The 56,969-nt window shown below is 69.9% G+C and carries 54 protein-coding genes (1 of these 54 running past the window's edge); 12 read left to right on the top strand and 42 right to left on the bottom strand.

Features of this window, described 5'->3' with window-relative positions; all coding sequences use genetic code 11:
* The 25 genes from EV292_RS17015 to EV292_RS16895 all read right to left on the bottom strand — a co-directional run.
* On the bottom strand, positions 1-58 hold the beginning of the coding sequence (locus tag EV292_RS17015) for a biotin--[acetyl-CoA-carboxylase] ligase (RefSeq protein WP_132910611.1). The gene continues 656 nt to the left of window position 1, outside the view; only the first 58 of its 714 coding nucleotides appear in the window; its start codon is at positions 56-58; its stop codon lies off the left edge, out of view.
* Positions 55-1,515 (bottom strand): NADH-quinone oxidoreductase subunit NuoN, encoded by a 1,461-nt coding sequence (nuoN, locus tag EV292_RS17010; RefSeq protein ID WP_132910446.1) that lies wholly within the window; start codon positions 1,513-1,515, stop codon positions 55-57. Before nuoN ends, EV292_RS17015 begins: the two co-directional genes overlap by 4 nt.
* Entirely contained in the window at positions 1,515-3,053 is a 1,539-nt protein-coding gene (locus EV292_RS17005) for an NADH-quinone oxidoreductase subunit M (protein ID WP_279432434.1), read from the bottom strand. Before EV292_RS17005 ends, nuoN begins: the two co-directional genes overlap by 1 nt.
* A 13-nt stretch (positions 3,054-3,066) precedes the next feature.
* On the bottom strand, positions 3,067-5,211 hold the full coding sequence (gene nuoL / locus EV292_RS17000; protein ID WP_132910445.1) for an NADH-quinone oxidoreductase subunit L: 2,145 nt from the start codon (positions 5,209-5,211) through the stop codon (positions 3,067-3,069).
* 7 nt (positions 5,212-5,218) lie between these two features.
* Positions 5,219-5,533, bottom strand: coding sequence for an NADH-quinone oxidoreductase subunit NuoK (gene nuoK / locus EV292_RS16995; RefSeq protein WP_132910444.1), 315 nt, complete (start codon positions 5,531-5,533; stop codon positions 5,219-5,221).
* Between the two features lie 8 nt (positions 5,534-5,541).
* A complete protein-coding gene (locus tag EV292_RS16990) occupies positions 5,542-6,153 on the bottom strand; it encodes an NADH-quinone oxidoreductase subunit J (protein WP_132910443.1) in 612 nt (203 codons plus the stop codon).
* 111 nt (positions 6,154-6,264) lie between these two features.
* Complete coding sequence (gene nuoI, locus EV292_RS16985) at positions 6,265-6,750, bottom strand: NADH-quinone oxidoreductase subunit NuoI (protein WP_132910442.1); 486 nt, start codon at positions 6,748-6,750, stop codon at positions 6,265-6,267.
* 2 nt (positions 6,751-6,752) lie between these two features.
* The gene (gene nuoH, locus EV292_RS16980) at positions 6,753-7,799 is read right to left on the bottom strand and encodes an NADH-quinone oxidoreductase subunit NuoH (RefSeq protein WP_132910441.1); all 1,047 of its coding nucleotides are present in this window, start codon (positions 7,797-7,799) and stop codon (positions 6,753-6,755) included.
* 250 nt (positions 7,800-8,049) lie between these two features.
* Positions 8,050-10,044, bottom strand: coding sequence for an NADH-quinone oxidoreductase subunit NuoG (nuoG, locus tag EV292_RS16975; protein ID WP_132910440.1), 1,995 nt, complete (start codon positions 10,042-10,044; stop codon positions 8,050-8,052).
* Positions 10,044-10,274: a hypothetical protein gene (locus EV292_RS16970; RefSeq protein ID WP_132910439.1), complete on the bottom strand. Its 231-nt coding sequence runs from the start codon at positions 10,272-10,274 to the stop codon at positions 10,044-10,046. Before EV292_RS16970 ends, nuoG begins: the two co-directional genes overlap by 1 nt.
* Complete coding sequence (gene nuoF, locus EV292_RS16965; protein ID WP_132910438.1) at positions 10,271-11,578, bottom strand: NADH-quinone oxidoreductase subunit NuoF; 1,308 nt, start codon at positions 11,576-11,578, stop codon at positions 10,271-10,273. The genes EV292_RS16970 and nuoF overlap by 4 nt, the downstream gene beginning before the upstream one ends.
* On the bottom strand, positions 11,578-11,811 hold the full coding sequence (locus EV292_RS16960; RefSeq protein WP_132910437.1) for a hypothetical protein: 234 nt from the start codon (positions 11,809-11,811) through the stop codon (positions 11,578-11,580). The genes nuoF and EV292_RS16960 overlap by 1 nt, the downstream gene beginning before the upstream one ends.
* Positions 11,811-12,482, bottom strand: coding sequence for an NAD(P)H-dependent oxidoreductase subunit E (locus EV292_RS16955; protein ID WP_132910436.1), 672 nt, complete (start codon positions 12,480-12,482; stop codon positions 11,811-11,813). The genes EV292_RS16960 and EV292_RS16955 overlap by 1 nt, the downstream gene beginning before the upstream one ends.
* On the bottom strand, positions 12,482-12,706 hold the full coding sequence (locus EV292_RS16950) for a hypothetical protein (RefSeq protein ID WP_132910435.1): 225 nt from the start codon (positions 12,704-12,706) through the stop codon (positions 12,482-12,484). The genes EV292_RS16955 and EV292_RS16950 overlap by 1 nt, the downstream gene beginning before the upstream one ends.
* A 2-nt stretch (positions 12,707-12,708) precedes the next feature.
* Positions 12,709-13,989 carry an NADH-quinone oxidoreductase subunit D gene (locus EV292_RS16945; RefSeq protein ID WP_243693827.1) on the bottom strand — a complete coding sequence of 427 codons (1,281 nt, stop codon included), beginning with the start codon at positions 13,987-13,989 and terminating at the stop codon, positions 12,709-12,711.
* The gene (locus tag EV292_RS16940; RefSeq protein WP_132910434.1) at positions 13,986-14,834 is read right to left on the bottom strand and encodes an NADH-quinone oxidoreductase subunit C; all 849 of its coding nucleotides are present in this window, start codon (positions 14,832-14,834) and stop codon (positions 13,986-13,988) included. Before EV292_RS16940 ends, EV292_RS16945 begins: the two co-directional genes overlap by 4 nt.
* Positions 14,831-15,421 carry an NADH-quinone oxidoreductase subunit B gene (locus EV292_RS16935; RefSeq protein ID WP_221190999.1) on the bottom strand — a complete coding sequence of 197 codons (591 nt, stop codon included), beginning with the start codon at positions 15,419-15,421 and terminating at the stop codon, positions 14,831-14,833. Before EV292_RS16935 ends, EV292_RS16940 begins: the two co-directional genes overlap by 4 nt.
* Positions 15,391-15,765, bottom strand: coding sequence for an NADH-quinone oxidoreductase subunit A (gene ndhC / locus EV292_RS16930; protein WP_132910433.1), 375 nt, complete (start codon positions 15,763-15,765; stop codon positions 15,391-15,393). The genes EV292_RS16935 and ndhC overlap by 31 nt, the downstream gene beginning before the upstream one ends.
* Positions 15,766-16,246: 481 nt before the next feature.
* Positions 16,247-17,059 carry an inositol monophosphatase family protein gene (locus EV292_RS16925; RefSeq protein WP_132910432.1) on the bottom strand — a complete coding sequence of 271 codons (813 nt, stop codon included), beginning with the start codon at positions 17,057-17,059 and terminating at the stop codon, positions 16,247-16,249.
* Between the two features lie 264 nt (positions 17,060-17,323).
* Complete coding sequence (gene efp / locus EV292_RS16920; RefSeq protein WP_132910431.1) at positions 17,324-17,887, bottom strand: elongation factor P; 564 nt, start codon at positions 17,885-17,887, stop codon at positions 17,324-17,326.
* A 68-nt stretch (positions 17,888-17,955) separates the two neighbouring features.
* Entirely contained in the window at positions 17,956-18,567 is a 612-nt protein-coding gene (locus tag EV292_RS16915; RefSeq protein WP_132910430.1) for a M23 family metallopeptidase, read from the bottom strand.
* 7 nt (positions 18,568-18,574) lie between these two features.
* The gene (locus EV292_RS16910) at positions 18,575-19,576 is read right to left on the bottom strand and encodes a L,D-transpeptidase (protein WP_132910429.1); all 1,002 of its coding nucleotides are present in this window, start codon (positions 19,574-19,576) and stop codon (positions 18,575-18,577) included.
* A gap of 40 nt (positions 19,577-19,616) precedes the next feature.
* On the bottom strand, positions 19,617-20,306 hold the full coding sequence (gene thiE / locus EV292_RS16905; protein WP_132910428.1) for a thiamine phosphate synthase: 690 nt from the start codon (positions 20,304-20,306) through the stop codon (positions 19,617-19,619).
* Positions 20,303-20,788 (bottom strand): hypothetical protein, encoded by a 486-nt coding sequence (locus EV292_RS16900; protein ID WP_132910427.1) that lies wholly within the window; start codon positions 20,786-20,788, stop codon positions 20,303-20,305. Before EV292_RS16900 ends, thiE begins: the two co-directional genes overlap by 4 nt.
* Positions 20,789-21,217: 429 nt before the next feature.
* A complete protein-coding gene (locus tag EV292_RS16895; RefSeq protein WP_132910426.1) occupies positions 21,218-21,661 on the bottom strand; it encodes a response regulator in 444 nt (147 codons plus the stop codon).
* A gap of 96 nt (positions 21,662-21,757) precedes the next feature.
* Here EV292_RS16895 and EV292_RS16890 point away from each other — a divergent pair, with 96 nt between their 5' ends.
* A complete protein-coding gene (locus EV292_RS16890) occupies positions 21,758-23,197 on the top strand; it encodes a pseudouridine synthase (RefSeq protein ID WP_132910425.1) in 1,440 nt (479 codons plus the stop codon).
* Positions 23,194-23,733, top strand: a complete 540-nt coding sequence (gene rsmD, locus EV292_RS16885) for a 16S rRNA (guanine(966)-N(2))-methyltransferase RsmD (RefSeq protein WP_132910424.1) — start codon at positions 23,194-23,196, stop codon at positions 23,731-23,733. The genes EV292_RS16890 and rsmD overlap by 4 nt, the downstream gene beginning before the upstream one ends.
* Before the next feature lie 26 nt (positions 23,734-23,759).
* Here the strand turns inward: rsmD and EV292_RS16880 are convergent, their stop codons facing one another.
* The 3 genes from EV292_RS16880 to EV292_RS16870 form a co-directional block, all read right to left on the bottom strand.
* The gene (locus tag EV292_RS16880) at positions 23,760-25,055 is read right to left on the bottom strand and encodes an MFS transporter (RefSeq protein ID WP_132910423.1); all 1,296 of its coding nucleotides are present in this window, start codon (positions 25,053-25,055) and stop codon (positions 23,760-23,762) included.
* 383 nt (positions 25,056-25,438) lie between these two features.
* Positions 25,439-27,079 carry an inorganic phosphate transporter gene (locus EV292_RS16875; RefSeq protein WP_132910422.1) on the bottom strand — a complete coding sequence of 547 codons (1,641 nt, stop codon included), beginning with the start codon at positions 27,077-27,079 and terminating at the stop codon, positions 25,439-25,441.
* A gap of 525 nt (positions 27,080-27,604) precedes the next feature.
* The gene (locus EV292_RS16870; protein ID WP_207913459.1) at positions 27,605-28,018 is read right to left on the bottom strand and encodes a GFA family protein; all 414 of its coding nucleotides are present in this window, start codon (positions 28,016-28,018) and stop codon (positions 27,605-27,607) included.
* Positions 28,019-28,126: 108 nt separating this feature from the next.
* On the opposite strand from EV292_RS16870, the gene EV292_RS16865 reads away from it, so the two are divergent.
* Positions 28,127-30,448, top strand: a complete 2,322-nt coding sequence (locus tag EV292_RS16865; RefSeq protein ID WP_132910421.1) for a UvrD-helicase domain-containing protein — start codon at positions 28,127-28,129, stop codon at positions 30,446-30,448.
* 43 nt (positions 30,449-30,491) lie between these two features.
* Positions 30,492-30,986, top strand: coding sequence for a hypothetical protein (locus tag EV292_RS16860; RefSeq protein WP_132910420.1), 495 nt, complete (start codon positions 30,492-30,494; stop codon positions 30,984-30,986).
* 286 nt (positions 30,987-31,272) lie between these two features.
* Here the strand turns inward: EV292_RS16860 and EV292_RS16855 are convergent, their stop codons facing one another.
* The 3 genes from EV292_RS16855 to EV292_RS16845 form a co-directional block, all read right to left on the bottom strand.
* The gene (locus tag EV292_RS16855) at positions 31,273-31,701 is read right to left on the bottom strand and encodes a hypothetical protein (RefSeq protein ID WP_243693826.1); all 429 of its coding nucleotides are present in this window, start codon (positions 31,699-31,701) and stop codon (positions 31,273-31,275) included.
* Between the two features lie 5 nt (positions 31,702-31,706).
* Positions 31,707-32,030: a WYL domain-containing protein gene (locus EV292_RS16850; protein ID WP_132910419.1), complete on the bottom strand. Its 324-nt coding sequence runs from the start codon at positions 32,028-32,030 to the stop codon at positions 31,707-31,709.
* 99 nt (positions 32,031-32,129) lie between these two features.
* Positions 32,130-34,148 carry a prolyl oligopeptidase family serine peptidase gene (locus tag EV292_RS16845; protein ID WP_243693825.1) on the bottom strand — a complete coding sequence of 673 codons (2,019 nt, stop codon included), beginning with the start codon at positions 34,146-34,148 and terminating at the stop codon, positions 32,130-32,132.
* Positions 34,149-34,326: 178 nt separating this feature from the next.
* Between EV292_RS16845 and EV292_RS16840 the strand changes: the two genes are divergently transcribed.
* Entirely contained in the window at positions 34,327-35,763 is a 1,437-nt protein-coding gene (locus EV292_RS16840; RefSeq protein WP_132910417.1) for an MFS transporter, read from the top strand.
* A 116-nt stretch (positions 35,764-35,879) separates the two neighbouring features.
* Here the strand turns inward: EV292_RS16840 and EV292_RS16835 are convergent, their stop codons facing one another.
* The 5 genes from EV292_RS16835 to radA form a co-directional block, all read right to left on the bottom strand.
* On the bottom strand, positions 35,880-36,233 hold the full coding sequence (locus tag EV292_RS16835; RefSeq protein WP_132910416.1) for a DUF423 domain-containing protein: 354 nt from the start codon (positions 36,231-36,233) through the stop codon (positions 35,880-35,882).
* Positions 36,209-37,975 (bottom strand): cation:proton antiporter, encoded by a 1,767-nt coding sequence (locus tag EV292_RS16830; RefSeq protein ID WP_132910415.1) that lies wholly within the window; start codon positions 37,973-37,975, stop codon positions 36,209-36,211. Before EV292_RS16830 ends, EV292_RS16835 begins: the two co-directional genes overlap by 25 nt.
* Positions 37,975-38,415 carry an iron-sulfur cluster assembly scaffold protein gene (locus EV292_RS16825; RefSeq protein WP_132910414.1) on the bottom strand — a complete coding sequence of 147 codons (441 nt, stop codon included), beginning with the start codon at positions 38,413-38,415 and terminating at the stop codon, positions 37,975-37,977. The genes EV292_RS16830 and EV292_RS16825 overlap by 1 nt, the downstream gene beginning before the upstream one ends.
* A complete protein-coding gene (locus tag EV292_RS16820) occupies positions 38,412-38,960 on the bottom strand; it encodes a CvpA family protein (RefSeq protein ID WP_132910413.1) in 549 nt (182 codons plus the stop codon). The genes EV292_RS16825 and EV292_RS16820 overlap by 4 nt, the downstream gene beginning before the upstream one ends.
* A 157-nt stretch (positions 38,961-39,117) precedes the next feature.
* Positions 39,118-40,494 (bottom strand): DNA repair protein RadA, encoded by a 1,377-nt coding sequence (gene radA / locus EV292_RS16815; RefSeq protein ID WP_132910412.1) that lies wholly within the window; start codon positions 40,492-40,494, stop codon positions 39,118-39,120.
* A gap of 160 nt (positions 40,495-40,654) precedes the next feature.
* Here radA and EV292_RS16810 point away from each other — a divergent pair, with 160 nt between their 5' ends.
* Positions 40,655-41,404, top strand: coding sequence for a hypothetical protein (locus EV292_RS16810; protein ID WP_207913458.1), 750 nt, complete (start codon positions 40,655-40,657; stop codon positions 41,402-41,404).
* Positions 41,405-41,566: 162 nt separating this feature from the next.
* Here the strand turns inward: EV292_RS16810 and EV292_RS16805 are convergent, their stop codons facing one another.
* The 5 genes from EV292_RS16805 to EV292_RS16785 form a co-directional block, all read right to left on the bottom strand.
* The gene (locus tag EV292_RS16805; protein ID WP_132910411.1) at positions 41,567-42,565 is read right to left on the bottom strand and encodes a sugar kinase; all 999 of its coding nucleotides are present in this window, start codon (positions 42,563-42,565) and stop codon (positions 41,567-41,569) included.
* Positions 42,566-42,617: 52 nt separating this feature from the next.
* Complete coding sequence (locus EV292_RS16800) at positions 42,618-43,037, bottom strand: thioesterase family protein (protein WP_132910410.1); 420 nt, start codon at positions 43,035-43,037, stop codon at positions 42,618-42,620.
* Positions 43,038-43,138: 101 nt separating this feature from the next.
* A complete protein-coding gene (locus EV292_RS16795; protein WP_165927160.1) occupies positions 43,139-44,383 on the bottom strand; it encodes an MFS transporter in 1,245 nt (414 codons plus the stop codon).
* Positions 44,384-44,756: 373 nt separating this feature from the next.
* On the bottom strand, positions 44,757-45,821 hold the full coding sequence (locus tag EV292_RS16790; protein ID WP_132910408.1) for an LLM class flavin-dependent oxidoreductase: 1,065 nt from the start codon (positions 45,819-45,821) through the stop codon (positions 44,757-44,759).
* Complete coding sequence (locus EV292_RS16785; protein ID WP_132910407.1) at positions 45,818-46,714, bottom strand: aldo/keto reductase; 897 nt, start codon at positions 46,712-46,714, stop codon at positions 45,818-45,820. The genes EV292_RS16790 and EV292_RS16785 overlap by 4 nt, the downstream gene beginning before the upstream one ends.
* Positions 46,715-46,744: 30 nt before the next feature.
* On the opposite strand from EV292_RS16785, the gene EV292_RS16780 reads away from it, so the two are divergent.
* The 6 genes from EV292_RS16780 to EV292_RS16755 all read left to right on the top strand — a co-directional run bounded on the left by EV292_RS16780 (position 46,745) and on the right by EV292_RS16755 (position 55,521).
* Positions 46,745-47,833, top strand: coding sequence for a Gfo/Idh/MocA family oxidoreductase (locus EV292_RS16780; RefSeq protein ID WP_207913457.1), 1,089 nt, complete (start codon positions 46,745-46,747; stop codon positions 47,831-47,833).
* A complete protein-coding gene (locus EV292_RS16775; protein ID WP_132910406.1) occupies positions 47,830-49,197 on the top strand; it encodes an FAD/NAD(P)-binding protein in 1,368 nt (455 codons plus the stop codon). Before EV292_RS16780 ends, EV292_RS16775 begins: the two co-directional genes overlap by 4 nt.
* Before the next feature lie 180 nt (positions 49,198-49,377).
* A complete protein-coding gene (locus EV292_RS16770) occupies positions 49,378-50,538 on the top strand; it encodes a glycoside hydrolase family 43 protein (RefSeq protein ID WP_132910405.1) in 1,161 nt (386 codons plus the stop codon).
* A gap of 184 nt (positions 50,539-50,722) precedes the next feature.
* Positions 50,723-52,171 carry a xylulokinase gene (xylB, locus tag EV292_RS16765; RefSeq protein WP_132910404.1) on the top strand — a complete coding sequence of 483 codons (1,449 nt, stop codon included), beginning with the start codon at positions 50,723-50,725 and terminating at the stop codon, positions 52,169-52,171.
* A gap of 36 nt (positions 52,172-52,207) precedes the next feature.
* Positions 52,208-53,518 carry a xylose isomerase gene (gene xylA / locus EV292_RS16760; RefSeq protein WP_132910403.1) on the top strand — a complete coding sequence of 437 codons (1,311 nt, stop codon included), beginning with the start codon at positions 52,208-52,210 and terminating at the stop codon, positions 53,516-53,518.
* Positions 53,519-53,940: 422 nt separating this feature from the next.
* Positions 53,941-55,521, top strand: coding sequence for an aldehyde dehydrogenase (NADP(+)) (locus EV292_RS16755; RefSeq protein WP_132910402.1), 1,581 nt, complete (start codon positions 53,941-53,943; stop codon positions 55,519-55,521).
* 587 nt (positions 55,522-56,108) lie between these two features.
* Here the strand turns inward: EV292_RS16755 and EV292_RS16750 are convergent.
* The coding region (locus EV292_RS16750; RefSeq protein ID WP_207913456.1) for a dihydroxy-acid dehydratase at positions 56,109-56,969 on the bottom strand (861 nt) is incomplete at its 5' end.

The following is a 56,969-nucleotide window of genomic DNA, read 5'->3' as shown; positions in this document are numbered from 1 at the left end:
AGGAGCGCAGGTCGGCGTTGGTCGAGCCGGTCTCGGGTACGTGGAGCGTGCGCGTCAGAACAGGCTCGCGGCCGCCGCCAGCGTCCAGGCCGACAGCGCCGGGATGGCGAGATAGCCGAGTGGTGACACGATCACCGCCGCCGCGGCGATCAGCCCTCCCTCGAGCCGGTCCCCCTCGCCGAACGTGCCCGCGGGCTCGTCGAAGTACATCGTCTTGACCAGCCGCAGGTAATAATAAGCACCGATCACGCTGAACACGACGCCCACCACCGCCAGCGGGAACAGCCCCGCCTGCACCGCGGCGTAGAAGACCGCGAACTTGGCGTAGAAGCCGAACAGCGGCGGGATGCCGGCGAGCGAAAACATGAAGATCGCCAGTGCCGCCGCCAGCCCCGGTCGCGTCCGCGACAGCCCGGCGAGGCTGGCGATCGTCTCGATCGGCTGCCCGTCGGCGTCGCGCATCTGCAGCACGACGAGGAAGCTGCCGAGCGTCATCGCGATGTAGATCGCCATATAGGTCAGCACCGAGGCGACGCCCTCCTGCGTGCCCGCGGCGAGACCGATCAGCGCGAAGCCGACATTGTTGATCGACGAGTAAGCGAGCAGGCGCTTGATGTTCTGCTGGCCGATCGCGGCGACCGCGCCGAGCAGGATCGAGGCGAGCGCGGCGAAGATCACGATCTGGCGCCACTGCCCCTCGGCCGGCCCCATCGCCTCGACCGCGACGCGCACGCCCAGCCCGATCGCCGCCACCTTGGGCGCCGAGGCGAAGAAGGCGGTCACCGGCGTCGGTGCACCCTCGTAGACGTCCGGGGTCCACATGTGGAACGGCACGGCCGAGATCTTGAACGCGATGCCCGCGAAGACGAACACCAGCCCGAACAGCAGGCCGGTCGACTTGGCGTCGCCGGTCAGCGGCGCGGCGGCATAGGCACCCGCGATCTCGTCGAACAGGGTCGAGCCGGTGAAGCCGTACACCAGGCTGATGCCGTAGAGCAGGATGCCGCTCGCCAGCGCGCCGAGCACGAAATACTTGAGCCCCGCCTCGGCCGACCGCTGGTCCTGCCGCATGAAGCTCGCCAGCACATAGGCGGCGAGGCTCTGCAGCTCGAGCCCGACGTAGAGCGTCAGCAGGTCGGCGGCGGAGACCATCATCCCCATGCCCGCCGCGGAGAGCAGGATCAGCACCGGATATTCCGGGCGCAGGTTGTCGCCCGCGGTGCGGCGGAAGAAGTCGGGCGCCATCACGATCGCCACTGCGGCGGCGACGTAGATCAGTACCTTGGAGAAAGCGGCGAAGCTGTCGGCGCGATACAGGCCGTAGAAGGCCTGCCCGCCCGACGAGGCCGGGCCGATCAGCGCGACGCAGGCACCCGCGAGCACCGCCACCGCGGTCCAGGACACCGCCTTGGTCGAGGCCGGGCCGCCCCAAGCGGCGACCAGCATCAGCGCGATCGCGCCCAGCCCGAGCACCACCTCGGGCAGCGTCATCGCGAGATTAGCGGCATAGTCCATTAGTGCGCGCTCCCTTGCGCGTGAGTTTCGGCATGGGCGGCCGGCACGATCCCCGTACCCTTGGTGGGCAGCGAGTCACCCGCCGGGCGCGCGCGATCGATCCGCGCGAGCAGGATCTGCGTGTCCTTGCGCATCGGCGCGAGGAAGCTCTCCGGGTAGACGCCCATCCACAGCACCGCCGCGGCGATCGGCGCGAGCAGCCACAGCTCGCGCGGGCTGAGGTCCGACATGGCGCGGACCTCCTCCGACTTGATCTCGCCGAACACGACGCGGCGGTACAGGTACAGCATGTACGCCGCGCCGAGGATGATCCCGGTGGTGCACAGCAGCGCGACCGTGGTCGAGACCTGGTAGGTGCCCATCAGGCTCAGGATCTCGCCGACGAAGTTGCTCGTGCCAGGCAGACCGATCGACGCCATGGTGAACAGCAGGAACAGCAAGGCGTAGCGCGGCATGTTGATCGCCAGACCGCCGTAGCGGCTGATCTCGCGGGTGTGGAGCCGGTCGTAGATCACGCCGACGCACAGGAACAAGGCGCCCGACACGAGGCCATGGCCCAGCATCACCATCATCGCGCCCTCGATCCCCTGCGCGTTGAACGCGAACAGACCGATCGTCACGATCGCCATGTGCGCGACCGAGGAATAAGCGATCAGCTTCTTCATGTCGGACTGCACCAGCGCGACCAGGCTGGTGTAGATCACCGCCACCGCGCTCAGCCCGAACACCAGCCACACCAGCTGCGCCGAGGCCTCGGGGAACATCGGCAGGCTGAAGCGCAGGAAGCCGTAGCCGCCGAGCTTGAGCAGCACGCCCGCCAGGATCACCGAGCCCGCCGTCGGCGCCTGGACGTGCGCGTCGGGCAGCCAAGTGTGGACCGGCCACATCGGCATCTTCACCGCGAACGAGGCGAAGAAGGCGAGCCACAGCCAGGTCTGCACCTGCGGCGGGAAGTCGTAGTTCATCAGCGCGGGGATGCTGGTCGTCGCCGCGGTGATGCTCATGTAGAGCATCGCGATGAACATCAGCAGCGAGCCGAGCAGCGTGTACAGGAAGAATTTGTACGAGGCGTAGATCCGGTTCGCGCCTCCCCAGATGCCGATGATCAGGAACATCGGGATCAGGCCGGCCTCGAAGAAGATGTAGAAGAGGAACAGGTCCTGTGCGGCGAAGGTGCCGATCATCAGCACCTCGGTGAACAGGAACGCGCTCATATATTCCGGCACGCGCTTCTCGATCGCCTGCCAGCTCGCGCCGATGCAGATCGGCATCAGGAACACCGACAGCACGATCAGCAGCAGCGCATAACCGTCGATGCCGAGCGCCCAGCCGAAGCGGCCGAAGAGCGGCGCATATTCGACGAACTGCCACTGCGCGCCGCCGACGTCATAGGACAGCCACAGCACGACGCCGAGCGCGAGGTTCGCCAGCGTCGCCGCCAGCGCGGTCCAGCGCGCCGCCGAGGCGGAGAGGAAGAGGCACGCGACCGCCGCGGCGGCCGGGATCGCGAGCATCAGCGAGAGGATCGGGAACGACACGTGATGGAGCCCCTCAGCCCGCGATCGCCCAGGTGATCGCGGCGGTGAGCCCGATCAGCATGACGAACGCGTAGGTATAGACATAGCCGGTCTGCAGGCGGCCGGCGACGCGGCTGCCGACCTGCACCACCCAGGCCGAACCGTTCGGCCCGAACCGGTCGATCGTCCCCTCGTCGCCGCGGTGCCACAGCAGGCGACCGATCGCGAAGGCGGGGCGGACGAACAGGAAGTGGTACAGCTCGTCGAAATACCATTTCCGCAGCAGGAACTGGTAGAGCGGCTGGAAGGTGTCGACGAACTTCGCCGGCGCCTCGGGCGAGCGGATGTAGGTCAGGTATGCGATCAGCAGGCCCGACAGCATCACGATCGTCGCCGCCAGCTGCACCAGCAGCGGCACCTGGTGCATCTCGTGCATGAGATGCTCGTTGAAATAGAGCGCCCCCTTCCAGAAGCCGCCCGCCGTCTCCGGGTCGATGAACCAGTGATGGAAGACGAAGCCCGAGGCGACCGCGCCGATCGACAGCACGATCAGCGGGATCAGCATCGCCACCGGGCTCTCGTGCGGGTGGTAGCCGCCGGTTCCCTTGGGGATCTCGTTGAACCCGCGCGATTCCACCGCCGGCGCGTGGCCCGCATCCTCGCCCGCGGGGTCGGGATGGTGCGCGTCGTCGTGGCCGTGCGCGTGCGCGCTGCCGTGCTCGGCCGCGTGCGCCTCATGCCCATGGGCGTCGTGCGCATGGGCATGCGCGTCGCCGTGCGCGTCGTGGAGCGCGTGCTGGATATGCTCCGACGCGGCCCAGCGCGGCTCGCCCCAGAAGGTGAGGAACATCAGGCGCCACGAGTAGAAGCTCGTCAGCAGCGCGGCGAACACGCCCACCATCGAGGCCACGGGCGAGCCGGCCGCCCAGGCCACCTCAATGATCGCGTCCTTGGAGTGATAGCCCGCGAAGCCGCCGATCCCGTAGATGCCGACGCCGGTGATCGCCAGCGTGCCGAGCAGCATGCCCCAGAAGGTGATCGGGATCGCCTTCCGCAGCCCGCCGTAGAAGCGCATGTCCTGCTCGTGATGCATCGCGTGGATCACCGAGCCCGCGCCGAGGAACAGCAGCGCCTTGAAGAAGGCGTGCGTGAACAGGTGGAACATCGCCGCGCCATAGGCGCCGACGCCCGCGGCGAAGAACATGTAGCCCAGCTGCGAGCAGGTCGAATAGGCGATCACGCGCTTGATGTCGGTCTGCGTCGTGCCGACGGTCGCGGCGAACAGGCAGGTCGCGGCGCCGATGAAGGTCACGAAGCCCATCGCGGTCGGCGAGGTCTGGAACATCGGCGACAGGCGGCACACCATGAACACGCCCGCGGTCACCATCGTCGCGGCATGGATCAGCGCCGACACCGGGGTCGGGCCCTCCATCGCGTCGGGCAGCCAGGTGTGCAGGCCGAGCTGCGCCGACTTGCCCATCGCGCCGACGAACAGCAGCAGGCACAGCACCGTCATCGTGTCGGCGCGGAACCACAGGAAGCCGATCGTCGAGCCCGCCATCGACGGCGCCGCGGCGAGGATCGCGGGGATCGAGACGGTGTCGAAGACGAGATAGGTGCCGAAGATGCCGAGCATGAAGCCGAGGTCGCCGACGCGGTTGACGACGAACGCCTTGATCGCCGCGGCATTGGCGCTCGGCTTGCGGAACCAGAAGCCGATCAGCAGATAGCTCGCGAGGCCAACGCCCTCCCAGCCGAAGAACATCTGGATGAGATTGTCCGCGGTCACCAGCATCAGCATCGCGAAGGTGAACAGCGACAGATAGGCGAAGAAGCGCGGCTGGTCCGGGTCCTCCGCCATATAGCCCCAGCTATACAGGTGGACCAGCGCCGAGACGCTGGTGATCACCACCAGCATCACCGCGGTCAGCGCGTCGACGCGCAGCGCCCAGGACACGTCGAACGTGCCCGAGTGGATGAAGTGCAGCACCGGGGTCACCGTCGCTTGGTTGGCGCCGGTGAGGAAGCCGATGAAGATCGGCCACGACAGCGCGCTCGCGAGGAACAGCCCGCCGGTGGTGACCGCCTTGGGCAACGTCGCGCCGAACGACTTGTTGGCGAAGCCGGCGACGATCGCCGCGACCAGCGGCACGAAAACGATGAAGAGGATCGACGTCACGGGCGGATTACCCCTTCATCCGGCTGGGATCGTCGACCGAGATCGAGCCGCGGCCGCGGAAGAAGATCACGAGGATGGCGAGCCCGATCGCGGCCTCGCCGGCCGCGACGGTCAGCACGAACATCGCGAATACCTGGCCGACCAGGTCGTTGAGCGCCGCCGAGAAGGCGACGAGGTTGATGTTCACCGCCAGCAGGATCAGCTCGATCGCCATCAGGATGACGATGATGTTCTTGCGGTTCAGGAAGATGCCCAGCACCCCCATGGTGAACAGCAGCGCCGCCACCACCAGATAGTGGATCAGGCCGACCCCGCCCGACATGGCTCCGCTCACAGCTGTACCCCCTGGCCGATCTCCGGCCGCATGTTGCGCGTCGCGTCCTGCGGCCGCCGCGCGTTCTGCCGCGCGATATTCTGGTAGCGCGAGCCCGACCGCTCGCGGTGGGTCAGCACGATCGCGCCGATCATCGCCACCAGCAGCACCAGCCCCGCGCCCTCGAAGATGAAAAGGTAGCGCGTGTACAGCAGCTCGCCGATCTGGACGATGTTCGACTTGGCCGCGACAGTCGGCGCCGCGCGCCGCGCGAGGTCGATCCCGCCCGCGCTCCACGCGCCGACGCCGATCAGGATCTCCGCCACCAGCGCCACCGCCAGCACCAGGCCGATGCCGAAATAGCGCACGAATCCCGCGCGCAGCTCGGCGAAGTCGATGTCGAGCATCATCACCACGAACAGGAACAGCACCGCGACCGCGCCGACATAGACGATCACCAGCAGCATGGCGATGAACTCGGCGCCGACCAGCACCATCAGCCCGGCGGCGTTGAAGAAGGCGAGGATCAACCACAGCACCGAATGGACCGGGTTGCGCGACGAGATCGTCATCGCGCCCGAGACCAGCACGACGATAGCGAAGAGATAGAAGGCGATGGCCTGGATCATCTCACGCTGCCCCTGTTTCGGCACCGCGGCGGCGCGCGGTCGAGAGAACCGCGGCGGTGGCCGCGGTGGTGTCCGTCAGAATCATGTCGACCCCTGAAATCACGCGAGCGCCTACCGGTACGGCGCGTCGGCGGCAAGGTTGGCCGCGATCGCGCGCTCCCACCGATCGCCGTTGTCGAGCAGCTTGGCCTTGTCGTAGATCAGCTCCTCGCGCGTCTCGGTGGCGAACTCGAAGTTCGGCCCCTCCACCACGGCGTCGACCGGGCATGCCTCCTGGCACAGGCCGCAATAGATGCACTTGGTCATGTCGATGTCGTAGCGCGTCGTGCGGCGGCTGCCGTCGTCGCGCGGCTCGGCCTCGATCGTGATCGCCTGCGCGGGGCACACCGCCTCGCACAATTTGCACGCGATGCAGCGCTCCTCGCCGTTGGGATAGCGGCGCAGCGCATGCTCGCCGCGGAAGCGCGGGCTGATCGGGTTCTTCTCGAACGGATAGTTGATCGTCGCCTTCGGCTTGAAGAAATACTTAAACGTCAGCGCGTGCGCCTTCACGAACTCGTAGAGCGTGAACGCCTTGATCGTCTGCGCGATACCCATCTTCAAACTCCCACGCGCATGAACATCAGCACGCCCGACACCAGGAACACCCAGAACAACGACAGCGGCAGGAACACCTTCCACCCCAGTCGCATCAGCTGGTCGTAGCGGTAGCGCGGCACCGTCGCCTTGATCCACGAGAACACGAAGAAGAAGGTGAGGATCTTGATGAACAGCCAGATGATCCCCGGCACCGCGTACAGCGGCGCCCAGTCGAGCGGCGGCAGGTAGCCGCCCCAGAACAGCGTCGCGTTGAGCGTGCACATCAGCAGCACGTTTGCGTACTCGCCGAGCCAGTAGAGCGCGAACGCCATCGAGCTATATTCGGTCTGATAGCCAGCGACGAGCTCGCTCTCCGCCTCGGTGAGATCGAACGGCGCGCGCTGCGTCTCCGCCAGCGACGAGATCAGGAACACCACGCTCATCGGGAACAGCAGGGGATTGAACCCGAAGCCGTTGATGAAGCCGTACAGCCCCTTCTGCGCCTCGACGATCGCGGTGAGGTTGAACGACCCCGCCCACATCACCACCGAGATCAGCACGAAGCCGATCGCGACCTCGTAGCTCACCATCTGCGCCGCGGCGCGGATCGCCGAGAAGAACGGATATTTCGAGTTGGACGACCAGCCCGCGAGGATGATGCCGTACACGCCCAGCGACGATGCGGCGAGTACGTAGAGCAGCCCGACGTTGATGTCGGCGAGCACCACGCTCGGCTGGAACGGCACCACCGCCCAGACGATCAGCGCGACCGTGAAGGTGATGATGGGCGCGAGCAGGAACAGCCCGCGGTTCGCCGCGGCGGGGACGATCGTCTCCTGCAGGAACACCTTGAGCCCGTCGGCGAAGGATTGGAGCAGCCCGAACGGGCCGACCACGTTGGGGCCGCGGCGCAACGCCATTGCGGCCCAGATCTTGCGGTCGGCGTAGATGATCATCGCCACCGACAGCATCAGCGGCAGCGCGATCGTGAGGATGCCGACGATCGTCGCCAGGAACCACGCCCAGCCATAGGGCAGGCCCACGGTCGTGTTGAAGAATGCGGTCATGTCTACTTCACCGTCACCCCGGCGAGTGCCGGGGTCCAGTCGCGTGAGGGATGGAGCTGGATTCCGGCCTTCACCGGACTGTCCGAAAACCTGCCGTCATCCCGGACTTGGTCCGGGATCCACCGTGCCGCAGACCCATGGCGTATTGTTCCCGCGGAACCGTGGATCCCGGAACAAGTCCGGGATGACGGTGGGGAGGAACGCCGAGATCCCGTCTCCGGCGAGATGACCGCCATGGACAATGACCGGCTCACTCCGCCGCCTCCGCGAAACTCTCACCATGGACCAGCTCGGCCGAGCAGCGCTGCATCGTCGGCGACGCGCGGCAGATCGCGTTGGTGAGGTAGAAGTCCTTGATCGGATAGCCGTCGAGCACGCCCTCGGCGGTGCCGCCGAGCGCCGGCGGGTTCCACGCGAAGGTCTTGAGCCCCAGCGTCGCCAGCTCGGGGCAGTCGAGCGCCATCGCCGCGCGCAGCTCGTCGATCGTGTCGAACGCCAGCGTGCGACCGAGCTTCTCGCTCAGCGCGCGGAAGATCGTCCAGTCCTCGCGCGCGTCGCCCGGCGGGAACACCGCGCGTTCGCCGCGCTGCACGCGCCCCTCGAGATTGACGTAGGTGCCCGATTTCTCGGCATAGCTCGCCGCCGGCAGGATCACGTCGGCATGGTGCGCGCCGCGATCGCCGTGGTGGCCGACATAGACCTTGAAGCCGGTGAAGCGTGCGTGATCGCACTCGTCGGCGCCGAGGAAGAAGCTCAGCTTGGCGTCATACAGCGCTGAGATACCAGCCTTCTGCGCGTAGCCGAGCATCAGCCCGCCCATCCGGCTCGCAGCCATGTGGACGACGTTGAAGCCGTTCCAGCCATCCTTCACGAGGCCCAACTTGTCGACCAGACCGAGCGCCGCGCCGTGCGCGCCCTTGAGCGCCGCGCCGCCGACGATCACCATCGGCTTGGCCGCCTTGCCGAACGCCTCGGTGACGCGCTCGGGCAGGCTGCCGAGCACCGCCAGATCGGCGCCGAGCCACTCGACCTTGTAGGTCAGCTCGGTCTCGGGGCCGATCGCGAAGACCTTGGCGCCCTTCTTGATCGCCTTGCGGATGCGCGTGTTCACCAGCGGCGCCTCCCAGCGCAGGTTGGTGCCCACCAGCAGGATCGCGTCCGCCTCCTCGGTGCCCGCGATCGTGGTGTTGAAGTTCACCGCGGCGAGGCTGGACGTGTCATAGTCCATCCCCGTCTGCCGCCCCTCGAGCAGCGACGAGCCGAGCTCCTTGAGCAGCGCCTTGGCCGCGAACATCGTCTCGCAGTCGACCAGGTCGCCCGCGACCGCGGCGACCGAGCCGCCATGATCGACCGAAGCGATCGCCGCGAACGCCTCGTCCCAGCTGACCGGGTGGAGCTTGCCGTCGCGCCGCACATAGGGGCGGTCGAGCCGCTTGCGCACCAGGCCGTCGACGGCGTGGCGCGTCTTGTCGGTCGCCCACTCCTCGTTGACCTCGTCGTTGACGCGGGGCACGCAGCGCAGCACCTGGCGGCCGCGGCTGTCGAGCCGGATGTTGGTGCCGACCGCGTCCATCACGTCGATCGTCAGCGTCTTGCGCAGCTCCCACGGGCGCGCCTCGAAGGCATAGGGCTTGCTGGTCAGCGCGCCGACCGGGCACAGGTCGACGACGTTGCCCGACAGCTCGCTCGACACCGCCTCCTCGAGATAGGAGGTGATCTGCATGTTCTCGCCGCGGTAGATCGCGCCGATCTCCTCGACGCCGGCGACCTCCTCGGCGAAGCGCACGCAGCGCGTGCACTGGATGCAGCGGGTCATGATCGTCTTGACGATCGGGCCCATGTATTTCTCGGTCACGGCGCGCTTGTTCTCGGCGTAGCGCGAGTGGCCGCGGCCATAGGCGACCGACTGGTCCTGCAGGTCGCACTCGCCGCCCTGATCGCAGATCGGGCAGTCGAGCGGATGGTTGATCAGCAGGAATTCCATGATGCCCTCACGGGCATGCTTCACCATCGGCGTGGTGGTGAAGATCTCCTGATTCTCCGCGGCCGGCAGCGCGCACGACGCCTGCGGCTTGGGCGGCCCTGGCTTCACCTCGACGAGGCACATCCGGCAGTTGCCCGCGATCGACAGCCGCTCGTGGTAGCAGAAGCGCGGGATCTCCTTGCCGGCGAGCTCGCACGCCTGCAGCACGGTGGCGCCCTGCGGCACCTCGATCTCGACTCCGTCGACTTTGACCTTTGGCATTACTCAGTCTCTTCCGTCAGATCGAGACGACGCTCGATGCGATCGAGCCGATGGTTGATCCCGGTGACCTCGGCGTTGGTGCTGAACTGCGACGTCACGATCCCGCGCACGAAATCCTCGAGCGCCGAGAAGCGCATGCCCTGCGCCGAGATGTCGCGCTTGAGCGAGGCGATGTCGCCCTGCATGCGGCGCAAAATCTCGAGGATCAGGTTGCCCTGCTCTAGCGTCACTCCGCGGCCTCCTGCATCGGCGCGAGGTCGCCCGCGCCGTGGCGCTCGTTGATGCGGCGCTCCAGCTCAGGGCGGAAGTGGCGGATCAGCCCCTGGATCGGCCAGGCCGCGGCGTCGCCGAGCGCGCAGATCGAGTGGCCCTCGACCTGCTTGGTGACCTGCTGGAGCATGTCGATCTCGGAGATATCGGCGTCACCGGTGCGCAGCCGCTCCATCACGCGCCACATCCAGCCGGTGCCCTCGCGGCACGGCGTGCACTGGCCGCAGCTCTCGTGCTTGTAGAAATAGGACAGCCGGCTGATCGCGCGGACGACGTCGGTCGACTTGTCCATCACGATCACCGCCGCGGTGCCGAGCCCCGAGCCGACCGCCTTGAGGCCGTCGAAGTCCATCGGCGCGTCCATGATGTCCTTGGCGGGCACCAACGGCACCGACGACCCGCCCGGGATCACCGCGAGCAGATTGTCCCAGCCGCCGCGGATCCCGCCGCAATGCTTCTCGATCAGCTCGCGGAACGGGATGCTCATCGCCTCTTCGACGACGCACGGCGTGTTCACGTGACCCGAGATCTGGAAGAGCTTGGTGCCCTTGTTGTTCTCCGCGCCGAAGCTGGAGAACCACGAAGCGCCGCGCCGCAGGATCGTCGGCGCGACCGCGATCGACTCGACGTTGTTCACTGTCGTCGGGCAGCCGTACAGGCCGGCACCCGCCGGGAACGGCGGCTTGAGACGCGGCTGGCCCTTCTTGCCCTCGAGGCTCTCGAGCATCGCGGTCTCTTCGCCGCAGATGTACGCGCCCGCGCCGCGGTGGACGAAGACGTCGAAGTCATAGCCCGAGCCGCAGGCATTCTTACCGACGAGGCCCTTGTCATAGGCCTCGGCGACCGCCGCGAACAGCGTCTCGGCCTCGCGGATATATTCGCCGCGGATGTAGATGTACGCCGCCCGCGCGCGCATCGCGAAGCCCGCGACCAGCGCGCCCTCGATCAGCTTGTGCGGATCGTGGCGGATGATCTCGCGGTCCTTGCACGAGCCCGGCTCGGACTCGTCGGCGTTGATCACCAGGAAGTTCGGCCGGTCGGGCTTCGGCTCCTTGGGCATGAACGACCATTTGGTGCCGGTCGGGAAACCGGCCCCGCCGCGCCCGCGCAGCCCCGACGCCTTGATGACGTCGATGATCTTTTCCTGCCCCAGCTCGAGCAGCGCCTTGGTATTGTCCCAGTCGCCGCGTGCCATCGCAGCGTCGAGCCGCCACGACTGATAGCCGTAGACGTTGGTGAAGATGCGGTCCTTGTCGGCGAGCATCACGCGTTCCCATCCCGCAGGTCGATCCGGCGCTCGATCCGGTCGAGCCTGCCCTCGATCCGGTCCAGCCGATGCGTGATCCCGGCGTTCGACACGGTGAGGCCCGAGAGATGGTCCTCCACCGACGCCATGCGCATCTTCAGGTCACCCAATTCCAGGCCGAACGAGTCCATCTTACCGTTCAATCGCTTGAGCAGCTCCAAGGTGTGGCTGGCGATGTCGATCTCAGCCATCACGCCCACTCCCCACGATAATCGTGGTTCTCGGTCACCATCGCGGTCAGCGAGGTCGGGCCGCCCTTGGGCTCGACGGTGTGGCGGCCGGGCTCCTGCGTGCCGGGCTTGGGCGTCTGGCCGTTGGCGAGCGCCTCGATGATCGCCACGGTGCGATCATAGTCGAGGTCCTCGTAATTGTCGTCGTTGATCTGGACCATCGGCGCCGAGGCGCAATTGCCCATACACTCCACCTCGGTGAGCGTGAACAGGCCGTCGGGCGTGGTCTTGCCCTTGATCAGCCCCTTGTTCTTGCACGCCGCGAGCACGTCGTCCGAGCCGCGCAGCATGCACGGCGTGGTGCCGCACACCTGGACGTGGAAGCGGCCGACCGGCGCGAGGTTGAACATCGTGTAGAAGGTCGCGACCTCGTACACGCGCATGTACGGCACGCCGATCTCGCGCGCGACGAACTCGATCACGGGCACGGGCAGCCAGCCCTGCGTCTGCGTCTCGGCGCCGACCTGGCGCTGCGCGAGATCGAGCAGCGGGATCGAGGCCGACTGCTCGCGGCCCTTGGGATAGCGCGCGAGGATCGCGTCGCGCTTGGCGCGGCTGTCGTCGTTCCACTGGAACGCGCCCCAGCGCGCGCGGGTCTCGGCCTCGTCGGGAATGGTAGGTGCGTCGGCCATCAGCGGTGATCCGTCAGTTCCAAACGTCGCTCGACGCGCGACAGACGCTCCTCGACACGATCGAGGCGCCTGTTCAAGCCGCTCATCTGCAACAACATATTGCCCAAATATTCGTCAGTGGCGGTCGCCCGTGCCTTCAACTCACCCATGTCGAAGCGGAGCTCCGCCATGTCAGTCTGCATCTTCTGCAAGACCGCGTAGATCAGGTCGTTGGTAACCGCCATGGTCACCGATCGCACTCGCCGAACACGATATCCATCGCGCCCAGGATCGCCGTGGTGTCCGCGAGCATGTGGCCGCGGCTCATGAAGTCCATCGCCTGGAGATGCGAGAAAGCGGTCGGGCGGATCTTGCAGCGATACGGCTTGTTCGAGCCGTCGCTCACCAGATACACGCCGAACTCGCCCTTGGGGCTCTCGGTCGCGACGTACACTTCGCCCGCGGGGACGTGATAGCCCTCAGTGTAGAGCTTGAAGTGGTGGATCAACGCCTCCATCGAGCGCTTCATCTCGGCGCGCTTGGGCGGCACCACCTTGCGGTCGGTCGAGGCGATCGGCCCCTCCGGCATCTCGGCGAGGCACTGCTTCATGATCCGCGCCGACTGGCGGACCTCCTCGACGCGCACCATGAACCTATCGTAGCAGTCGCCACGCGTGCCCACCGGCACGTCGAAGTCCATCCGATCGTAGACGTCATAGGGCTGCGACTTGCGCAGGTCCCAGGGAATGCCCGCGGCGCGGATCATCGGCCCCGAGAAGCCCCAGCGGATCGCGTCCTCGCGGCTCACCGTCGCGATGTCGACGTTGCGCTGCTTGAAGATGCGGTTGTCCGCCACCAGGCTGATCGCGTCCTCGAACAGCCGCGGCAGCCGCGTGTCGAGCCAGTCGGCGATGTCGGTCAGCAGCTTGAGCGGCACGTCCTGGTGGACACCGCCGGGCCGGAAATAATTGTGGTGCATCCGCGCGCCGGTGGCGCGCTCGAGGAAGCCGTAGCAATCCTCGCGGATCTCGAACAGCCACAGGTTCGGCGTCATCGCGCCGACGTCCATGACGTGCGAGCCCAGGTTGAGCATGTGGTTGGAGATGCGCGTCAGCTCGGCGAAGAACACACGCAGATACTGGGCGCGGAGCGGCACCTCGAGATCGAGCAATTTCTCGATCGCCAGCACGAAGGTGTGCTCCATGCACGCGGGCGAGCAGTAGTCGAGCCGGTCGAAATACGGGATCGCCTGCGCGTAGGTCTTGTACTCGATCAGCTTCTCGGTGCCGCGGTGGAGCAGCCCGACGTGCGGGTCGATCCGCTCGATGATCTCGCCGTCCAGCTCCATCACGAGGCGGAGCACGCCGTGCGCGGCCGGATGCTGCGGCCCGAAGTTGATCGTGTAGTTCTGGATCGCGACGTCACCCTCGCTCGGGTGCGCGGCGTCGGTGGCGTGGACGATCTTCTCCAACGCGGGATCGACCTCGCGGTCGACCGCCTGGTCCTTGTCGACGAGCATGTCGGTCATTGGTTCTGCCCTCCGCCCTTCGTCGGCACGACGTCGGGGTCGGCCGGCTTGGGCGCGCCGGCGGATTCGCTGCGACCCGCGCCGGTCTCGGCGGTACTGGTCGCATCCTTCTTGGCATACGGCTCGCTCGAGCCGCCGCCAGGCTGCTTCGGCGTCTCGGTCGCGCCGGCCTTCTGGATCTCGGTCGCGGTCGCGGGCGTCGGCGCACCCTTCGCCTCCGGCAGCTTCGCCTTCTCGTCGCCGGGCAGCACGTACTCGGCTCCCTCCCACGGGCTCATGAAGTCGAACGTGCGGAAATCCTGCGCGAGCTTCACCGGCTCGTACACGACGCGCTTCTGCTCCTCGGAGTAGCGCATCTCGACGAAGCCGGTCAGCGGGAAGTCCTTGCGGAACGGGTGGCCGCGGAAGCCATAATCGGTGAGGATGCGGCGCAGGTCGCGGTTGCCCGCGAACAATACGCCGAACATATCGTATACCTCGCGCTCGAGCCAGCCGGCGACCGGCCACAGCTCGGTCACCGACGGCACTGGCGTGTCCTCGGTGGCGCCGACATGGACGTGGAGCCGGTGGTTGCGCGTCAGCGACAACAGGCAATAGACCACCTCGAACCGCTCCGCGCGATCCGGATAGTCGACGCCCGCGATCTCCATCAGCTGCTGATATTCGAGACCCGGCGTATCGCGCAGCGCGGTCAGCGCGTGCACCAGCGCCTCGCGCGTGACGTGCAGCTGCACCTCGCCCGCGATCTCGACCGCGTCGAGCAGGCCGGCGCCGATCGCGCCGCGCGCGGACTCGATCGTCGCGTCGTTGAGGTTCGCCGCATAAGCGGGAGCGGGCGCCCTCACCGTTCGATGCTCCCGGCACGGCGGATCTTCCGCTGCAGCTGCATCACGCCGTACAGCAACGCCTCCGCGGTCGGCGGGCAGCCGGGCACGTAGATGTCGACCGGCACGACGCGATCGCAGCCGCGCACGACGCTGTAGCTATAGTGATAATAGCCGCCGCCGTTGGCGCACGAGCCCATCGAGATGACGTACTTGGGCTCCGACATCTGGTCGTAGACCTTGCGTAGCGCCGGTGCCATCTTGTTGCAGAGCGTGCCCGCGACGATCATCACGTCCGACTGGCGCGGCGACGCGCGCGGCGCGGCGCCGAAGCGCTCCATGTCGTAGCGCGGCATGTTGACGTGGATCATCTCCACCGCGCAGCACGCCAGCCCGAAGGTCATCCACCAGAGCGAGCCGGTGCGCGCCCATTGGAACAGCTCCTCGGTCGAGGTGACCAGGAAGCCCTTGTCGTTGAGCTCGCCGTTCAGCCCGTCGAAGAAACCCTGATCGGGCGCGACGATACCGCCCGCCGGCTCCGGGTTGTTGACGAGCCCGATCGGCCCGGAGTGCGCCTCTACTCCCACTCCAGCGCTCCCTTCTTCCATGCGTATACCAGGCCGAGCGCGAGTTCGGCGATGAAGATCATCATCGAGATCCATGCGGTCCATCCGAGCGAGAAAACGCTTACTGCCCAAGGATATAGGAACGCCGCCTCGAGATCGAAGATGATGAACAGGATGGCAACGAGATAAAAACGAACGTCGAACTGCGAGCGGCTGTCCTCGAAGGCGGGGAAGCCGCACTCATATTCGGCCAGCTTCTCGGGCGTCGGCTTGGCCGCGCCGGTCAGCTTGGCGACCGCCATCGGCAGGAACACGAACGCGCTCGACAGCAGGAGCGCCACTCCCAGGAACAGGAGGATCGGCAGATATTGCGACAGATCGACCACTATGTCTCTCTCGCCTCTCTCGCAGGTGCGAATGGAATGCGGACGCTCTAGACCCGTGCCCGAGAGGGGGCAAGGCCGTGGGCGGTGAGAATGAATCGCAGGTGAACTGGCGCCGCGCCGGTGCGAGGTGCGCCGACGGAGCGGCTCCACGGCCCCGTCCGGGCTCCCCTGCAAATGGTGGGTGATAACCCCTGGATCACGTGTTCTCCCACGTACACGAGACGTCGCCGATGCTCCGCCAACATCGTCAACCCGGGCTTGACCCGGGATCCATGGTGCCGCGAGACCATCGGTCCGAGCGGACGTGGCCACATGGATCCCGGGTCGAGCCCGGGATGACGAGTGGGTTTGGAAGCGGTCTCGCGTGCGCGCGGATCCTAAGGCCAAGCGGAACGACGGCTGACAACGCCCGGAACTCCTAGGCTCCCTTGTGCGCGGGAGCACAAGGACATCCGGCCGCGCGATGCCCGCTCGGGACCACTCAGCGCAGCGCCTGCGCCACCATCTTGTGGAGCTTGGAATGCAGCCCATCGTTGGCGGCGAGGAACTCGTTGCGCTCGATCGGCTTGTCGCCGCCGCGGAAGTCGGTGACGAAGCCGCCCGCCTCCTTCACCAGCAGCATGCCCGCGGCGACGTCCCACAGCTTGAGGTCGCTCTCCCAATAAGCGTCGAAGCGCCCGGCGGCGACCCAGGCGAGGTCGAGCGCGGCGGCGCCGAGCCGCCGAATACCCGCGACCTGCGGCGCCACCGCGCCGAAGATCCGCGTCCATTGCACGAAGTCACCGTGACCCATGAAGGGGATCCCGGTCGCCACCAAGGCCTCGGACGGGTCGCGCCGCGACGACACGCGCAGCCGCTGGTCCTGCAGCCAGGCGCCGCGGCCCTTCTCGGCCCAGAAGCTCTCGTCGGTGAGCGGCTGGTAGACCAGCGCGGTGGTGATCTCGCGCTTGCCGTTGGGCAGCGGCTCCTCGACCGCGATCGAGATGCAGAAATGCGGCACGCCGTGGAGGAAGTTGCTGGTGCCGTCCAGCGGATCGATGATGAAGCGCGGCTTGCTCGGGTCACCCTCGACCGTGCCGCCCTCCTCCATCACGAAGCCCCAGTCGGGCCGGGCCTTGGAGAGCTCGTCGTACAGCGTCCGCTCGGCGCGCTGGTCGGCCTGGCTTACGAAGTCGGCGGGGCCCTTGCGGCTCACCTGGAGGTGCTGGACCTCGTTGAAGTCACGCCGCAGCCGCGGCGCGGCCTTGCGTGCGGCGCGCTCGATGACCGTGAACAGGCCGGAATGGGAAGGCATCTCGTCTTACTCCTCCCTCCGCGGCGGAGGGTCATCTTCGCTCCACTCGGTTGGGGAGTGGAGGCTATCTTCCCTCCCCCGCGAGGAAGGTGCCGTCGCTACCCTCTCCGTCATCCCGGGCTCGACCCGGGATCCATGGTGCCGCGCAGGCCGAGGCTTCAGCTCTCGCGGAACGATGGATCCCGGCTCAAGGCCGGGATGACGATCGTCAGACGTATTACCCGAACCTTCGGCAGGATCTCGCCGGGGAAGACTTGGCTCGAGTCAGTCCGCCCGGCGGACGTAGGTCTGCTCGTAGACGTCGACGACGATGCGCGTGCCGCTGCTGATATGCGGCGGCACCATCACGCGCACGCCATTGTCGAGGATCGCGGGCTTGTAGCTCGACGAGGCGGTCTGCCCCTTCACCACCGCGTCGGCCTCGACGATCACCGCCTCGATCGTGTCGGGCAGCTGCACGCTGATCGGCTCCTCGTCGTAGAGCTCCATCACCACGTCCATCCCGTCCTGCAGGAAGGCGGCGGCGTCGCCGAGCAGGTCGCGCGGCAGCGTCACCTGATCGTAGGTGTCCTTGTCCATGAACACGAGACCCTCGCCCTCGGCGAACAGGAACTGGAAGTCCTTGGTGTCGAGGCGGACACGCTCCACCGTCTCGGCCGAGCGGAAGCGGACGTTGTTCTTGCGGCCGTCGCGCAGGTTCTTGAGCTCGACCTGCATGTACGCCCCGCCCTTGCCGGGCTGGGTGTGCTGGATCTTGACCGCGCGCCAGATGCCGCCTTCGTACTCGATGATATTGCCGGGACGGATGTCCACGCCGCTGATCTTCATGGGGCTGTGCCTATGTCAACAGAACTGGGGCACCGCCGCTGGTCAGCGGGGCGCCGGGTGGCGCGGCTCTAGCGGCTGGCGGGGCTTACGGCAAGGAAAGGATAGGGATCGAGCGGCTCGCCCTGCCACCAGCCCGCCCCCGGCGGCATCCGGCTGACCCCGAAATGCAGGTGGTAATTGCCCGGCCCGGCGTCGCCGGTGTCGCCGACGAAGGCGATGACCTGCCCGGCGCGCACCGCCTGCCCCTCGGCCAGGCCGGGGGCATAGCCGGAGAGATGCGCGTAATAATATTCCCAAGTGCCGTCGGCCGAGCGCTGGTACAAAGTGGTACCGCCCAGCTTGCTCTGGAACAGCTTCTCGATCCGGCCATCGGCCGCGGCGAGCACCGGCGTGCCCTGCGACGCCATGATGTCGAGTCCTTGGTGCCCGCGCGTGCCGTCGCCGCGCGGCTCGCCCCAGGACGAGCGCAGCGCGGTGCGCGCCACGCCCGCGACCGGGACGAGCAGCTTGCCGGCGATCGCGGCGACCGGCGTCGGCGTGGCGGACGGTCTGGGGCTCGCCGCGGGGGCGCGCACCGTTGGCGCCGGCGCGCGGCCGGGCCGATGCGGCTCGATCAGCGACATGAAACCCGCGACCGCGACGACGATCAGCGTCAATATCCCCCAGCCGAGCTTCGTCACGCGCGCCTCACGCCTGGAACACCGCCTTGGCGCCGTTGCCGATCATCAGCGTCAGCCGCGCCACGTCCCAGTTCGCCATGCGGATGCAGCCGTGGCTCTCGCTGCGACCGATCGTCGCCGGCTCGGGCGTGCCGTGGATGCCGTAATGCGGCTTGGAGAGATCGATCCACACCACGCCGACGGGACCGTTCGGCCCCGGCGGCAGCATCGCCTTCTCGTCGTTCTTCTTGGCGTCCCAGAACAGGGCCGGATTATAGTGGAACTTGGGATTATAGTCCTTGCCCAGGATCTTCCACGTGCCGAGCGGCAGCGGATCGTGCTGGCTGCCCGTCGTCACCGGGAATTGCGCGATCAGCTTCCCCGCTTTGTCGAGCACGCGCAGCGAGCCTTCGGACTTGTCGACGACGATGCTGTCGCCCTGCGGCGAGGCGGCGTCGACGTTGAGCATGGTCAGCGTCTGGCGCCACTCCGGCTTGATGTCGCCCGGGTAGTTGCGCGAGGTCGGCAGCGCGTTGGGGAAGGTCACCGTCGCGCCCTGCGCGATCCGCGTCGCGGGCGAGTTGAGCGCCATCAGCACCGCGGGGGTGGTATGGAACATCTCGGCCAGCTTCTCCATCGGCGAGCGATACCCGAGCGTCGGCAGCTCGGCCTGCTTATTATAGTCGCGCGGGATCGCGCCGAGGAACGGACCGCGCACCATATCGGCGGTCAGCTTGATCGTGACGGTCGGCCGCGCCGCGCGATAGGGGTAGAGCGCGCGCATCGTCGCCGCGTCGGGCTTGCCCGTCTTGGGCAGTCCGCGGCTTTCCTGGAAGCCGCGCAGCGCGAGCTCGAGCGACTGCCCGCCGCGCCCGTCGAGGATGCCGGGCGCGAAGCCGAGATGGTCGAGGATCACCTGGACGTGGAGGATGTCGCGGTCGAGCGGCGGCGCGGCGGCGGGCGCCTGCGCGGCGGCGGCCAGAGGGCTCAACGCCGCGACGGCCGCGGTCAGAAGGAACTTGGAACGCATCGACACCACCTCTCACGGAACGTGTGAGAGGCGTAACGACTCAGCGGCTTCCCGGCTCCAGCACCGCGGCGAAGGCGCGCACCGCCGCCGCTTCGTCGCCGCCCCATACCGCGCCCGACACCGCGAGGAAGTCGGCGCCCGCCGCCACGAGCGGCGCGGCGTTGGCGGGCGTGATCCCGCCGATCGCCACCGCGGGCAACTCGAACACCGCCGACCACCATGACAGGATCACCGGCTCGGGGCGGTGCTTCACCTCCTTGGTGGTGGTGGGAAAGAAGCTGCCGAACGCGACATAGTCCGCGCCCGCCTCGCCCGCCTCCATCGCGAGATGGCGGCTGTCATGGCAGGTCACGCCGATCTGGACCGAGGGGCCGAGGATCGCGCGCGCCTCGCGCGGGTCGCCGTCTTCCTGCCCGAGATGGACGCCGTCGGCGCCGAGCCTTTTGGCAAGGCTGACGCTGTCATTGACGATGAAGGCGACGTCGCGCTCGGCGCAGAGGCGCTGGAGCGGCTCGGCCAGCCGCGCCGCCTGGTGCTGGTCCACGTCCTTCACGCGGAACTGGAACGCCGCGACCGGACCCGCGTCGAGCGCGCGCGCGAGCCGGTCGGGGAAGCTGCCGGTCACGTCGAGCGGCGAGATGAGGTAGAGCTGGCACGGCGGCCGGCGATCGTCGCGCTGGAAATTGACGGCAAAATCGGGATCGAGCGGGCCGAGCGGGTCGTCTGTCATGCGCGCTCGCCTAGCGGCTCCAGCGCGGCGGCGAAAGCCGCCGGATCGTCGAGCCGATGCGCGATGGCGCTGATCGCGCGCCGCCCCGGCAAGGGCGCGCGCAAGGTCACCAATACATTGGGAAAGGCGATCAGCGCGAGATTGAGCACGTCGCGTCGCTTCACGGTCGCGGCATCGAGACCGGACAGGCGGACCGCCGCGATCGCCCCACGCGCGATCACGACCGAGCGGAACGATCCCGCCCGCAACACCACCTGCTCCGCCGCGACGAGGACCGGCCGGCGGCGCAGCGAGGCGATCGCGCGACAGAGCCACACCAGCGCCACCAGCGACAGCGCCGACAAGGCCAGCGCGATCCGCGGGAACCACACGGAGAGCAGCGCATGGGTGACCAGCAGCTCGATCGTGGCGAGGCATGCGAGCACCCACAGCATCGGCGCGATGCCGCGATGATAGCTGAAGGTCATGGCCGGCTGATCCATCTCGCGCCCTCTCCTCGCGCGACATCATCATAGCGCACGCCGCGCCGCCACGCACGGCTGTCCCACCCGGCGGATCTCTGCCAGGACCGGCGCCACCGCCACAACAACGATCCTGCCCGCTCGCGGCGAGGATTACACGAGCCGATCATATAAATGGAGGCGATTTTAACAGTTTACACAAGGCTCTTCATGAACCTTCGTCAGCGTAACGCCGCAGACCTTCCCACCGCACAGCGTCTCGACATTGAGGAACATTCAGACCGGGCGCGCGCAAGCCAGGCCGCAGGAAACCTCACGAAAACATACGCATGCCTAACACGTCTCAGGCCGTTTCTCACCGAACCGCGCGAACAATGAGCTGCACGCGCGCGCTGCGCGAGCGACGCAACCCTCTCAACATTCGCGCGGCCGCCGGCCGTGCCCCCGCGCTCACACGGCGGCCGGCCCCGCCGGGGCGAAGAGCTGGAACCCGCCCGGCAGCCGCCGCGGGCGCTTGCCGGCGACGCTCTGCTCGATCGCGGCGATCGCGGCGAGCAGGTCCGCATGCGCATAGGGCTTGGCGAGAAAGCCGCTCGCCAGCGTCGCCGCCTCGTCGGGACAGGCGCCGGTGACGAACAGCACCGCGACCCCGCGCGTCCGCGCGGCGCGTGCCACCTCGGTGCCGCTGCCGTCGGCGAGGCGGACGTCGAGCAGCACGAGGTCGACCGCGCCGGCGCCTTCCAGCACCGCCACCGCATCGGCGACGCGATCGACCGTGGCGACGATCGTATAGCCCTGGTCGGTCAGCAGATGCTCCGCGTCGAAGGCGACCAGCGGCTCGTCCTCGACGAGCAGCAGCCGCTCCAGGATCCGCCGTTTCCGCCCGAAGACCATATGCCCTCACCGTCGTTACGCGGACACAACGCACGACCCCGCGCGCGGGTGCAAATAATTGCCGCGTCACGCGTCCCGATCGGCTAGGGGGCGCGGATGGCCGACGAACGTTCCTCGCAGCGCCCCCAGCACCGCATCGCCAAGCTGCTCGCGCGCGCCGGGATCGCCTCGCGCCGCGAGGTCGAGCGGATGATCGCCGAAGGCCGCGTCGCGCGTGACGGCACGGTGATCGACACGCCCGCGACGGTGCTTGAGTCGCTCCACGGCGTGACGGTCGACGGCCAGCCCGTCGCCGCCCCCGCGCCCGCGCGCTTGTTCCTGTTCCACAAGCCGGTGGGGGTGCTCACCACCGAGCGCGATCCGGGCGGGCGCGCGACGATCTACGATCGCCTGCCGCGCGACCTGCCGCGGCTGGTGCCGGTCGGGCGGCTCGACCTCAACACCGAGGGGCTGTTGCTGCTCACCACCGACGGCGGGCTCAAGCGCCAGCTCGAACTGCCCGCCACCGGGGTGGAGCGCAGCTATCGCGCCCGAGCCTATGGCGCGGTGACCCAGGCGCAGCTGGAGGAACTGATCCACGGCGTCGAGGTCGACGGGGTGCGCTACGGCGCGATCGACGCCAATCTGGAGCGCCGCACCGGCGCCAACGTGTGGATCGAGCTGACGCTGCGCGAGGGCAAGAACCGCGAGGTGCGGCGCGTGCTCGAATATCTCGGGCTGCGCGTCGGGCGATTGATCCGCACGCGCTACGGCCCGTTCGTGCTCGGCGACCTGCCGGTCGGCGGGGTCGGCGAGGTGCGCGCGGGCGACCTGGCGGGCTTTCGCCAGACGCTCAAGTCGCCGCTGGCGACGCGGCTGCCGCTGGAGGACGTCGCGGTGCGCGACGAGCGCCGCGGTCGTGCCTCCGCGCCGGCGGGTGCGGGTACGGGAGCGGGACACGCCGGCGCCACCGACGAGTCCGGCGCGCGACCGGCTCGGTTGCGGACGGGTGAGCGCGCCGGATCGCGGACGGGTGACCGGCAGGACCGCACGCCGCGCCCTGCCCTCGACGGCCGTCGCGACCGCGGCGAGCGGGGCGCCGGAGCGCGAGCATCGCGCGCCACCGGCACGAGCGCGCCGCGCGGTGCCGCGCAGGTCGAGGGGCGGCGCGTGCCCCGCGACGCCGACGCGCGGCCGCCGCGTGCCACCGCGCCACGCTCGACCGACCCCCGCGCGCTGCGCGCTGCGGCACAGGCCGAAGGGCGCCGCCTCTCCCGCGACACCGATACCCGGCCGCCGCGCGAAACCGCAGAAGCCGGGGGCCGGCGCGACCGTCGCCCCTCCGACTTCGACCCGCGCCCGCCGCGCGCTACCGGCGGGTCGCGCCCTCCCGCCACGGGCCGCCTTCGTGCGGCGGACGCCGCGTCGCGCGCCGCCGGCGACGAGCGCGTTCCCGGTGACGCACCCGCGCGCCCGCCCCGCGCCAAGCGCCAGCCCGGCTGGGCCAAGCCCAAGCCCAAGCCGCGCTCGGGGCCCGGTCGGCGCGGTCGGTCGTGAGGATCATCGCGGGTACGTGGCGCGGGCGTCCGCTGGTCGCCCCCGCGGGGGACACGACCCGCCCCACCGCCGATCGCACGCGCGAGGCGCTGTTCTCGATGCTGGCCAGCCGCCTCGGCAGCTTCGAGGGGTTGTCGGTGGCGGATCTGTTCGCCGGCTCCGGCGCGCTCGGGCTCGAGGCGCTGTCGCGCGGTGCGTCTCGCTGCCTCTTTGTCGAGCAGGACAAGGCCGCCCTCGACGCGCTGCGCGCCAATGTCGCCAGGCTGGGCGCGGCCGGCGCGGACGTGCGCGCGGGCTCGGTGCTCGCGCTCGGCCCGGCCGCGACACCGCTCGACCTGGTCATGATGGACCCGCCTTATGCCACCGGCGCGGGTGCGGTGGCGGCGGACAAGCTCGCGCGGCTCGGCTGGATCGGCCCAGCGACCTGGGTCTCGGTGGAAACCGCGCGCGGCGAGACGGTCGCCGCCGCGGGATTCGAGGTGGTCGCCGAGCGCGTCCACGGCCGCGCGCAGATCACGCTGCTACGGCTGGTCTAGCGCGCGCGTGATGGGCTCCACCGCGCTCAGGGTCCCTCGACCGGCACCGCGTCGACGTGGCGCGAGGCGCGCATCACCAGCAGCGCGACGAGGCTCAGCAGCGACATGCCCGCCAGATAGACGCCGACCGGGGCGAGCCCGCCGCGCTGCGCCAGCGACTGGGCCGCGATCGGGGTCAGCCCGCCACCGATGATGCCCGCCATGTTGAAGGCCAGGCTCACCCCGGTGTAGCGCACCCGCGCGGGGAACAGTCCGGGCAGCCACGCGCCCAGCGGACCATAGACGAAGCCCATCACGAACAAGGCGAAGGCGAGCGTGGCGAAGATCGGCAGCGGCGCCCCCGAGCCGAGCCCCGGCACCAGCACGAAGCCGGCGACCACCGCGCCGACGCAGCCCCGCCGCAGCACGTAAGCGGGCGAGCGCCGGTCGCTCCACTCGCCCGACAGCGCGATGCCAAGCGCCATGAACAGGATCGCCCCGAGCTGGAGCGCGAGGAACAGCTGGCGATCGAACCCGCGCGTCACCGCATAGCCGAGCGCGAAGGCGGTGGCGACGTAATAGACCGCGAAACACGCCACCGCTCCCAGCGTCCCACCCAGCGCGGTGCGCCAATGGTGGCGCAGCAGCTCGCCGATCGGCACCGCGGGGGGCGGCCCCTCCTCGATCATCCGCGCGAAGGCGGGGGTCTCGGCGATGGTCAGCCGCACCCACAGGCCCAGCACGATCAGCACCGAGGAGAGCAGGAACGGCAGCCGCCAGCCCCAGGCCATGAACGAGTCACGGTCCATCGTCGCGCCGAGCAGCAGGAACAGCCCGTTGGCGGCGATGAAGCCGACCGGCGCGCCGAGCTGGGGCACCATGCCATAGCGGCCGCGCCGGTGCGGCGGCGCATTCTCCACCGCGAGCAGCGCCGCCCCGCCCCATTCACCGCCCAGCCCGAAGCCCTGGCCGAAGCGCAGCAGGCACAACAGGACGGGGGCGAGATAGCCGGCCTGCGCGAAACTGGGGAGGAAGGCGATCGCCATGGTCGACCCGCCCATCAGCAACAGGCTGGCGATCAAGGTCGACTTGCGCCCGACGCGATCGCCGAAATGCCCGAACGCCCAGGCGCCGACCGGGCGCGCGAAGAAGGCGACCGCGAGGCTGCCATAGGCGGCGAGCAGCTCGATCGCGGGATCGCCGGCGGGGAAGAACAACGGCCCGAACACCAGCGACGCCGCGGTGGCATAGATATAGAAATCGTAGAACTCGACCGACGTGCCCACCAGGCTGGCGAGCAGGATGCGGCGATGCGAGGCGGTCGCTGGCGGGGTCGCGGACATGGCGCGGTTCATCGAACCCGCGTCGCGCCCGCGTCAACGGGAAAAAGTTGCCGCATGGTCACGAAAGGCTCTGCGATCGACACACAGCAGCAACGTTGACCCTCTATGTAGAGAGTGACGGCGCCGCTCCCCCTGTGTGGCGCCGTGGTGGCCGGACAATCCCCCTCGTCCGGCCCTTCCCTGGACTACGGGGCGGCTCGACGAGCCGCCCCGGCTTTTCCGGGATCCCACTGTCCAGATTTCCGAAGAGCATCGCTGACGCCTCGCGCGACGCCGTCACCGCGGCGTCACCGCAGGGGATCGCGCCAACTGACCGCGGCGATCACATCGCGATCGGCGTTACGCGTCCGACCGGTGCGCGGCCCGGGTCGAACCGGCGGCGATCAGGAGAGCCCCGCCGCCCGCACCAGCGCGCGCAGCATCCAGTAGAGCAGCCCTGACAGCGCCATCGCTACCGGCAGCGTCAGCAGCCATGCCGCGGCGAGCTGGACGAGCGTGCGCCGCTGCAGCCCCTGCCCGCTCGCCACCGACGCGCCCGCCACGCCCGAGGACAGGATGTGCGTGGTCGACACCGGGAGCCCGAAGCGATCCGCCGCGAGGATCGTCCCCGCCGCGACCAGCTCGGCCGAGGCGCCCATGCCATAGGTCATGTGCTGCTTGCCGATCTTCTCGCCGACCGTGACCACGATCCGCTTCCAGCCGATCATCGTCCCCAGCCCGAGCGCGAGCGCCACCGCGATCTTCACCCACAAGGGGATGAAGCGCGTCCCGCGCTCGAGCCGCTTCTGGTAATCGGTCAGCGCGTCCTTCTCCCGCTCGGACAGCGCGGCCTCACGCGCGGCGACGATCATCCGCGTCGCGTCGAGCACCAGATACATGTCGTTGCGCACGTTGGGCGCCGCCTGCGCGGGCACGTTGCTGAGCGCGCCATAATTTGCCACCCGCTGCGACAGGTCGCGCGACACCGCCACCACCGCGCCATAAGCGGCGGGCGTCACCGGCGCGCGGCGTTCCAGCGCGTCCTTGAGCAACGGCCGCGCGCGCTCCAGCGGCACCGGCGCGGCGCCGTGGCGCTCCAGCGTCGCGGTCGCGGCGGCGGCGCTGGCGACATAAGCGGGCGTCTCGCTCGCGGGCAGCGTGCGGTTCAGCGCATAAGCGGTGGGCGCGCAGCCGATCAGGATGAGCATGATCAGCCCCATCCCCTTCTGCCCGTCGTTCGAGCCGTGACTGAACGATACCGCGGTGCAGGTGAACACCAGCAGCGCGCGCATGCCGAGCGGCGGCGAGGCGTCGCCCTCGGGCGCCCGCATCAGCTCGGGCGAACGCGCGACGCGACGCAGCACCAGCAGCAGCAGCGCCGCGGCGGAAAAGCCGATCAGCGGCGCCATCCACAGGCCGGTCAGCACCTTGGTCGCCTGGCTCCAGTCGACCCCGGCGGTGCCGCCCGCGCCCGAGGTGAGCAATTGGTTGGCGAGCCCGACGCCCAGCACCGAGCCGATCAGCGTGTGGCTCGAGCTGTTGGGCAGGCCGACGTACCAGGTCGCGAGGTTCCAGATCACCGCGGCGAGCAGCAGCGCGAAGATCATCGCGAAGCCCGCGCCCGAGCCGACGTTGAGGATCAGGTCGACCGGCAGCAGCGTGATGATCGAATAGGCCACCGCGCCCGAGGACAAGAGCACGCCGAGAAAGTTGAAGAAGCCGGACCACATCACCGCCAGATTGGCGGGCAGCGAGTTGGTGTAGATCACGGTCGCGACGGCGTTGGCGGTGTCGTGGAAGCCGTTGACGAACTCAAACCCCAAAGCGATCAGCAGCGCCAGTCCGAGGAACAGGAACACGCCGACGGCGAGCTGCTCGCCGACCTGCTGCGTGTCGATGACGATGCTGATCCCGGCATAGAGAAGCCCCGCCGCGGCGAGCAGCAGGAACAGCAGGCGCGCGCCGGGATGAACCGGCGCGTCAAATCGTCGCGCAGCAGCAAGCGACGGCGGCGACTCGCTGGCCGCAAGGACGGTGGTTGCCATGGTGGCACCGCCATCCTCTCCGATCGTGACACTTTAATGACGATTAATGTCCCATGATGACCCAGATCAAGGGCCGTGCGGACCTAGCTTGTATCGATCCCCAAGGAGAGGCTCGTCGATCCTCCCCTGCAAGGGGAGGTGGCACGCCGCAGGCCTGACATCGGTGGTGGCGCCGCGTCCGCTCACGACACGCGCACCCCTCCGTCGCGCTACGCGCGCCACCTCCCGTTGCAGGGGAGGGTCGATCGCTTCAGGCATGAACGTCGATATCGCTTAACGATTTGGAGCCGCGAAGGCGTGTGAGTTCCTAGAGCAGGACTTCTCTGCAAAACTCCACCGTCATCCCGGACTTGGTCCGGGATCCACCGTGCCGCATACTCCTAAAGCGTTGTTTTACGCGGAAGAGTGGATCCCGGAACAAGTCCGGGATGACGGAAGCTGATGAGCAGCTAGGGGGTCGCAGGGGAGTCCTAAAGCAGGGAACGCGCGGCACGCCGCCTATCCCGCCCCCACCACCGGCGCGGCTCAGTCCATGCCCGGATAGGTCGCGAAAGCGGGCAGCTCCGCCATCCCGCTGGTCCACGGCAGACGCTCCTTGACCATGATCTGCGCACCGGGCGGGAACGTCGCCGGATCGTCCAGCGTCCCCGACTGAACGTCGACCAGCCCCGGCAGCGCGCTCGCGTTGCGATAGAATAGGCCGGTACCGCAGCGCCCGCAGAACTGGCGCTCGCCGTGCTCCGACGAGTGGTACGTCACCGGCTCCCCCGTCACGCTGACGTGATCCTCGCGAAAGGCGATCCAGCCCATCACCGGCGCGCCCGACCAGCCGCGGCAGTCGGTGCAATGGCACAGAGCGTGATGCTCGGGCGCGCCTTCCGCCTCGTAGCGGATCGCGCCGCAGTGGCAGCCCCCCGCGATCACCGCCTGCTCCGCCATCTCGCTCTCCCTCGACTCGTTCGATGTTGCCAGTATGTTCTCACGAGATCATGCTTCTGGCAAGCCGCGCGCTTGCTCCGCGGCGCGACGTTCCCTACCTGTTCGGGGGTGACCGAGCCAGCCAACGCCCTTCAGGACCCGCCCTATCTCGCCGGGCTCAACCCGCCGCAGCGCGACGCGGTGCTCACCACCGATGGCCCAGTGCTGGTGCTCGCCGGCGCTGGCACGGGCAAGACCGCGGCGCTCACCGCGCGGCTGGCGCACCTGCTGTGGACGCGCAAGGCTTACCCGTCCGAGATCCTCAGCGTCACCTTCACCAACAAGGCCGCGCGCGAGATGCGCGAGCGCGTCGGCCGCCTCGTCGGCGACGCGGTGGAGGGCATGCCGTGGCTCGGCACCTTCCACGCGATCGGTGCCAAGATGCTGCGCCGCCACGCCGAGCTGGTCGGGCTGCAGAGCAATTTCACGATCCTTGACACCGACGACCAGTTGCGCCTGCTCAAGCAGCTGATCGTCGCGGCCGACCTCGACGAGAAGCGCTTTCCCGCGCGCAGCCTCGCCGGGCTGATCGACGAGTGGAAGAACAAGGGCCTCACCCCGTCCGAGATCGACGCGGGCGAGAGCGAGCGCTACGGCAACGGCCGCGGCGGCGAGCTCTACCAGCAGTACCAGGACCGGCTGCGCGCGGTGAACGCCTGCGACTTCGGCGACCTGCTGCTCCACGTGCTGACGATCCTGAAGCGCGAGCGCTCGGTGCTGGAGCAGTATCAGCAGCGCTTCCGCTACATCATGGTGGACGAGTATCAGGACACCAACTCGGTCCAGTATCTCTGGCTGCGGCTGCTCGCGCAGGAGCGACGCAACATCTGCTGCGTCGGCGACGACGACCAGTCGATCTATTCGTGGCGCGGCGCGCAGGTGGAAAACATCCTCAAGTTCGAGAAGGACTTCCCCGGCGCCAAGGTGATCCGGCTGGAGCAGAACTACCGCTCCACGCCGCATATTCTCGCCGCCGCCTCGGGCGTGATCGCCAACAACGGCGGGCGGCTCGGCAAGGAGCTGTGGACCGAGCTCGACGCCGGCGAGAAAGTGCGCGTGCTCGGCGTGTGGGATGGGCCCGAGGAGGCGCGCCGCGTCGGCGAGGAGATCGAGGCGGCGCAGCGCGACGGCACCAGCCTCGATCATGTCGCCATCCTCGTGCGCGCGCAGCACCAGACGCGCGAGTTCGAGGACCGCTTCATCGCGATCGGCCTGCCTTATCGCATCGTCGGCGGCTTCCGCTTCTACGAGCGCGCCGAGATCCGCGACGCGCTCGCCTATCTGCGTGTCGTCCACCAGCCCGCCGACGACCTCGCCTTCGAGCGGATCGTCAACACGCCCAAGCGCGGGCTCGGCGACAAGGCGATCGCCAAGCTCCACCAGCTCGCCCGCGCCGAGCGGCTGCCGCTGTCGGTCGCGGCGGCGCGCATCCTCGACAGCGACGAGCTCACCCCGCAGGCGCGCAAGGCGCTCGGCCGCTTCGTCGGCGACGTGGCGCGCTGGCGCGACATGGCCAACGACCTGCCCCACGCCGAGCTGGCGCGCCAGATCCTCGACGAGAGCGGCTATACCGCGATGTGGCAGGCGGAGAAGTCGGCCGAGGCGGCGGGGCGGCTCGAGAACCTCACCGAGCTGGTACGCGCGATGGAGGAATATGAGAGCCTGACCGCCTTCCTCGAGCATGTCAGCCTGGTCATGGACAATGAGGCGACGCGCGAGGATCCCAAGGTGACGATCATGACGATCCACGCCGCCAAGGGGCTGGAGTTCGACACCGTCTTCCTCGCCGGCTGGGAGGAAGGGCTGTTCCCGTCGCAGCGCGCGCTCGACGAGGGCGGCACGCGCAGCCTCGAGGAGGAGCGCCGCCTCGCCTATGTCGCGATCACGCGCGCGCGCCGCCGCGCCACCATCCTCCACGCCGCCAACCGCCGCATCTACGGGCAATGGACCAGCTCGCTGCCGTCGCGCTTCGTCGCCGAGCTGCCCGACGCGCACGTCGACAGCGAGACGAGCATGTCGGGCGGCGAGAGCCTGTGGCGCGCCAACTGGAGCGAGCGCGCCGACCCCTTCGCCGATGTCGCGCGCGGCACCGGCCGCGGCCCGGGCTGGCAGCGCGCGGCGGGAACGCTCGGCACGCAGGGCGGGAGCAAGCCCGGCGGCGAGTGGACCAGCCGCACCTTCTCGCGCGAGCCGGTCCGCGTGGTGGAGAGCCGCGCCTCGGCGGTGAGCATCGGCAACAAGGGCCGCGGCGACCTGTCGGTGGGGCAGCGCGTGTTCCACCAGAAGTTCGGCTATGGCGCGATCGCCGAGATCGAGGGCAACAAGCTCGAGATCGACTTCGAACAGGCCGGGCGCAAGCGCGTGATGGACAGTTTCGTCAGCGCCAGCTGAGACTTTCGCCCCGCGCACGGGTTGTCGGCGGCGGAGGTGCGCCATGTCCGAGACCGCCGAGAAGACCGACCCCGATCTGTGGGAGACGGTGAAGGACGAGATCACCGCCGGCGCGAAGGGCGGCAGGAAGGGCCAATGGTCCGCGCGCAAGGCGCAGATGGCGGTCGCCGAGTATAAGAAGCGCGGCGGCGGCTATAAGGGCGGCAAGGACGCGGACAATTCGCTGCACCAGTGGAGCGAGGAGGATTGGGGCACCAAGTCGGGCGCGACGAGCGAGGAGAGCGGCGAGCGCTATCTCCCGAAGAAGGCGCGCGAGGCACTGTCCGACAAGGAGTATGCGCGCACCAGCGCGAAGAAGCGGGCCGACACGAGGAAGGGCAAGCAATTCTCCGCTCAACCCGCCGACGTGGCGGAGAAGACGCGGCCGTACCGCGACCATCGCTCCAAGGCCGATCTCTACGCCGAGGCGAAGAAGCGCGACATCCCCGGTCGCTCCACGATGAACAAGGACGAGCTGGCGAAGGCGCTCGCGGGATAGTCCGCAGATCTGGTCGCGTCATCGGTCAGCCACGTGCCCCGGCGCAGGCCGGGGCCCAGTTGGGTGACGCTACGTGATCCTCACCGCGATAACCCAAGTGAAGAAGCTTATGCGGGACCTTCGCCCAGTCCCAACGTGATCCCGGCCTCGAGCCGGGATCCATGCTTCCGCGACAACAAGGCTCTCGGCGCGCGGCACCATGGATCCCGGGTCAGGCCCGGGATGACGAAGAAGAGCGGCGCTATCGGCGATGCAGAAAGTCCGCCTGCGCCGGGGCACGCCGCCCCTACCTGCGCAGCTCCACCGCGCCGCTTCCCCAGAGCGCCCACCAGATGATCGCCGGCTGGAGCAGCAAGCGCGGCGCATGGTACCAGATCGGCAGCCCCGTCCCGCTGCCGAGGTCGAGCATGGCGTGATAGATGTTGGCCGGCCACACGCACAGTGCATAGGCCGCCAGCCCCCATCCCGCGAAGCGCCGCGTGGCGCGTGGCAGCAGCATCGCCGCGCCGGCGAGCTCGATCACGCCGGTGACCGCCACAACCGCGACCGGCAGCGGGATCGCGGGCGGGACGATCGCCACCATCGCGTCGGTGAAGACGAAATGCGCGATGCCGCCCAGCGCGTAGAACAGCGCGAGCGCCCACCGACCCCAGCGCCGCGCGTCACTCTCGCGCTGGCGCTTGAAGCCGTAGGAAGCGTAGCGATCGACCGGCAAGCCGGTCAGACCTCCACGGCCAGGAGCGTCACGCCCTCGTACTTGTCCTCCCCGGGGACGAACAATTCGCTCGGCTTGAAACGCCGCGGCGTGATCCGCAGCCCCGTCAGCCCGGCGAGCTTGAACGCGCCGATCTTGGGCTCCTTCGGCGGCTGGCCGTCGCGCTCGAGCGTCAGCGCGTCGAGATAGATCTCGCCGTGCTTGGTGTAGAGGATGTGCGGCGCCAGCGTCACCTCGCCGCGATTGTAGGTCGCGGCGATCGCCTGCTGCTTGACGATCGCCTCGAAGACGATCGGGACGGTGTCGGGAACGGCGCTTGGCTTGTTCATCGTCTGAGCATTCATCACGCTGCCCTTAGCCGATCGCGCTGCGTTGCAGCAAGAACCGACGAAACTCTGCTACGTTCCCGTCATAGCACGGTTTCCGCCTCAACGCGGCATCAGCTTCTGCGCGAAATAGGTCATCTGCAAGGCCTGCAACCGCGCGCCCTGCTCGATGTCCGCGTCGCCCGAATGGCCCCCAGCGGTGTCCTCGTAGAAGAGGTAGGGCAGGCCATATTCCTTCAACCGCGCGGCGAACTTGCGCGCGTGCTGCGGGCCGACCCGGTCGTCCTTGGTGGTGGTCCAGATGTACGGCTCGGGGTAGCGCACGCCCTTGCGGATGTTCTGATAGGGCGAGATCGTGCTGAGAAAGGCGCGCTCCTCGGGCACGCTGACCGAGCCATATTCGTCGACCCAGGAGGCGCCCGCCGCGATCTGTTCGTAGCGCAGCATGTCGAGCAGCGGCACCTGGATCGTCACCGCCTGCCACAGCTCTGGGTGCTGGTTGAACTCGACCCCCATCAGCAGCCCGCCGTTCGAGCCGCCGTAGATGCCCAGCTTCTGCGGGCTGGTCAGCCGCCGCGCGATCAGGTCCTTCGCCACCGCGGCGAAATCGTCGTAGATCACCTGTCGCTTGGTCTTGCGCCCGGCGTCGTGCCACGCCGGACCGAACTCGCCCCCGCCGCGGATGTTGGCGAGCACATAGGCCCCACCGCGCTCGAGCCACAATTTGCCGGTGATCGCCGAATAGCCCGGCAGCATCGGCAGCTCGAACCCGCCATAGGCCGTCATGATCGTCGGCGTGGTGCCGTCGCGGGGGACGCCCTGTCGGTGAACGACGAAATAAGGGACCTTGGTGCCGTCGGTCGAGGTCGCCTCATGCTGTTCGACCACCAGCCCGGTCGCGTCGAACTTCGCCGGCAGCGTCTTCACCGCCGCCCCCGCCCTCGCCGTCGCGGCGTCGAGCGGCAGCAGCGTCGTCGGCGTCAGGAAGCCGGTCACCGTCACATAGGCGTGGTCGCTCTTGTCGTCGGCGCTCGCCACGCCGAGCGACGCATTGTCGGGCAAGGCGACCGGCCGCGCCGTCCAGCCCTCCTCCCCCGGCGTGTAGACCGTCGCCCGCCCGCGGACATTGTCGTTGTAGATCAGCACCAGCCGATCCTTGGTCGTCACCAATTCGTCGATCGACTGGCGCGGGTTGGGCGCGAACACCACCGTCGGGTTCAGCGTCCCCTTCTCGACATCGGCGAGCGGCACGGAAGCGATCGCGCCCGCCGGCACCTTGCCCCACGGATCGCTGGTGCGGAACAGCACCTGGCCGTGGACCATCGCCTCCGGGAAGGTCCGCGCCGGCACGTCGAGCTTGCGCGTCCCGGCCGGGGTCCAGACATAGGTCTCGCCGCCGAAGAAGGTCGTCTGCCGCGTGATCGTGACCAGCCGATGGCCCTGACCGTCGGTGATTACCCCGGCATAGGTGCCGAGCTGGTCGCCCGGCTGGCCGCGATAGACCTCGGTCGCCGCGTCCAGCGGCTGGCCGCGCTTCACCATCTTGACCACGAAGGGATAGCTCGAGGCGGTCATCGTCCCCGCGCCCCAGTCGCGGCTGACCAGCAGCGTATCCTTGTCGAGCCAGCTCGCGCCCTGTTTCGACTTGGGCAAAGCGAAGCCGCCGGCGACGAATGCGCCGGCAGCCAGGTCGAACTCGCGATAGCTGATCGCGTCCTCGCCGCCCTCGGACAGCGCGATCAGACACAGCCGCTCCTCGGGCTGGAGGCAGGTCGCGCCCTTCCACACCCATTTCTTGCCCTCCGCCTTCGACAGCGCGTCGAGGTCGAGCACCGTCGTCCATCTCGGCTGCGGCCGGGCGTAATCGGCCTCGCTGGTCCAGCGCCAGATGCCCTGCGGATGATCGGCATCGCGCCAGAAATTGTAGATGCGGCCGTACAATTGGCTCGGCATCGGGATGCGGTCCTTCGCCGCGGCGATCGCCAGCGCCTGCTGGTAGAAGGTCTGGTAGCGCGGGTCGTCCTGCAGCCGCGGCAGCGTGCGCTTGTTCTCGGCCTCGACCCAGGCGAGCGCCCTGGCGCCGTCCTTGTCCTCGAGCCAGACATAGGGATCTTCGGTCATCGCCTTGCTCTGGGCGAGCGCCGCCGATGCCGCAAGCGCCGCGGCGAGCGCCACCCCGATGGCCAGCCTTCCCCGTCCCGAAACCCTCATCACTGCGACCCTTCTCTTCGTTGTCGCCAATCTTGCGGCGCGCGGCGGCGCGGAACAAGCCGCAACGTGGCGAGTCGGGCAGGCAAGCATGCCGCCCGCTGACCCGATCCGACGCGCCGCCGCGGGCGCCTCCGCCGTTGATGGCCTGCCCGCGCCGCGCCGCTACGCCGCGGTCGCGGCGCTCTGCTTCGGCACCGCGCTGGTGATCATCGACGGCGGCGTCGCCAATGTCGCGCTGCCGACGATCGCGCGCGACCTCGGCGTCGACTCTTCTTCGGTGGTGGCGATCGTGACCGTCTATCAGCTGATGCTGGTCATGCTGCTGCTGCCCTTCGCCGGACTGGGCGAGCGGATCGGGCTGAAACGCATGTACCAGCTCGGCCAGATGATCTTCACCGTCGCGACCTTGCTCTGCTTCTTCGCCAAAAGCCTTCCCTTCCTGCTGGTGGTGCGCGCGGCGCAGGCGATCGGCGCGGCGGGTGCCTTGTCGGTCGCCTCGGCGCTGATCCGCCAGACCTATCCGAGCGCGCAGCTGGGGCGTGGCCTCGGCATCAACTCGGTAGTGGTGTCGAGCTCGGCCGCGGCGGCGCCGACCATCGGCGGACTGGTGCTCGCGGTGGCGCCCTGGCCCTGGGTGTTCGCCAGCGCGATCCCCTTCGCGCTCGCCTCGCTGCTGTTCGGCCGCGCGCTGCCCGACCCCGCGCCGCGCGAGCGGCGCTTCGACGTGCTCGGCGCGGTGATGTGCGCGGCGATGTTCGGGTTGGTGATCGGGGGCGCCGAGAGCGCGGTCCACGGCGACAGCCCGGTGGTGTCCGCCGCGATCGTGCTGCTCGGCGGCGCGATCGGCGTGATCTATGTCCGGCGCGAGCGCGGGGCCGTCGATCCGATCCTGCCGGTCGACCTGCTCGCGCGGCCGGTGATCGCGCTGTCGACGATCGGCGGCTTCACCGCCTTCGTCGCGTCGATGACGCTGCTGCTGTCGACACCGTTCCGGCTCACGCACGAATATGGCTTCACCGCGGCCGAGGTCGGCGCGGCGATCGCGCCCTGGCCGCTGACCAACATGATCGTCGCCCCGCTCACCGGCTGGCTGTCCGACCGCGTGCCGGCGGGGCTGCTCGGCGGGATCGGCATGGCGATCTCGATCGTCGCTTTGGTGCTGATCGCGCTGATGCCGGCCGATCCGGGCTATGTCGACGTGGCGTGGCGGATGGCGCTGTGCGGTTCGGGCTTCGGCACCTTCCTGCCGCCGAACGCGCGGCTGATCATCGGATCGGCACCGCGCGGGCGTGTGGCCGCGGCCGGCGGGCTGGTGAGCACGGTGCGGCTGGTCGGCCAGACGACCGGGGCGACCCTGGTGGCGGCGCTGCTGGCGATGGGCGTCGGCGCGGGGGCGGTGCCGCCGCTGGTGTCGGCCGGGTTGGCGCTGGTGGCGGGCGTGTGCAGCCTCGCGCGACTGCGTCCCTCGGTTCGCGAGGCGGGCAGCGGTGAGGCGGAGGCGGTGCCGGCGGCGACGGTGCGGTAACCGCGACCATGTGTTCCGCGCACGCGGGAACCCAGTGGCGGCGAACGGCAGTGACCTGGGGCGCTGGGCTCCTGCGTGCGCAGGAGCACGGACCCGCTTGAGTATTCTGATCAGGTTTACCCGCGCATCCCGATCCACGCCAGCCACAGCCAGCCGGCGATCAGCAGCGTCCCGCCGATCGGCGTCACCGCGCCGAGCCAGCGCGGCAGGCCGAGCGCCATCAGGTACAGGGTCCCCGCGAACAACGCGCCGCCGGCGAGGAACAGCCAGGCCGGCCCGCGCGCCTCCAGCCGCAGCGCCACCAGCGCGGCGAGCGCGTGGACCAGCTGATAGTGGCTCCCGGTCTTGAGCCATTCCACCGCCGCGCCGCTCGCGCCATGCGCCCCGAACGCGCCCGCGCCGACCGCGAGCGCGCCCGACAGCGCCGCCAGTACCACAAGCCAGTTCACTCGCGCTGCCCCCCGCCCCATGGCGCCTGCTCGGCGACCAGCGCGCGCGCGGCGCGGATGTCACCCGCCTCGATCTGGATGCGCAATCGCTCGCGGTCGCGCGCGCGATACATCTGCTCGGCGCGGTCGATCTCGGCGGGCGAGACGCCCAGCCCCTCCAGCGCCAGTCGCGCCATGCGGATCGCCGATTCGAGCACCTCGCGCACCACCGCGCGCGCCGGCCCGGGCTTGAGCCGCACCAGCGCGCGCCGGTCGAACGCGCGGACGTAGATCGCCGCGCGCGGGAACGCCTCGTGGATCGCCTCGAGCTGGCCGAGATCGAGCTGGTCGCCGTCCATGCAGAACAGCAGCAGCTCCGCCTCGGCCGCGCCGGCCTGACGCAGCAGGTCCAGCCGGGTGCCGTCGCCGTAATAGACCTTGGAGCCGAACTCCTCGGCGATGTCGATCATCTCGATGTCGCTGTCGATCAGCGTGACCGGTATGTCCTGCATCATCAGCATCTGCCCGACTGTCTGGCCGAAGCGGCCGTAGCCGACGATGATCGCGTTGGCGCCGTCCGCCTTCGGCCCGTCACGCGCGCCGTCGGCGACGATCGGCTCCTCGCGGAAGCGGCGCGTGAACATCATCAGGAAGGGCGTGGTCGCCATCGACAGTGTGATGATCGCGCCGAACAGGCTCGCCGCCTGCGGCGCGATCAGATAGGCGTTCTGCGCCTGGGCGAGCAGCACGAAGCCGAACTCGCCGCCCTGGCTCAGCAGCAGTCCGAGCGCCACCGCCTGCCGCCACGTCATGCGGAAGGCGAGCCCCAGCGCGGTGATGATCCCCGCCTTGGTCGCGATCAGCGCCGCCGCCATCGCCACCACGAAGACGGGCCGCTCGGCGATGGCGTGCAGGTCGAGCATCATCCCGACGGCGAGGAAGAACAGCCCGAGCAGGATCGAGCGGAACGGCTCGACGTCGGTCTCCAGCTCGTGGCGATACGGGCTGTCCGCCAGCATCACGCCCGCGACGAACGCGCCGAGCGCGGTGGAGAGCCCCAGCCACTCCATCAGCGCCGCCGCGGCGATCACGGTGAACAATGCGGCGAAGACGAACATCTCGCGCTCGCCGAGATTGCCGATGCCGCGGAACAGCGGGCGGAGCACGAAGCGCCCCACCGCAACCAGTCCCGCGATGGCGAGCACCGTGTAGATCACCAGCAGCCAGCCCGGCGGCCCCGCCGCGGCCGCGGGGTTGCGGCTCATCGCGGCGATGATCGTGATCATCGGGATGATCGACAGGTCCTGGAACAGCAGGATCGAGAAGGCGCGCTCGCCGAATGGCGTGCGCAGCCGCCCCGACGATTGCAGCATCGGCAGCACCTGCGCGGTCGAGGACAGCGCCAGCGGCATCCCCACCGCCAGCGCCGCGGCGAGCGAGAATTTCGCCGCGAGCGCGAGGATCGCGGCGATGGCGACACCGCAGGCGACGACCTGGAGCAACCCGAGCCCGAGAATATCCTGCTTGAGCCGCCACAGCCGCGTCGGGCTCAGCTCCAGCCCGACGATGAAGAGCAGCAGCGTGATGCCGAGCTCGGCGAAGCCCAATTTGGTCTCGGCGTCGCCGACCAGCCCGAGCAGTTGCGGCCCGACCAGCGCGCCGGCGACGAGGAAGCCCAGGGTCGCGCCCAGCCCGAGCCGGCGGAACAGCAGCACGAAGACCAGCCCCGCACCGAGCAGGATGGTCCCGTCACGGATCAGCGAGCCGTCGGCGGCGTGCTCCATCAGGCGCCGACCTTGCTCGCGGCGCGCGCCTGCTCGGCGGCCTCCGCGGCGGCCTCGAAGGCGAGCCGGATCGAGGGATGGCGCGCGGTGAGCTTCAACCCCGGCGCGAAGATCGCGACGCCGGGCCAGTCGGGCGTCTCGCCGGTGCCGGCGAGCCAGGCGGTAAGCGAGTCGCGCGCCGCCGCCAGCTCCTCGGGCGTGCGGCCGATCGCGTGCCGCGCCAGCAAGGTCGACGAGGCCTGGCCGAGCAGGCAGGCGCGCACCTGCATGCCGAGCGCGGCGACCCGCCCGGTGCCGTCGAGATCGACGTCGACCGTCACGCGGCTGCCGCAGATCGGCGAACGCTTCTCGGCCGAGCCCGCGGCGCCGACGAGCCGCTCGGGATAGGGGTTGCCGATCGCCAGCGCGCTGATCTCAGGGGTGTACAGGTCGAGGCTCATGACTCTCTGTTCTCTCTGGCGACGCGCGGCGCGAAGACGGGCTCGCCGCGCCGCCGCCGGTCGACGAAATCGGCGATCGACGCGCTCGTCGCGCTGAGCAGCGGGTAGGTCCGCGCCTGCGTCAGCCACGCCGGCCGGTGCGACGGCCCGCCGCCCGTCGTGTCGAGCACGAGGATCAGCAGAAGATAGGCGAGGCTCGCCAGGATCAAACCCTTCAGCGCGCCGAACCCGAAGCCCAGCGCGCGGTCGATCGGGCCGAGCACCGAGGTACGGCTGCGCCGCGCCACCGCGTTGACCACGATCTTGCTGAGGAAATAGGTGCCCGCGGTGAGGATCACGAAGGCGAGCACCGCCGCGCCCGAGGCGCTGCCGACCGTGCCGGCCAGCGCGCGCGCGAGCGGCAGGTGGAAGATCTTGAGCGCGAACACCATCGCCACCCAGGCGAACAGCGCCAGCACCTCGCCGACGAAGCCGCGCCGCACGCCGCCCAGCGCGGTCAGCGCCACCGCGGCGAGCACGGCGATGTCGAGCCCCTGCAAGTTCATGCGCGCATCCTTATGGCGCCGCGACGGCGGGGGCCAGCGCGAGTTGCGATGCGGGTGCGAGGAGGTGAGGACGGGTACCCGGAATGGTGATCAGGACCGCCGCCGGGACGACGCCGATCCTCCCCGGCACGGGGAGGATCAGAGACGGAGACGCCCCTCACCCCCTCCCGAGCAGGTGGTCGACGAACTGCCCGAGCGTCCGGAAGCTCGACCGCCGCATCACCTCACGCTCCGCCGCCGCGGCGCTCTCCGGCAGCAGCGCGCGCTCGAAGCCGAGCTTGGCCGCTTCCTTGAGCCGCAGCGGCGCGTGCGCCACCGGGCGCAGCTCGCCCGACAGCGCGATCTCGCCGAACGCCACCGCGTCGGCGGGCACCGGCCGCTCGCTCAGCGCCGAGACCAGCGCCGCCGCGACCGCGAGGTCGGCCGCCGGGTCCTGCACGCGATAGCCCCCCGCCACGTTGAGATACACCTCGCAGGTCGAGAAGCTGAGCCCGCAGCGCGCCTCCAGCACCGCCAGGATCATCGCCAGCCGCCCCGAGTCCCAGCCGACCACCGCGCGCCGCGGCGTCGCCCCGCTGGCGAGCCGCACCACCAGCGCCTGGATCTCGACCAGCACCGGTCGCGTCCCCTCCAGCGCGGGGAAGACCGTGGCGCCGGTGACGCCCTCGTCGCGCTGGGTGAGGAACAGCGCCGAGGGGTTGGACACCTCCGCCAGCCCGTCGCCCGCCATGGCGAAGACGCCGATCTCGTCGGTGCCGCCGAAGCGGTTCTTGAGGCTGCGCAGGATGCGATACTGGTGGCTGCGCTCGCCCTCGAAGCTCAGCACCGTGTCGACCATATGCTCGAGCACGCGCGGCCCCGCGATCGTGCCATCCTTGGTGACATGGCCGACCAGCACCACCGCGGTGCCGCGTTCCTTGGCGAAGCGGATCAGCTCCTGCGCGCTGGCGCGGACCTGGCTCACGGTACCCGGCGCACCCTCGATCAAGTCGGAGTGCATCGTCTGGATCGAGTCGATCACCAGCAGCGCGGGCGGGCGGTCCTGCGACAGCGTCGTCAGGATGTCGCGCGTCGAGGTGGCGGCGGCGAGCTTCACCGGCGCGTCGCCCAGCCCGAGCCGGCGCGCGCGCAGCCGCACCTGATCGGCGGCCTCCTCGCCCGAGACATAGGCCACCTCATGCCCGCGCCGCGCCAGCGCCGCCGCGGCCTGGAGCAGCAGCGTCGACTTGCCGATCCCGGGGTCGCCGCCGATCAGCGTCGCCGAGCCCGCCACCAGCCCGCCGCCCAACGCGCGGTCGAGCTCGGCGATGCCGAACGGCGTGCGCGGGGGCAGCGCCACCTCGGCGTCCAGCCCGACCAGCGCGATCGTGCGCCCGCCCCCCTGGAGATTGTGCTTGGCCTGAAACGGCGTGGCAGCGACCGGCGCTTCCTCCACCAACGTGTTCCACTCGGAGCAGTCGGCGCACTGCCCCTGCCAGCGGTGAGACACCGATCCGCACGCCTGACAGACGTATCGCTTATGCGCTTTGGCCATGCGGCCGCCTTAGCGCGAACGGAACAGGAAGGGAACGACTGTTCGATGAACGAGCGGTTCACCGCACGTGCAGGGCGAGTCGGGCATCACCGGGAACCCTGTTTGAGACGCGATCGTTTCAACTTCGTCATTTTTTCGTAAACGACCATAGGAGTTTCTCGTGAAGCACTTCGCCGTTTTCGCTCTCGCTTCCGCCGCCGCCCTTCCCGGGGCCGCGCTGGCGCAGGCGGCAGCACCGGCCCAGGCGCCTGCCACGGGTGCGGCCACGGTCGCCACCGGCGCCACCGTCTATGACACCTCGGGCGGGGTCGTCGGCACCGTCGAGAGCACCGACGGCACCAATGCGGTGGTCAACACCGGCACGGTCAAGGCCGCGATCCCGCTGACCTCGCTCGGCAAGGGCGCGCAAGGCCCGGTGCTGGCGATGACCAAGGCGCAGCTCGAGGCCGCGGCCGGGCAGCAGCAGGCGCAGGCCTCGGCCGACTTCAAGTCCAAGCTGGTCCCCGGCGCGACCGTCTACGGCAGCGGCGGTACGCAGCTCGGCACGATCAAGTCGGTCGACGCCAGCGGCGTGACGCTGACCACCACGGATGGTGACGCGGTGCTGCCGGCGACGGGCTTCGGCCCGGGGCCGCAGGGCGTGATGCTCGGCATGACCGCGGCGCAGCTCAAGTCGGCGATGACGGCGGCGGGCGGCGGCAGTGCGGCCGGCAGCAGCGCGGCCGGTGCCGGTACGGCGGGCGCGGCAGCGGCGGGCGCCACCACGACCGACGCGACCGCCGGCACCGCCGCGGCGGGCGCGACCACCGCGGACACCACCACCGCGACCCCCGGCACCACCGCGGACGCGTCGACCACTGCGCCGGGCGCGACCACCACGACGACCAAGAGCAAGCGCAAGCCGCGCTGATCCGCTCTGGGTCGCGATCCACGCGCGCCGCTCGGACGTCTGTCCCGACCGGCGCGCCAGGATCGTCTGAAATCGAACGCCGCCCGTATCGAAGGATGCGGGCGGCGTTCTCGTTGGGCGCGCCGGTGGTCGGGCGTGTCGCCGCGGCGGCGTGAGACGCCTCTAGCGGCGCACGTCCAGTTCGCCGCCGAGAAAGGCATCCAGATCGCTCTGGCGGAACAGCCCCGCGTCGCCGGGCAGCGAATGTTTCAGCGCGGCCAGCGCCAGCCCGCTCCGCGCCGCCGCCGCGGCATCCTCACCCCGGCGCAGGGCGTGGAGGACGCCCGCGGCAAAGGCGTCGCCGCCACCGATACGGTCGACGATGCCGGCCAGCACCACCTCCTCGCTCTCCGCCGCGCCCGCGCGCGTGTCGATCCGCGCGGAGAGCCGGTTGAGGTCGACATGCTCGACGTGGCGCGCGGTCGACGCGATCATCCGCAGCGTCGGAAAAGCGTCGAACGCCGCCTCGGCGGCGCGACGTGCGTCGCCCGCCAGATCGTCGCGCCCGAGCAGCAGCGCCACGTCGCGATGGTTGCCGAACATCAGGTCGGCATGGCGCACGATCTGACCGAGGATCGCGCGCGGGTCACCGTCCCAGCGCGCCCACAGCTTGCCGCGCCAGTTGCCGTCGAACGACACCGCGACGCCGCGCGCCGTGGCGGCCTCGGCGGCGGCGATCGCGCTGCGCGCCGGCACCGGCCCGAGTGCCGGGGTGATGCCGGACAGGTGGAGCCGGTCCACCCCGTCGAGCAGCGCGTCCCAGTCCCAGGAGTCCGCCGGCGCCTCGGCGAAGGCGGAATGCGCGCGGTCGTACACCACCTCGGTCGCGCGCAGCCCCGCGCCGGTGGTGGCGAAATACAGCCCGATCCGCTCGCCCCCGAGCGCCACGCGCGCGACGTCGACGCCATGGCCGCGCAGCGTGCGCAGCGCGGCGCGGCCGAGGTCATTGTCGGGCACCCGGCTGGCGAAGGCGACGTCATGGCCGAGACAAGCGAGCTGCGTGACGACATTGGCCTCGGCGCCCGCGACCCAGACGTCGAGGCGCGCCGATTGGAGCAGCAATTCGCGCCCCGGCGGCGACAAGCGCAGCATGACCTCGCCGAACGCCAGCAGCTTGCCCATCAATCTCCCCTCCCCGTGTCGCCGCCGTGTGTCGCGGCTGGGGGCGGCGACGTCAACCGCGCGCGGCACCCGGCTCCGCGACGAAGCGTGCGATCACGTCCTTGCCGAGCCGCGCGGGGCGCTGCGTCGCGGCGTCGAGACAGCACCACACGCTGCTGACCTCGGCGACAATCTCCTCGCCGCGCTTGAACAAGGTGCTGAAGAAGGTGCGCGCACCCTGCGCCTTCTCCGCGATCACCTCGGCGACGATGCCGTCCTCGAGGAAGGTCGGCCGGCGATAGGTGATCTCGTGCTTGAGCGCGACCCAGAGATGCTGCGCCACCGCCTCGGGCGGCGCGACGCGCTCCCAATAATCGAGCACCGCGGCCTGCACCCATTTCAGATAGACCGCGTTGTTGACGTGGCCCATGAAATCGATGTCCTCGTCCGCGACCTGGACCGGATAAGCGTGCGCGTGCGCGGAGGCAGTCATGAATCGGGCTTTCGGTGGCGAGCGCGCAGATTAGGTGATTGTGTCGACCGGCACAATGCGGCGGCGCGTGCGTCGGCAGGACAGCTGACCCGGCCCGCCGATCAAGGCGCCGCGCGCGCCGGCCCCGCGGCGCCGGGTCGCAGCAGCAGCACGATCCAGCCGAGCGCGAGCAGGTACGACACCGCGGCGAACAGCAGCAGCGGCAGGTAGCCGAGCCCCGCCGCGAGCACCACGCCCGCCACCTTGGAGATCACCACGCCGCCGACATTGCCGCTGAACGAGCCGAAGGCGGTGACCCGCCCGACCTTCTGCTGCGGCACGATGTCCGCGATGAGCGCGAACAGGTTGGTGGAGAAGGCCTGATGCCCCGCCAGTGCGAGCGCCATCAGCGCCACCGCGGCGGGAAAGCGCGCGGTCGCCAGCGCGAGCGGCACGGGCAGCACGCACAACGCCGCCGCCAGCAACACGCCGCGGCGCACCGTCCAGGCGCGATGGCCGGACGCGAGCAGCCGGGTCGCCACGCCGCCGCCGAGCAGCGAGCCGAGCGCGGCGCCGCCATAGGCCAGCGCCAGCGGCACGCCGAGTTCGACTCCGCTCAGCCCGAAGCGGCGGTGGAAGAAATCGGGCAGCCAGAACAGCAGCAGCCACCAGGTCGCGTCGGACAGCAGCTTGGCCCCTGCGACCGCCCAGGTACGCCGCTCGCGCAGGATCGGGCCATAATCGACCGGCGCGCTCGCTCCGGTCGCGGCAGCGGGCGCGTCGAGCCGCAGCCCGCGCGTCGCAGCGAGCCACACCAGCGCCCAGCCGAGCCCGATCACGCCGGCCGCGGCGAAGGTGCCGCGCCAGCCGAGCAGCAGCGCCGCCGCGGGGATGGCGAGCGGCGCGAGGATCGCGCCGAGGCTGCTCGCCGCGTTGCTGACGCCGAAACCGGTCGAGCGCCAGTTGGCGGGCAGCACCGCGGCGACGGTCTTGGTCGCGGTGGGCGTGCCCATCGCCTCGGTGGCGCCGAGCGTGACGCGGACCAGCACGAACTCGATTGTGGTGCGCGCCCAGCCGTGCAGCAGCGCGGCGACGCTCCACGCCGCGACGCCGACCGGGTTGGCCCATTTCACCCCGAGCTTGTCCGCGATCCAGCCGGTGACGAGGAAGCCCCCCGCCGCCCCCGCCTGGAACCAGGCGGCGAGCGTGCCGTAATCGTCGTCGCTCCAGTTGAGGTCGGCGGCGATCTGCGGCTTGAGCACCGCGATGATCTGGCGATCGACGAGGTTGAGCACGCCCGCGGTGATGACGAGGGCGAAGAGCAGCGAACGCCGGGCGGAGCCGAGATCGGCGAGGGTACGGGTCACTTGGCTAGGGCCGGTAGGATCACCGCCCTCCTCGTCACCCCGGCCCTGCGCCGGGGTCCATGGTGCCGTGCGCGCCATGCCGGTTGCGTGCGCGGCGGGATGGATGCCGGGTCAGGCCCGGCATGACGGGAGAAGAGTTGGCTTGCCGAACGCGGGACAAGTACGGCGAGGTGCTGCGACACGACGCAGGCACCCATACCTTCCGTCACCCCGGGCTTGTTCCGGGGCCTACCCGTCGACGCTCTCCACGATCGTTGGATGCGCGCCACGGTGGATCCCGGAACAAGTCCGGGATGACGAAGGGGGCGGTGAGCGCCGAGGGGTGCGGCCCGGCTCGCCGAAGTCACCTCGCACGCGCCCCGCCTCACCTCGCTCACCGCGCCAGCGGCGCGTGGTCGAGCCGCGGCAGCACGTGGCGCGCGAACAAATCGGCCTCGGCGGCGTGCGGGTAGCCCGAGAGGATGAAGGCGTCGATCCCCTCGGCGCGATAGGCCTCCAGCTTGGCGAGCACCTGGTCGGGGTCGCCGACGATCGCCGCGCCGCAACCCGAGCGCGCGCGCCCGATCCCGGTCCACAGATTGGCCTCGGCATAGCCGTCGTCGCTGCCCTCGCGCAGCTCGGCCTGGCGGCGCACCCCTGCGGACTGCGAATCGAGCGAGCGCGCGCGGATCGCGGCACCGGTGGCGTCGTCGAGCCGCGACAGCAGCCGGTCCGCGGCGTCGCGCGCCGCCGCCTCGCTCTCGCGCACCACGACATGGACACGATAGCCGAAGCGCAGCGTCCGCCCCTTCGCCGCGGCGCGCGCGCGCAGGTCGGCGACGATGCCGCGCACGCCCTCGATCGTGTCGGGCCACATCAGATAGACGTCCGCCTGTGCCGCCGCGGCGTCGCGCGCGGCCTCGGACAGGCCGCCGAAATAAAGCAGGGGACAGCGCCCCAGCGTGGTGGTGATGCCGGGCGGGTCGAGCTTGAGCTGCCAGAACTCGCCCCGGTGATCGAGCGACTTGCCGTCGAGCAGCGTGCGCAGGATCTGCATCGCCTCGACGGTGCGGCGGTAGCGCGGCGCGCTCTCCAGCGTCTCGCCGGGCAGGTCGCTCGAGATGATGTTGACGGTCAGCCGCCCGCCGAGCATCCGGTCGATCGTCGCGATCTGGCGCGCGAGCTGCGGCGGCCAGCTCTCGCCGACGCGCACCGCCATCAGCAGCCACAGACGGCGCAGCAGCGGCGCGATGCCCGCGGCGAAGGCGGTGGTGTCGATCCCGAGCGTGTAGCCCGAGGGCAGCAGGATATTGTCGAACCCGCCGCTCTCCGCCTGGAGCGCGATGTCGCGACAATGCTCCCACGACGAGCGCAGCCGCTCGTCGGGAACGCCGAGGAACTCGTAATCGTCGTCGCACAAGGCCGAGAACCAGCTCACCTCGCAGGGCGCGCGCGTCATGGCAGCTTCTCCCCCGTGCCGGCCTCGAGCACGGCGTACCAGCGCGCGCGGGTCCACTCGACCTTGCAGGCGTCCGCGGCGGCGCGCACGCGTGCGGGGTTCTGCGAGCCGATGATCGGGATCACGCGCGCGGGATGCGCCATCACCCAGGACAGCGCCGCGGTCGCCGCGTCGACGCCGAACTCGGCCCCGTGTTCGGCGAGCAGCCGCGCCGCCGGGTGCGACGGGTCGGCCAGCCGACCGCCGCCGAGCGGCGACCAGGCGAGCACCGCGAGGTCGAGCCGCATCGCCTGGTCGAGCACGCCGTCGAACAGCGGCGCAGCGCGAAGCGGCGAGAACTCGGGCTGCGTGCTCGCCAGCGGCTGGGCGAGGAAGGACTGGAGCGCCTCCAGTTCGTGCACCGAATGGTTGGAGACGCCGAGCGCGCGCACCTTACCCGTCTCCACCATGCGGGTCAGCGCGGCGGCGACCTCCTGCGGGTGGGTGAGGAAGTCGCGGCGGTGGACCTGGTAGAGGTCGATCACGTCGACGCCGAGCCGGCGCAGCGAGTCGTCGAGCGCTCCGGCGAGATAGTCGGCGCCCGAATTGTAGGGGATGCCGGGCCGGATGCCGCCCTTGGTCGCGATCACCATGCGGTCACGCAGCGCGCGCTCCTCGGCGAGCGCGCGGCCGAACAGCTCTTCGGCCGAGCCGAAGCCTGCCGGCACGTCGGCACCGTAGATGTCGGCGGTGTCGAACAAGGTGATCCCGGCCTCGAGCGCGGCGTCGATCAGCGCGCGTACCGGCGCGATATCGTCGCCGGCGAGGCGCCACATGCCCCAGGCGAGCGGTGAGACGGTCAGCCCGCTCTTGCCGAGCGGGCGCGGTTGGTTGGATAGGCGCAGCGTCGTCATCCGCGGCGGCATGGCACAGGGTTGGACGTGATGGTAGCCGAGATCAGGTACGGATTGGTCGGCACGGGCATGATGGGGGTCGAACACCTCCGCAACATCGTTTTGGTGCCCGGCGCGCGCGTCGTCGCGCTCGCCGACCCGGTGCCGACCTCGCTCGGCTGGGCGCGCGACGCGCTCGGCGAGGTCGCGGCGGGCGCGACCGCCTATGACTCGGCCGAGGCGCTGGCGCGCGACGCGCAGGTCGACGCGATCGTGATCGCCTCGCCCAACCACACCCACCGCGCCGTGCTGGAGCCGCTGTTCGCCACCAACGCCGCGATCCTGTGCGAGAAGCCGCTCGCCACCACGCTCGACGACGCGCGCTGGATCGTCGAGCGGGCGGCGGCGCGCGCGGCGCCGTTCTGGACCGGCATGGAATATCGCTTCATGCCGCCCGCCGCCGCCTTCATCCAACAGGTCCATGCCGGGCGCGTCGGCGCGCTGCGCATGCTGTCGATCCGCGAGCATCGCTTCCCCTTCCTCGAGAAGGTCGGCGACTGGAACCGCTTCGCGCGCAACACCGGCGGCACGATGGTGGAGAAATGCTGCCACTTCTTCGACCTGATGCGCGTCATCACCGGCGCCGAGCCGGTGCGCGTCCACTGCTCGGGCGCGATGGACGTCAACCACCTCGACGAGCTTTACGGCGGTGAGCGCCCCGACATCATCGACAACAGCTTCACCACGGTCGATTTCAGCAACGGCGTCCGCGCGATGCTGGACCTCTGCATGTTCGCCGACGGCGCCGAGCACCAGGAGGAGATGAGCGCCACCGGCGACGCCGCGCGGCTCGACGTGCTGATCCCGCCCGGCGAGCTGGTGTTCTCGCCGCGCACCGGCTTCGGCAACGCCAAGCGCGTGGAGCGAACGACCGTGGCGATCGACCCGGTCGCGCACGCCGCGGGCAGCCACGAGGGCGCGACCTATTACCAGCATCTCGCCTTCGCCGCCGCGGTGCGCGGCGAGGCGCCGGTGCAGGTGAGCGCGGAGGACGGGCTGCGCGCGGTCGCGATCGGGGTCGCCGCCGAGATCAGCGCGCGCGAGCATCGCGTCGTCGAGATGAGGGAGCTGGGGCTGTGACGCTGGTTCAGCCCGGCGATCATGTCGCGATCGTCGGCGGCGGCTTCTCGGGCACCTTGCTCGCGATCAACCTCGTCCGCCACGACGGCCCGCGCGCCACGCTGATCGAGCGCCGCCCCGGGCAAGTCGCGCGCGGCGTCGCCTATAGCGCGGCGCACGACGAGCATCTGCTCAACGTCCGCGCCGGCAACATGAGCGCGCTGCCCGACGATCCCGACCATTTCGTCCGCTGGCTCGAGCGCGAGGGGCTGGGCGATCGCACCACCTTCGTGCCGCGCAAGATCTACGGCCGCTATCTCCGCGCGATGCTCGAGGAGGCCGCCGCGGCCAACCCGGAGCGGCTGACGCTGGTGACGGGCGAGGTCTGCGCGCTCGAGTGCGATTCGCGCGGCTTCGCGCTGACGCTGGCCGAGGGCGGTAGCATCGCGGCCGATGTGGCGGTGCTCGCGCTCGGCAACCTGCCGCCGCACAGCCCGCCCGGCCTCGACCCGACGACGCTGCCGACGGGCTGCTACCGCGCCGACCCCTGGGCCGGCGACATCGCCGAGGGGCTGAGCGACGCCGACGAGGTGGTGCTGGTCGGCACCGGCCTGACCGCGATCGACGCCGCGCTGCTGCTCGACTCGGCGGGGTTCCGTGGACGTATTTTCGCGCTGTCGCGACGCGGGCTGGTGCCGCGCCGCCATGCCGACGGCGCGCCGCGGCCCGGGCTCAGCGAGCGTCCCGCGGCGACGCTCTCGGCGCTGGTGCGCGCGGTGCGTGATCGTGCCGAGGCGATCGGCTGGCGCGCCGCGGTCGACGAGCTGCGGCCGGTGACCCAGATGATGTGGGGCAGCGCCGACGCGACGACGCGCGCGCGCTTCCTCCGCCACCTGCGGCCTTATTGGGACGTGCACCGCCACCGGCTCGCGCCCGCGGTGGCGGGGCGGATCGACGCGTTGGTCGAGGCGGGGCGGCTGCGCTTCGCCGCGGGCAAGCTGGTCGGGGCGGAGGCGGACGGCACCGACGCGCTACTGCACTGGCGCGCCCGCGGCGGCGAGGCGGTGACGACGACGCGCGCGGCGCGGATCGTCAATTGCACCGGGCCGCAGGGCGACCTGCTGCGCTCGCGCGAACCGCTGGTCCGCCAGCTGCTCGCCGCCGGGATGATCCGCCCCGACGCGCTGCGGATCGGCCTCGACGTCGATCGCCAATCGCGCGTGGTGGCGGCGGATGGCGCGGTCAGCGACCGGCTCTATTGCATCGGCCCGATGACGCGCGGCGAGCTGTGGGAAGTGGTGGCCGTCCCCGATATCCGTCAGCAGAACTGGACGCTCGCGCGCCGCCTCGCCAACGCGCAATGGGTCGGCGGCGAGGGATTGTAACGCCCGCTCCCGCCCAATGCCGGTGGGATCGTCGACCGCGTCGACATGACGGGTGTCGACCGTCCGACATCGGTCTCCCGTCCGACCTCATCAAAGCAGTTGCACCATCGTGATGGTAGCGCTAACTCAAAGTCGAGAGGCGGGCGAAGATCCGCTGCGAACCGAGAGGAGTACGCCCGAATGCGCCACCCCCGACCCACCGTCCGCCGCCTCCTGCTCGCCGCGGTCGCGTCGCTGCCGCTGATCGCGTGCTCGTCGCAGGAGAGCACGTCGACGACGGCCGGCAACAATGCGACCACCGAGACCGCCGGCTGGGATCAGGAACGCGCCCCCGACGGGCGCGGCTATGCCTCGCAACCCCTCGTCCGCGACATCTACACCGCCGATCCCTCGGCGCACGTCTGGGGCGACGGCAAGCTCTACGTCTATCCCAGCCACGACATCCCGACCGACACCAAGAACGACGATCTCGGCAATCAATATGCGATGCGCGACTATCGCGTGCTGCGGCTGGACGAGCCCGGCGGCAAGGTGACGGTCGGCCCGGTCGCGCTCGACGTGAAGGACGTGCCCTGGGCGTCGCAGCAGATGTGGGCGCCCGACGCGGCCTTCAAGAACGGTACCTATTACCTCTACTTCCCCGCGCGCGACCGCACCAAGGACCGCAACGGGCTGGGCGCCTTCCGCATCGGCGTCGCCACCTCAAACAACCCGATGGGCCCCTTCAAGGCCGAGCCCGAGGCGATCAAGGGCAGCTACTCGATGGACCCGGCGGTGTTCACCGACGCCGATGGCACCTCGTACATGTATTTCGGCGGCATCTGGGGCGGCCAGCTCCAGCGCTGGAAGGACGGCAAATACGATCCCAACGGCAGCGACACCGATCTGAAGCAGGACGACCAGCCCGCGCTCTCGGGCAAGGTCGCCAAGCTCAACGCCGACATGAAGAGCTTCGCCGAGACCCCGCGCGACGCGGTGATCCTCGACGAAAAGGGCAAGCCCGTACTCGGCGGCGACCATGAGAAGCGCTTCTTCGAGGCGTCCTGGGTCTTCAAGCGCGGCGGGCAATATTATTACACCTACTCGACCGGCGACACGCACTTCCTCAACTACGCGATCGGCAAGACGCCATACGGCCCGTTCACCTACAAGGGCCACATCCTCAAGCCGGTGCAGGGCTGGACCACGCACCATTCGATCGTCGAGTGGAAGGGCAAGTGGTGGCTGTTCTACGCCGACACGCAACTGTCGGGGAAGAACCACCTCCGCAACGTCAAGATGACCGAGCTGAAGTTCAACCCGGACGGCACGATCCCGACGATCGATCCGTTCGTGAAGTGATCGACGACCCGACGCTCCCCTGCCGTCATCCCGGACTCGTTCCGGGATCCACCCGTCCGCAGGCACCACGATCGTGGGAGGTGCGGCACGGTGGATCCCGGAACACGTCCGGGATGACGGTGGGGGAGTGTGTGCCCGCCTACCCCCGACATCACGCCACGCTCCTCCAGACGAGATCCTGACCATGTTCCTCGGCATCGACATCGGCACCTCGGGCGTGAAGGCGGTGGTCATCGACCCCGCGGGCGCGATCGTCGCGCAGGGCACCGCCGCGCTCACCGTGCAGCGACCGCACCCGCTCTGGTCCGAGCAGGACCCGGAAGCGTGGTGGCAGGCGACCGAGGCGGCGGTACGCGCGCTGCCCGCCGAGGTGCGCCGCTCGGTGCGCGGCATCGGGCTCGCCGGCCAGATGCACGGCGCGACCCTGCTCGGCGCCGACGACCGCCCGCTGCGTCCCGCGATCCTGTGGAACGACGGCCGCTCGTTCGCGGAGTGCGCCGAGCTGGAGGCGAAGGCGCCCGAGCTGCACCGGGTCGCCGCGAACCTCGCCATGCCCGGCTTCACCGCGCCCAAGCTCCTCTGGGTCGCGCACCACGAGCCCGAGGTGTTCGCCGCGATTCGCACCGTGCTGCTGCCGAAGGACCATGTCCGGCTGCGCATGACCGGCGAGAAGGCGAGCGACGTGTCCGATGCCGCCGGCACCTTGTGGCTCGACGTCGCGAAGCGCGACTGGAGCGACGACCTGCTCGCCGCGACCGGTCTTCGCCGCGAGCAGATGCCGCGCGCGGTCGAGGGCAGCGACGTCGCGGGCACGCTGCGTGCCGACATCGCCGAGCGCTGGGGCATGGAGCAGGTGCCGGTCGCGGGCGGCGGCGGCGACAATGCCGCCGGCGCGGCGGGGGTCGGCGTGGTCAAGGACGGCGACGCCCTGCTGTCGCTCGGCACCTCGGGCGTGATCTTCGTCGCCACCGCCGAGCTGCGCGCCAACCCGGCCGCCGCGGTCCACGCCTTCTGCCACTGCCTGCCGGGCCTGTGGCATCAGATGGCGGTGCATCTCTCCGCCGCGGTCTGCGTCGACTGGGCGGCGCGGCTGATCGGCGCGGCGGGCGCGGCCGAGCTGTTCGCGCGCGCCGAGTCGGCGGGCGTTGGCAACGGCCCCGAGCTGTTCCTCCCCTACCTCTCGGGCGAGCGTACGCCGCACAATGACGCGCAGGTGCGCGGCGGCTTCCTGCGGCTCGACCATGACACCACGCCCGAGCGGCTCGCCCAGGCGGTGCTCGAGGGCGTCGCCTTCGCACTCGCGGACGGCGTGCGCGTGCTGCGCGAGTCGGGCACCGCGGTCGAGCGGCTGTCGGTGATCGGCGGCGGCGCGCGCTCGCGCTACTGGGGCGAGACGCTCGCCGCCGCGCTCGAGGTCGAGCTCGCCTATCTCAAGGGCGGCGAGGTCGGCCCGGCGATGGGCGCGGCACGGCTGGCGCAGCTCGCGGTCGATGGCGGCACGCCCGCCGAGGTCTGTGTCGCCCCGCCGGTCAGCCACGTCGTCGCGCCCGACCCCGCGCTGGTCGATCGGCTCGCCCCCAAGCGCGCCGCCTTCCGCGACGCGTACCCCCGCATCGCGCCGCACGCGGCCTGATTTTACCCACGAACCACCACGCCAAGGAGCGCCTGCATGGCCACCGACTTCTTCGCCGACATCCCTCAGATCAAGTACGAGGGCCCCGACAGCGACAACGAGCTCGCCTATCGCTTCTACGACAAGGACCGGGTCGTGCTCGGCAAGCGGATGGAGGACCACCTCCGCTTCGCCGCCTGCTTCTGGCACACCTTCTGCTGGCCCGGCTCGGACGTGTTCGGCGGCGGCACCTTCAATCGCCCCTGGCACGCCGGCGCGAACGACAGCGCCGCCGCGGCGCAGAAGCGTGAGGTGGCGTTCGACTTCTTCAGCAAGCTCGACGTGCCCTATTACTGCTTCCACGACGTCGACGTGATGGCCGACGCGCACGGCGTCGCCGAGCATCGCCGCTTCTTCGCCGAGGCGGTCGACCATCTCGAGAAGCTGCAGGCCGCGTCCGGTCGCAAGCTGCTGTGGGGCACCGCCAACCTGTTCAGCCACCCGCGCTTCGCCGCGGGCGGCGCGAGCAACCCCGATCCCGAGGTGTTCGCGTTCGGCGCGGTGCAGGTGCGCGACGCGCTCGAGGCGACGCATCGGCTCGGCGGCCAGAATTACGTGCTGTGGGGCGGTCGCGAGGGATATGAGTCGCTGCACAACACCGATCTCAAGCGCGAGCTCGACAACCTCGGCCGCTTCCTCAGCCTCGTCGTCGAGCACAAGCACAAGATCGGCTTCCAGGGCACGATCCTGATCGAGCCGAAGCCGCACGAGCCGACCAAGCACCAGTACGACTTCGACACCGCCACGGTGTACGGCTTCCTCAAGCGCTACGGGCTCGAGAACGAGGTCAAGGTCAACATCGAGGCGAACCACGCCACGCTCGCAGGCCACACCTTCGAGCATGAGATCGCCACCGCCGCGGCGCTGGGCATCTTCGGCTCGATCGACGCCAATCGCGGCGACCCGCAGAACGGCTGGGACACCGACCAATTCCCCAATTCGGTCGAGGAACTGACGCTGGCGATGCTCGAGATCGTCCGCGCGGGCGGCTTCACCACCGGCGGGTTCAACTTCGACGCCAAGGTGCGCCGCCAATCGGTCGACGCGGCCGACCTGTTCTACGGCCATGTCGGCGGCATCGACACGGTGGCGCGCGGGCTGCTCAACGCGGCGAAGCTGATCGAGGACGGCCGGCTCGATTCGATCAAGCGCGACCGCTACGCCGGCTGGGACGGCACGTTCGGCCAGCAGGTGTCGACGCTCGACCTCGCCGGGATCGCCGACCTCGCCGAGCGCGAGAACGTCGACCCGCGCCCGCGCTCGGGCCAGCAGGAGCGGATCGAGAATCTGCTCAACCGCTTCATCTGAGGGAGGGGGGCGGACGCGCTGCTCCGCCCCTCTACCATCGTGATGGAATGACCCTGCTGACCCAATAAGCCGTCCTCCCGCGAAGGCGGGACCTTCGCGAACGTGGCGGAACGTTCCGCATCTCCCGTCATCCCGGACTTGTTCCGGGATCCACCCCACCGCCAGAGCAAGTCGCGGTGAGTGCACGGCACGGTGGATCCCGGAACAAGTCCGGGATGACGGGGGTGATCTGTGAAGGTCCCGCGCAAGCCGGGGCCCAGTTAGGAAAGCGGTGGCGGGACCAAGCAGCGTCCCCCACCTGGACCCCGGCTTTCGCCGGGGAACAAGGCCTACGAGAGTGACGGCGAACCCACCCCAGGGTTGCGCCCCCTCCCCCTCGGGCCTAAATATGTCCGACTAATTCCCCAGAGCCGAGGATATCCATGATCGACGGAGCGATGCTGATCGGTGCCGAGCTGCGCCAGGCCGAGGCGCGGTTCACCGCGGTCGACCCGGCCAAGGGCGCGCCTCTCACCCCGACCTTCTCCTCCGCCGGCCCCGACGCGGTTGCCGACGCGTGCGAGCTCGCCGCCGCGGCCTTCCCGGCCTATGCCGCGACCGCGCCCGAGGATCGCGCCGCCTTCCTCGAGGCGATCGCCGACGAGATCGTCGCGCTCGGCGACCAGCTGATCGAGCGCGCACAGCAGGAGAGCGGCCTACCGCGCGCGCGGCTCGAGGGCGAGCGCGGTCGCACCGTCGGCCAGCTCAAGCTGTTCGCGCAGGTGGTGCGCCAGGGCGACTGGCTCGACGCCACGATCGACCCCGCGTTGCCCGACCGCCAGCCGCTCCCCCGCCCCGACCTGCGCCGCATGAACGTCGCGCTCGGCCCGGTGGCGGTGTTCGGCGCGTCCAACTTCCCGCTCGCTTTCTCGGTCGCGGGCGGCGACACCGCCTCGGCACTCGCCGCCGGCTGCCCGGTGGTGGTCAAGGGCCATCCGGCGCATCCGGGCACGGGCGAGCTGGTCGCGCGCGCGATCCGCGCCGCGGTCGACAAGGCGGGGCTGCCCGCAGGTGTCTTCTCCTATCTGCCGGGCGAAACCAATCGTCTCGGCGAGGCACTGGTGGCCGATCGCCGCATCAAGGCGGTCGGCTTCACCGGCTCGCGCGGGGGCGGGCTCGCGCTGGTGAAGATCGCGGCGAGCCGTGCCGAGCCGATCCCGGTCTACGCCGAGATGTCGAGCATCAACCCGGTCGTCCTCATGCCGCACGCGCTGGAGGCGCGCGGCGAGGCGCTGGCGCCGGCCTATGTCCAGTCGCTGACGATGGGCGCGGGGCAGTTCTGCACCAATCCCGGCCTGGTGCTCGCGATCGCCGGCGAGGCGCTCGACGCCTTCGTCGCCGCGGCAGGTCGCGCGCTGACCGAGAGCGCGCCAGCGACCATGCTGTCGCCGGGCATCCACGCCAGCTTCGAGCAGGGCGTCGAGGCGCTGGCGCGGCACAGCGCGGTGACGACGGTGGCGCGCGGCAAGGTCGGCGAGGGCGTCAATCAGGCGGTCGGCGCGCTGTTCCGCGCCGAGGCGGCGAGCTTCCTCGCCGACCGCGCGCTCGGGCATGAGGTGTTCGGCTCGTCCTCGATCGTGGTGGCGTGCCGCGACATGGACGAGGTGCGTCAGGTGATCGCTAGCCTCGAGGGCCAGCTCACCGCGACGCTTCACCTCGACGCCGAGGACGAGGCCGAGGCCAAGACGCTGATCCCGGTGCTCGCCGATCGCGTCGGCCGCATCCTGGTCAACGGCTGGCCGACCGGGGTCGAGGTGAGCCACGCGATGGTGCATGGCGGCCCCTTCCCGGCGACGAGCGACGGGCGCACCACCTCGGTGGGGACCGCGGCGATCTACCGCTTCCTGCGCCCGGTGAGCTTGCAGAACCTGCCCGCGTCGCTGCTGCCCGAGGCGCTGGCGGACGCCAATCCCTGGGGCGTGGCGCGGCGGCTCGACGGCAAGCGCGAGGCCTCGCCGCGGTAGGCCGCGCGTCGGGGTGGAAAGACGGGAGGGCGGCCTTGCGAGGCCGCCCTTTCCGTTGGTGGGGCATCGGCGCGGAGAAGGCCCGCGCCGCAGGCGCTCTCACCTCGTCACTGGCGACCACGCCGCTCGCCCCACGCGCGCCCTCTCCGCGCCTCCGCGTCTCTGCGCGAGATCATCTCACGCGAAGACGCGAAGACGCGAAGGCGTTGCTCAGGCGGTGATCGTGCCGCGTCTCACTGCTTCGCGTCCTCGCGGCTTCGCGTGAGAAATTTGTTCGCGCAGAGGCGCGGAGGCGCAGAGAGGGCGAGCGGTGAGCGCACCTGCCCCGCGCGCTCGCCCCCGAGCGCCATCCCGTCACGTCAGTGCGCCATCCCGTCAGTGTGCCATCCCGTAAGTCGGCACGGCGCCCTCACCTCCTGGCGTCATCCTGAGCTCGTCTCAGGATCCACCGTGCCGCCCACCCAACCGCCGCGGCGCCTGCGGGACAGTGGATCCTGAGACAAGCTCAGGATGACGCCAGTGGTGGATGGTGGTGCCACCCCGCCACGCACGGCGCTGGCGGCCAAGCGCCGCCACGCGCTCCCCCGTCAGTGGTTGTCGCGCGGCAAGCCCATGGTCTGCGCGATGCGCTGGTATTTCTCCGCGCCCTCCAGGATCGCGCCGGTGTTCATCTGGCCCACCACCGCGCGCTGGATCTCCTGCCACGGCGTCTGCGAGGCCGGGTACGCATAGCCCCCCGCCGCCTCCAGCGCGCGGCGGCGCTCGGCCAGTTCCTCGTCCTCCACCAGCACGTCGACGCGCGCGCGGTTGAGGTCGACGCGCACGCGGTCGCCGGTGCGCAGCAAGGCCAGCGCCCCCATCGCCGCCGCCTCGGGCGAGGCGTTGAGGATCGACGGCGACCCGCTCGTCCCCGACTGGCGCCCGTCGCCGATGCACGGCAAGGCATGCACGCCCTCGGTGATCAGATACGCCGGCGGGCGCATGTTCACCACCTCGGCCGCGCCCGGATAGCCGACCGGCCCGGCGCCGCGCATGAACAGCAAGGTCTCGGGCGTGATCCCGGTGGCGGGATCGTCGATCCGCGCGTGATAGTCCTCCGGCCCGTCGAACACCACCGCGGGGCCCTCGAAGGCGTTGGGATCCGCGGGGTTGCTCAAGTAGCGGTCGCGGAACTCGGGCGAGATCACGCTGGTCTTCATCACCGCCGCGTCGAACAGGTTGCCGGTCAGCACCAGGAACCCCGCCGCCTCCTTGAGCGGGCGGTCGTACGGGCGGATCACCGCCTCGTCCTCGATTCTGGCGCCGCGGCAGTTCTCGCCCATGGTGCGGCCGTTGACCGTCAGCGCGCCCTCCGCGATCAGCCCCTGCCCGATCAGCTGGCCCACCACCGCGGGCACGCCGCCGGCGCGGTAATAATCCTCGCCGAGATACTCGCCCGCGGGCTGCAG

It is taken from the genome of Sphingomonas sp. BK235, from assembly GCF_004345855.1.
In the GTDB taxonomy this organism is placed as follows: domain Bacteria; phylum Pseudomonadota; class Alphaproteobacteria; order Sphingomonadales; family Sphingomonadaceae; genus Sphingomonas.
This window is presented reverse-complemented; position numbering and strand designations above follow the sequence as displayed.

Excerpts from the sequence above, each read along its gene's own strand:
- nuoN (WP_132910446.1), bottom strand. The coding sequence starts at position 1,515 with ATGGACTATGCCGCTAATCTCGCGATGACGCTGCCCGAGGTGGTGCTC.
- nuoK (WP_132910444.1), bottom strand. The coding sequence starts at position 5,533 with ATGTCGGGCGGGGTCGGCCTGATCCACTATCTGGTGGTGGCGGCGCTG.
- EV292_RS16990 (WP_132910443.1), bottom strand. The coding sequence starts at position 6,153 with ATGATCCAGGCCATCGCCTTCTATCTCTTCGCTATCGTCGTGCTGGTC.
- nuoI (WP_132910442.1), bottom strand. The coding sequence starts at position 6,750 with ATGGGTATCGCGCAGACGATCAAGGCGTTCACGCTCTACGAGTTCGTG.
- nuoH (WP_132910441.1), bottom strand. The coding sequence starts at position 7,799 with ATGACCGCATTCTTCAACACGACCGTGGGCCTGCCCTATGGCTGGGCG.
- nuoG (WP_132910440.1), bottom strand. The coding sequence starts at position 10,044 with ATGCCAAAGGTCAAAGTCGACGGAGTCGAGATCGAGGTGCCGCAGGGC.
- nuoF (WP_132910438.1), bottom strand. The coding sequence starts at position 11,578 with ATGCTCGCCGACAAGGACCGCATCTTCACCAACGTCTACGGCTATCAG.
- EV292_RS16960 (WP_132910437.1), bottom strand. The coding sequence starts at position 11,811 with ATGGCTGAGATCGACATCGCCAGCCACACCTTGGAGCTGCTCAAGCGA.
- EV292_RS16955 (WP_132910436.1), bottom strand. The coding sequence starts at position 12,482 with ATGGCCGACGCACCTACCATTCCCGACGAGGCCGAGACCCGCGCGCGC.
- EV292_RS16950 (WP_132910435.1), bottom strand. The coding sequence starts at position 12,706 with ATGGCGGTTACCAACGACCTGATCTACGCGGTCTTGCAGAAGATGCAG.
- EV292_RS16945 (WP_243693827.1), bottom strand. The coding sequence starts at position 13,989 with ATGACCGACATGCTCGTCGACAAGGACCAGGCGGTCGACCGCGAGGTC.
- EV292_RS16935 (WP_221190999.1), bottom strand. The coding sequence starts at position 15,421 with ATGGAAGAAGGGAGCGCTGGAGTGGGAGTAGAGGCGCACTCCGGGCCG.
- EV292_RS16925 (WP_132910432.1), bottom strand. The coding sequence starts at position 17,059 with ATGCCTTCCCATTCCGGCCTGTTCACGGTCATCGAGCGCGCCGCACGC.
- efp (WP_132910431.1), bottom strand. The coding sequence starts at position 17,887 with ATGAAGATCAGCGGCGTGGACATCCGTCCCGGCAATATCATCGAGTAC.
- EV292_RS16910 (WP_132910429.1), bottom strand. The coding sequence starts at position 19,576 with ATGCGTTCCAAGTTCCTTCTGACCGCGGCCGTCGCGGCGTTGAGCCCT.
- thiE (WP_132910428.1), bottom strand. The coding sequence starts at position 20,306 with ATGACAGACGACCCGCTCGGCCCGCTCGATCCCGATTTTGCCGTCAAT.
- EV292_RS16900 (WP_132910427.1), bottom strand. The coding sequence starts at position 20,788 with ATGGATCAGCCGGCCATGACCTTCAGCTATCATCGCGGCATCGCGCCG.
- EV292_RS16895 (WP_132910426.1), bottom strand. The coding sequence starts at position 21,661 with ATGGTCTTCGGGCGGAAACGGCGGATCCTGGAGCGGCTGCTGCTCGTC.
- EV292_RS16890 (WP_132910425.1), top strand. The coding sequence starts at position 21,758 with ATGGCCGACGAACGTTCCTCGCAGCGCCCCCAGCACCGCATCGCCAAG.
- EV292_RS16880 (WP_132910423.1), bottom strand. The coding sequence starts at position 25,055 with ATGTCCGCGACCCCGCCAGCGACCGCCTCGCATCGCCGCATCCTGCTC.
- EV292_RS16875 (WP_132910422.1), bottom strand. The coding sequence starts at position 27,079 with ATGGCAACCACCGTCCTTGCGGCCAGCGAGTCGCCGCCGTCGCTTGCT.
- EV292_RS16870 (WP_207913459.1), bottom strand. The coding sequence starts at position 28,018 with ATGGCGGAGCAGGCGGTGATCGCGGGGGGCTGCCACTGCGGCGCGATC.
- EV292_RS16860 (WP_132910420.1), top strand. The coding sequence starts at position 30,492 with ATGTCCGAGACCGCCGAGAAGACCGACCCCGATCTGTGGGAGACGGTG.
- EV292_RS16850 (WP_132910419.1), bottom strand. The coding sequence starts at position 32,030 with ATGAACAAGCCAAGCGCCGTTCCCGACACCGTCCCGATCGTCTTCGAG.
- EV292_RS16845 (WP_243693825.1), bottom strand. The coding sequence starts at position 34,148 with ATGACCGAAGATCCCTATGTCTGGCTCGAGGACAAGGACGGCGCCAGG.
- EV292_RS16840 (WP_132910417.1), top strand. The coding sequence starts at position 34,327 with ATGCCGCCCGCTGACCCGATCCGACGCGCCGCCGCGGGCGCCTCCGCC.
- EV292_RS16835 (WP_132910416.1), bottom strand. The coding sequence starts at position 36,233 with ATGGGGCGGGGGGCAGCGCGAGTGAACTGGCTTGTGGTACTGGCGGCG.
- EV292_RS16830 (WP_132910415.1), bottom strand. The coding sequence starts at position 37,975 with ATGGAGCACGCCGCCGACGGCTCGCTGATCCGTGACGGGACCATCCTG.
- EV292_RS16825 (WP_132910414.1), bottom strand. The coding sequence starts at position 38,415 with ATGAGCCTCGACCTGTACACCCCTGAGATCAGCGCGCTGGCGATCGGC.
- EV292_RS16820 (WP_132910413.1), bottom strand. The coding sequence starts at position 38,960 with ATGAACTTGCAGGGGCTCGACATCGCCGTGCTCGCCGCGGTGGCGCTG.
- radA (WP_132910412.1), bottom strand. The coding sequence starts at position 40,494 with ATGGCCAAAGCGCATAAGCGATACGTCTGTCAGGCGTGCGGATCGGTG.
- EV292_RS16805 (WP_132910411.1), bottom strand. The coding sequence starts at position 42,565 with ATGGGCAAGCTGCTGGCGTTCGGCGAGGTCATGCTGCGCTTGTCGCCG.
- EV292_RS16800 (WP_132910410.1), bottom strand. The coding sequence starts at position 43,037 with ATGACTGCCTCCGCGCACGCGCACGCTTATCCGGTCCAGGTCGCGGAC.
- EV292_RS16790 (WP_132910408.1), bottom strand. The coding sequence starts at position 45,821 with ATGACGCGCGCGCCCTGCGAGGTGAGCTGGTTCTCGGCCTTGTGCGAC.
- EV292_RS16785 (WP_132910407.1), bottom strand. The coding sequence starts at position 46,714 with ATGACGACGCTGCGCCTATCCAACCAACCGCGCCCGCTCGGCAAGAGC.
- EV292_RS16780 (WP_207913457.1), top strand. The coding sequence starts at position 46,745 with ATGGTAGCCGAGATCAGGTACGGATTGGTCGGCACGGGCATGATGGGG.
- EV292_RS16770 (WP_132910405.1), top strand. The coding sequence starts at position 49,378 with ATGCGCCACCCCCGACCCACCGTCCGCCGCCTCCTGCTCGCCGCGGTC.
- xylB (WP_132910404.1), top strand. The coding sequence starts at position 50,723 with ATGTTCCTCGGCATCGACATCGGCACCTCGGGCGTGAAGGCGGTGGTC.
- xylA (WP_132910403.1), top strand. The coding sequence starts at position 52,208 with ATGGCCACCGACTTCTTCGCCGACATCCCTCAGATCAAGTACGAGGGC.
- EV292_RS16755 (WP_132910402.1), top strand. The coding sequence starts at position 53,941 with ATGATCGACGGAGCGATGCTGATCGGTGCCGAGCTGCGCCAGGCCGAG.